The sequence below is a fragment of the Kitasatospora sp. NPDC093679 genome (assembly GCF_040683455.1).
Classification (GTDB): Bacteria; Actinomycetota; Actinomycetes; order Streptomycetales; family Streptomycetaceae; genus Kitasatospora; species Kitasatospora arboriphila.
This window is the reverse complement of sequence record NZ_JBFBDW010000045.1, coordinates 8,045-63,029: the sequence shown is the minus strand read 5'-3', so window position 1 is coordinate 63,029 and position 54,985 is coordinate 8,045. Positions and strand designations below refer to the sequence as shown.

Here is a 54,985-nt window from a genome sequence, read left to right as displayed (position 1 = left end):
CCATCCCAGGATGGTGGAATTCCTGGGTGAGGCGATGAGGATATTCGCCGAACGGGGAATCGGCTTCACTTCGTAGCACTCCAGCTCCAGATCGCGATCCTGCCCGTTGGCAGGGCAGGGCCTCGGCGTTTCGTGTGGCGTCCGGTTCATGACGGCCTGTCGGGCAGGTGGCTACGGGAACGGAAGCGCAGGCACGGCTTCCATGGAGTTCTCGACGCCCCGCGATCCGACCGGTAGACCGTGCCTGCCGACGCACCGTCGCTGATCCCGTCCGCCTTGACCAGCTCCGCCGGTAGCCCGATACCGGCCTCCAGGAGGTTCCGGGGCTGCTGGCTGCTGGAACAGCTCGGCGTCCGGCCCGATCCGCTGCTGCCGTGGCGTCTGGCGTCCTCCGAGTCCGCCGTGCACCGACTGCTGGCCCGCCTCGACGCAGACGCGCTGGACCGGGCGGTCGGCCGCGGAGACCAGTCATCCCCGCTGCCCTGTCGGCGTGCCGCCCGCAGTTGCCCGGCGGTGGGCCGGGGCGCACCCGGGTTCGGGGCTGCCGCCGCCGAGGGCTCGTCCTACCGTGGAGTGTGAGCCGGTTCGCGTGATGCGGGCCGGCCCCGCGGATTCGGCAGGGGGCCGAAGGTGCGGCTCCGCGGCCGTGGGGGCGTGCTGCCGGAGGGAGTGCGTGGGTGTGGTGGGCGAGCTGAAGAGCGGTGTGGAGCTGGTGGGGACGGTCGCGGTGTGCACGCTCGCCGGCGACCTGACCCTGGACACCGAGGAACAGGTCCGCGCCGCGCTTGACCAGGGACTGGCCCTGGCACCGCGGGTGCTGGCGGTGGACCTCGCCGGCGCGGAGATGTTCACCTCCAGCGGCCTGAACGCCCTGCTGCTGACGCGCCTGGCCGCGCAGGAGGGCGGGGTGCCGGTGGTGCTGATCGCCCCGTCCGAGGTGGTCCGGCGGGTCCTGCAGGTCACGGAGGCAGCCGGCCTGTTCCCGGTGATCACCGGCGCCAAGGCCCGCGGCTTACGCGCCCGGGCCGTGCGGCGGGGCCTGCCGGCCGGCCTCCTCGACGCCGGTGCACACCGGGAACAGGCCGGCTGCCTGGATCTCTGCCGGATCGGCGGCCCGAAAAGCGGTGAGGGCGGACAACGGGGGGTAGGAGGGGAGTACCGGTGTCCGCCAACGCGGCGTTCGCCGGATGCCCGTCGGTTGTCGCCGCACTGTCTCCCGATCCCGCGCGGAAATGTTGCCCCGGCCCACCCCCTCGGGTGGAGCCAGCGGTGGGCTCGGAGGGCGGTCATGGCTTCCTACGACGATCTCGCGCAACGGGCCGGCCCGGCACCCGACATCCACATCCGCACCACGAGGGTGGGCCGGGCGGTGGTGTGCACACCGGCCGGGAACCTGCACTCGGAGAACGAGGAGGAGGTGCGGCGGGCCCTCGAGGCGGCCCTCGGCGGCCGCCCGGCCGTCCTGGTCGTGGACCTGTCGGAAGTGCGCATGTTCACCTCCAGCGGCCTGAACGTGCTGCTCGGCACCCGCCGCACCGCGCACGCCTGCGGCATCCTGCTGGTTCTGGCGGCCCCCAGTGCGCGCGTGCGGCGCACCCTGGCGATCACCGGCGTCGGCGGGCTGTTCCCCGTCTGCCCGAGCCTGCGGCTGGCACTGCAGCACCGGAGCCCGGAGGTACTCAGGGACGAGGCATGACACGGACGCGGGCGGGTAGACGCGACGGTCGACGAACGCTCTCCTCCGACCTGTTCGGGTCCGGTCATGTGTCCTCCGCTTGCCGTTTCGGCCCACCGCCGCCTGGTCTTCCGACCGGGCGAGCGGGGCACGGGTGTCCGCCGCGGCATCGACTTCGTCCAGCTGGTGCTGGCGCAGTGGCGGCCCGGGGCGGATGAGGCGGTCGTGGGCGACGTGATGCTGGTGGCGGCCGAGTTGCTCGCGAACGCGGTCGACCATGCCGGCGGCCCGCTGGCCTTGGAGCTGTGGCTCGGCGCCGGGGGTGAGCGGCTGCGGATCGACGTCACGGATGCCGGCGGCGGCGAGCCGCGGATCCTGCCGGTGCGGGCGGACGAGCCGCGCCACCGGGGCCTGCGGATCGTCGACCGCCTTGCCGCGGGTTGGGGCTGCTGCCCCAGCGGTACGGGCAAGACGGTGTGGGCCGAGCTCCGCCTGGAGTGAGCGCCCCGCGGCCCGTCCCCGTGGTGTCCTCGGGGCGCGTTCGGCCACCTGCTGCGGGCCGGGTCCCGGATGGGGCCGGTCAGGTGCGACGGGCCGTTCGGCGCTCGGGCGTCTCGTCATCGCCGGTGCGGGCGAGCGTGACGGCCAGGAGGCGTACCGCCTGTTCGGCGTCGGCGAGTTCGTCGGCCGTGGGCAGGACCGCGCCGAACGCGTGGCCGTCGGGCGCGGGCAGGGCCCGCCAGTGCAGGACCGGGGCGAGGTCGCTCGTGCATTGCGCGAGGAACCAGGCCAGGTGGCCGTGGATGCGCGCCACGGCCATGGCGAGGGCGGCCAGGGCCTCGCGGAGTGCGGCGAGGCGCTCGATCCGTGGCAGCACCTCTTGCACGTCGGCCGGGCCGACGGCCTCCGCCAGGCTCTGTGCGGTTTGCCGGGCCAGGGCCCGGTCCGCGGCCGACGGCTCCCAACTGCCGTCCTGTAACTGTCGCTGCGCTTCCAGGACGGTCTGCTCGACGGCAGTGCACATGCTCATGCCCGGCAGCTTAGCGACGGCCCGTGCGGGTCGCGGCGCTGGGAGTGCACTCCGCGGTGGGTGGTCGGCGGCCTCCGGACGGGGATCACCGACCGCGGTACCGCCTGTTTCCTCACCTTCGACCCGCTCCATTCCTGTCCCGCTGCACCACGGCCCACGTTGAACCGGGTGATGGTCCGGCTCGTGGTCGCGGGAGGGGTGCGGGTGGGCCCGCCGGAGGATCAGTTGTCGAGGTGGGGGTCGGGGTCGGCCAGTGCGGCCCGGCGGGCGTGTCCTGGATCCGGTCGGGCCGTGGTGTCGGCGTCCGCGGGGACGGAGAGGTCGGCCCAGACGGTCTTGCCGTGGTCGTCGGGGGGGGGGGGGGCCCAGTCGACGATGACCAGGCCGTGGCCGTGCGGGACCTGCGGCCGGTGCGGATGGGCCGGTTGCGGCGGGGCGGGGTCGGGGTCGGTGACGGCGATGCGTAGCCGTCCGGGCGACCGCTGGAGGTGGAGGGTGCTGGGTCCTCCGGCGTGCTGGGCGGCGTTGGCGAGGAGTTCTGCGGTGACGAGGACGGCGTCGGCGGCGGCTTGGGCGGCTGTGGTGGTCAGGTGCCAGTCGGTGAGGGCGGCGCGGGTGAAGGCCAGGCCTTCGCTCACGCAGGCGTCCTGGTCGCCGGGCAGGAAGTCCAGCCGGCGCCGGTCGGATGCCACAGGATGAGTGGGAGGGCACATGGCGGTTCCAGGTCGATGGCCGGTGTGCTGCGAATCCGGCGTCTGCCCCGGCCCCGCGCCTGCCACGCCCTCAGGAGGGCGTGTCCCCGCCCCGGGCGGCGTCCTCGACGTTGGCGTAGACGGGGAACAGGGCGGCGGTCCCGGTGATCTCCAGTACCCGGCGCGCCCCGGCGCTCGGCGCGACCACGACGACCGGCAGCCCGCCGGATGCGAACAGTTCCACGCCGCTCAGATCGACGGCGAGGACCTCGGGGAGTTCGCCCAGCGCCGCCTGGAGGGCCTGCCGGGCCTGCCCGGCGGTGCCCTGGTGGAGGTCGCCGGCGAATACGCACACGACCGTCCGGCCCAGCCGTCTGGCGCTGGTCTTCAGCTCGGTCGTCACAGCAGCGCGCCTTCCCTGGAAGCGGCCCGCGCCCGCGGCACTGGCGCCGGCGCACCACCAGCGCGGGGACCAGCCAGGCCGGCCACGCCGCCGACCGGCCGTAGTCGGCCCGCCGGGTGCCGGTTTGCAGCAGCTCCGCATGCCGGGCACGGCCGGCCGGTGTGACGATGCGGGAGATGCGGCCACGTCGGGCCGAAGCAGGCGGAAAGGGGAGCGGTTGTGGGAGTGGCGGTCGCGGGTGACTGGTACAACGAGTTCGGTTCCTGTCTGAGGCTTCAAGCCGATCCGGCAGGGCTGCTGACAGGCACGTTCGAGCCCGGTGCAGGACCTGCCGGGCGCCGCGAGCTGGTGGGGCGGTTCGACGTGTGCCCGACCATCCCGGGAGTTGCGCTCGGATGGACGGTGGCCTGGCGGGACGAGCACGGCAGCGCCGCATCGGTGACCAGCTGGAGCGGCCAGTACCTCCCGGACGACGAGCGGATCGTCGCTTCCTGGCTGTTCACCACCGCCACCGGGCCCGACGAGGCGTGGAAGGCGACGGTCATCGGCCAGGACACCTTCCGCCGCCTGCCGCCCCCGCAAGACGCGGGCTGAGCGGACGACCAAGGCCGCCCGGGCACAGCCGGGTCAGCAGCAGATCACCGCCTTGCCCAACCTGCCGACTGCACACCGCCTGGCAACAGCCGGGCGCGCGGCCGATGCTGCATCCACGGCCTGCGCCCGGCGTGCCGGCCGCGCGGTGCGGCCGGCCGGCGCGGCACGGGCACCGCGGGTTGGCCGTGGGCGGCGGGACGTGAGCGGGCCGGAAGGCGTCCGACCTGGTCGGCAGGGAGCCCGAGGACGCGGGGACGGGAGGGACGGCGGCCGAGGCCACTGTCTGGCATGGACGTGACTGTTCCTCGTCCGGCGGCGATCATGCGCGTGCCGGGGATGACATGCCATCGGGCCCTGTCGGTGCCCGGTCGGGGGCGCCGGGTATGGGCCGGCCGTTCGACCAGGACGTTTCGGGGGAGACGCTCGGCGCGCAGCGGGTGCTCAGTCGAAGGAGGTGGTTGCCGTGACGCGGGGGAACCGGGATCTTGTATCGCTGGCCGAGATCGTCGAGCCGGCGGATACGCACGTGGACGAGGAGACGCGGGCACGGGCCCGCACAGTGGTGGCCGCACACGCCCGCAACGCCGAGGACCTGCGGCTGCTGTTGGACGAGCTGGGGCTGGGGACACCCCCGCAGTGAGCAGGTCTGCACCGCACTGCTCGGCTCGCCGGCCGATGACGTCACACGGGCGGCGGCGGAACCCGGCAAAGCGACGAGCCGTAGCATCGCCGGCGTCGGAACGATCGGTCAGTAGTCGGCGCCCTCGGGTTCGGCGGCTGCCGGAGACCATGCGGCCGGTCCCCGGCAGCCGCTGCACCTGGGCGGCGTCCGTGTGCGTCAACAGTGCGGCCCGGACGACAAGCGCCCTGCACCGCGGCGGCGCGGGCCGTGAGCGACACCAACCTTCCCGAAACATGTGCCTGACCGGTGGCCGGGCCGATGGGACGCCGATCCCGGGACGGGCTGGTGATCGTGTGTCGTGGGTCCGGCCGCCGGGTCCGTCCCGCAGGAGGGGCTGACGGCCGCACCACGGGGCAAGCCGAGCACTGCCCCGGCGCGCACCGATCCGACAATCTTCGATGCGCCTCTGTGGGGCGGGGGTGGCGGACCCGGGGCACGGGCACATCGCCGATATGGACGAAGGGGAGAAGAACGACGCCGGGAGCGCCGAAGCGCAGGCCGCGGCAGACCGGCTGCCCGGCGAGATGCGAGCGGCGATTGCCGCAGTGCGCAGCCGCGCCACGAGAATGCATGAGCCACCGCTGCCGGCCGAGGGAGAGAGCGAGCTGCCCGGCGAGGCTGCGGACACTGGACCGTAGCGTAGGCCGGAGGGCGGTCCGCGCAGTGGCTGCGCCCACCGCCATCCCGTCGGCCGAGGTGGTGTGCCGGATCCGCGCCCCGGCGGGCCGTACCGTCGGTGGTGCGGGCAGCGCTGTCGCCTGCGACGCAGTCCGGGCCGTTCCCGGCCGTGGTCTTCCGCCAGGCCGGGCCGGCCGCCGCGCTGCGCCGACCCGAGCCGGTGCCCGCTCCGTTCGTGGGGCCGGGCGGTAAGCCGTCAGCGAACCACCGCATGGTTGTAGGGCGATCGCGCAGACTGACGGCATGGATGTGATCGAGGTCCTGCCGAGGCTGCGCGTGCTCCGCTTCCCGGTGGGGGCGGCCTACCTGTGGCGGGACGGCGACGAACTGACCCTGATCGACACCGGCACCGCCGACTGCGCGGCGAGGATCGAGGAAGCCCTCGACGGCGAGCTGCGGCGAATCGTCCTGACGCACTGGCACGAGGACCACACCGGTTCGGCCGCCGAACTGGCCGCCCGGCACGGGGCGCAGGTCGTCGCCCACCGGTTGGAAGCACCGGTGATCCGGGGCGAGGTGGCCGGGGCACCCCCGGTGCTGGAAGAGTTCGAGATACCGATCCGCGCCGCACTTCCGCCCCTGCCGCCGGCACCGCCGTGCCCGGTCGACCGGGAGGTGGAGGACGGCGACGTGCTGGACTTCGGCGGCGGGGCCGTGGTGGTCGCGGTGCCCGGGCACACGGACGGGTCGATCGCACTCCACCTGCCCGGGCCGCGGGTGCTGTTCACCGGCGACGCGGTCGCCAATGTCGGCCGAACCATGCTGGGCGTCTTCAACACCGACCGCACCCGCGCCGTCGCGTCGCTGCACCGCCTGGCCGAACTGGACGTCGACACGGTGCTCTTCGGGCACGGCGATCCCCACACCCCCGGCGCGGCATCCGCCCTCCGACGGGCAGCCGAGGCGACGATGTGACCGAGGTCGTCACCCCCCCCGGCATCGGGGCACATCCGGAGGCGGACGGTGAGCTGGACGCCGACACCGAGGAGGTGATCGACGTGGTGCACGCCCACCAGCTCATCCGCGCGTCGTTCGACGAGAAGACGTACAAGGTCTACATCAAGCAGTGTCTGAAGTCCGTGAAGGTGAAGCTGAACGAGACCATCCGTGGGGGAGTTCGAGACCGGCGCCACCGCACTGGTCAAGCAGGTCCTGGCCGATTTCGGCGCCTACGAGTTCTACACGGGCGAGAGCATGGACCCCGACGGCCCGGCCGCTCTCCTGAACCACCGGGCCGACGGCACCACCCCGTACCTCACCGTCATCAAGCGCGGAGTCCGGGCGGAGAAGATGTGACACCCCGGCAGGCGCAGGTGCTGCAGCGCCCCCGCCGGCCGGTCCGCGGACCGTCGCGCTGACCTGCCCGGACACCCCACGGGCCGCCCGCCCGCCGTACCTGCACCCGGGCGGTTCACCAACCGCCCCGCAGGGTAGGCACGGTGCCGCGGAACGGTCGGCCCGTACGCGCCCGATACTGCGCCGGGGTGTCAACCCGCAGCCACAGGATGGCCTCGACGTCCGTCATGCAGGGAAGGGGAGCGGGTCGCTCCGGAGCCCGGGCCCGGGCCCGGCCCATCAGCCCACGGATCGATGGGCCGGGCCGCAGGTCAGCGGTCGAGGCGGGCGGTGAGCACGTTCGGGTCCGGCGGCGGGGCGAAGGCGGCGCTGGTGACGAAGACGGTGCGCCCGTGGACGGCTACCGAGGTGGGGCTGGTCAGGCCGTCCTCGGCGGTGAGGGCGATCGTGTGGGAGCCGTCGGGCCGCACGTACGCCACCTGGTTCGGCCCGTTGAGCGCGGCCAGCACGGTGTCCTCGTTCCGGCCGGTGAAGGTGAAGTCGTCGATGCCGGTCAGCCCCTCCGCCCTGGTCTCGATGGCCCCGGCGGTGCCGTCGGGCCGCACCGGGATGCGCAGCAGGACGCCGAGGTCGGTGTTGCTCACCCACACGGCGCCCTCGTGCACCTTGATGCCGTTCGCACCGATGAACCCGGCCGGCTGCAGCGCCGTTCCGGAGGCCCAGACGGTGGGCTCGCCGCCGCGCAGCGGGATGCGCCGGACGACGCCCAGCACGGAGTCGGCCGAGTAGAGCACCCCGGCCCGTTCGTCCAGAGCGAGCCCGTTGGGCAGCCCTTCCGGGGGCAGTCGGGCGATCTGTTCGAGCGAACCGTCGCAGCCGAGCCGGTAGATGCCGGTCAGCGCGGTGCCGGTGGCGTACGCGACGTAGATCGTGCCGTCGTGCGCGCGGGCGATGCCGGTGGCTGCGGCGAAGCCCAGCAGCGGGGTGTTCGGGTTCGGCTCGGGTGGCAGCGTGGCGAGAACCGCCACCGCGCCGTTCCGGGCGATCCGGGCCACCTGGTGGGCGGCGAGCAGCGTCACGTCCAGGGAACCGTTCGGCTCGACCGCGCTGTTCTCGGGCATCTGACCGGCCGCCAGGTCGAAGTGGACCAGGATCCGGGGATCGGACAGCGGTGGGGCGGCCGCGGTGGCGGGAGAGGCGGTGAGCAGCGCCAGAGCGGCGGCCGCGGCGCAGGCGGCGCCGGTGAGGCGGGGGACACGGGGCACAGGATCTCCTGGAGCATGCCGGGGTGACAGGGAGTCGCCCGGGACCTCCAGCAGAGCACGGCGGCCGCGAGCCAACCCGTCGGCAGGAACGGCGAGGGACGGGGCGACCGGTGGCGGGGCCGCGGAGCGGGGGCCACAGGCGGAGGTTCGCCCGACCGGGCGTCGCCGGGCCGGAGCAATCCCGCCCGCCTCCTCGCCTCCGTGGTCCTCCCCCACACCGCCAGCGCCGAGCCCGCCTCCGCGGACGAGACCGATGCGGCGTGTTCCGGGCCCGCGCGCATCGTTTCTGCCACGTTTTGTCCTGCCTGAGCCCTTCTTTCTGCTTATCCCGGTCTTCCTGCTGTCCAGGTGGGCGACCTGCGGGCACGACACCCGCGCCACGCGTGCCAGGCCGGGCAGCACGGTGCGCTGCACCCGGTGCAAGACGATGCGCCGGGTCCCGATGGACCGCCCGCTGTTCGGGCCGGACGACCCGGCAGCCACCGTGACGAGATGCGGCCCGCGGCCCGATGGCAGCGATCCCACCGCCTCCACTGCACCCGTGGGCCCGAGGCGGCGGCGGGTGACGGGAGCGAGGAGGGCGAGGCGCTCGTCCTCGCCGACGCCGCCCCACACGCCGTAGGGTTCGTGCACGGCAAGTGAGTGCTCAAGGCAACGCCGGCGGACCGGACAGCGGGCGCAGATCCGTTTGGCCGCTGCCTCGCGCTCCTCATGGGCCCGGCCGCGTTCTCCGCTCGGGTGGAAGAACAACCGCTCGTCCACGCCCCGGCATGCCGCAGGCAGTTGCCACTCCCACTCCTGGTGCACCGGCTCCGGCAGGCGCGACATCACCGTCACGAACAATCCCTCTCTCGACGATCATCGGCCCGCGCCGGACCGAACCCGGCCGGCACGTACCGCACTTCGCCTTGCCGACGGTTGCGGTTCCGCACCTGCCGCATGCCGATCCGGTCCGGCCGCGCACGACGACATCAGGTGTTGGGCGTCACCAGCGGTACCAGCGGCCGCGGCCGCCGCCGGAGGTAGTGCCACGGGCGACGAAACCGATCAGCCAGACAGCCAGAACGAGGACGGCGACCCACCACAGAGCCTTGACGGCGAAGCCGGCACCGAACAGAAGCAAAGCGAGTAGCAGAACCAGAACCAGGGGAAGCACAACGGTCTCCTTCACGGTTGACGGACTGATTGCGGGCACCGACTGCCCCGCGCGGCGCAATGCATGCCAGACATTGCCCCGCCACGGAGCGCGGCCCCGCGGGGGCAGTCACTGCCCCGGTCAGCTGCGCCGGATCGACGTGTTCGGGCAGCAGGCCCGCGCCGTACTGGAAGGAGACACGGTCTTCCTGTCCGCGTTCCCCGACGGTTGGAAGATCACCGCGGCGGGCTGCGAGCCCCGCCCCGAGATGCCCTACCGCTGCGATGTGAAGGGGGGACTGACCGTGCGTGTCCTGTTCACCCTGTGCGTGGTCGTCGTGGTCGGCGGCCTGGCGTACTTCACCACGATCGGACTACTGCAGCGATGAACGCCGCCGGCCGCTTCCTGCGGAACAACGGCCTGACCCTGGCCTTCGGCACGGCCTTCCTGCTGGCGCTCGCCGGACAGGCCGCGGCGGGACAGGCCGACCTCAACAACCAGCTGGTCGCCGCCGGTCTGCAACCGCTCGGTCTCGGCGCCTACCTGACCAGCTCCCAGTTCGCCGTCGACGTCACCGAGAACTGGCAGTCGGAGTACCTGCAGTTCTTCCTCTACATCTTCGGCACCGTCTGGCTGCTGCAGCGCGGCTCGCCCGAGTCCAAGGAACCGGGCAAGGCCGGCACCGAGTCCGAGCGCGAGCAGAAGATCGGATCGCACGCCACCGACGCCTCCCCGGGCTGGGCCCGGACGAAGGGACTGCGCCTGGCCGTGTACTCCCGCTCCCTCGGCCTGGTCATGGCCCTGTTCTTCCTCGGCTCCTGGACGTCGCAGTCGATCACCGGCTGGTCCGCGTACAACGCCGAGCAGCTGCGCGACCTGCAGGCCCCCGTCACCTGGGGGCAGTCCGTCACGTCCGCGGACTTCTGGAACCGCACCCTGCAGAACTGGCAGTCCGAACTGCTCGCGGTCGCCTCGATGGCGATCCTGTCGGTGTACCTGCGCCAGCGCGGCTCACCCGAGTCCAAACCCGTCGGCGCCGCCCACACCTCCACCGGCGTCGAGGGCTGAACACGGGAACTCGTGGACGGCGGCCGGCACGGACCGCGCCGTGGTGCGGTGCGGTGCGAGCGGCACCGGGGCCGCTCGCACCGCACCCGTATGCCGTGGCTGTGCGCGCCTTGCCGGACATCGCCGCACAGGCCCCGCTGGCCGGGGCCGCCGCCTGAGTGCGCATCGACTGCCCTGACCGAAGTGATCGATGCCGGCTCGACTCCAGCTCGGGCAGCCTGGTGGGGGATCTGCGGCACCGGGTTGGCGTGGGCGTCGGCCGGAAGGAACAGGCATCGGCGCAGCGGTTGATCAGTAGTAGTGGGTGCGGCCGCCGACGGCGTGGCCGAGGAGGCCTGCAACCCAGAGGATGAGGCCGATGACGGCGAGGATGATGCCGATGGTCCACAGGATGGAGATCCCGGTGGCGAAGCCGATGATGAGCAGGATGACGCCGAGAATGATCACAGGAGCCTTCTTGGATGTGTTGTGCGGGGGAGGGGCGGCGGTCCGGGGAGATGACCAGAACCGGGCCGCCGCGGGGGTGGGAACCGGTGTTTCCACCCGGTCCGCCTGCCTGCGGATTAGTACGTCTACGGATTAGTGCGTCTACCGCCGTAGGGGTGCGGCAAACGGAACCGGCCCGCGCTGCGGGAGGAAACACCCGGTTTTTCCGTTTGCCCTCCTTGGTTTTGCGCTCCTTCGGGGCGGACAGGCGCGGTGTCACGGGGGTGACCGAACCCGCAAACTGAGAGCCTGCGGAGGCCGTCGTGATCACTGAAGAGCAGATCGGGACCGTGCTGGAGCACCCGGTGTACGACGCCGAGGGCAACAGGATCGGGGACGCGAAGCACGTGTTCCTGGACGACGCGACCGGGCAGCCGGAGTGGGTGAGCGTGAAGACCGGCCTGTTCGGGATGAGGGAGTCGTTCGTGCCGCTCAAGGACGCCCGCCTGGTCGAGGACCACCTGGAGGTGCCCTTCACCAAGGACAAGGTGAAGGACGCGCCGAACGTGGACGTCGACAGCGGGCTCCACCTGTCGGCGGCCGAGGAGCACCGGCTGTACGACTACTACGAACTGGCGTGGGACGAGGCCTGGCAGCGGGCGAACGAGCCCGGCGAGCACGGCTGGGCCCGCGACACCGACACCGGTACCGACACCGAAGGCATCGCCGGCACCGGAGGCACGGCCGGCACCGGCATGGGCGACCGCTCCGATGCGACCTCCGTGCGCGAGCGCGGGGAGGCCATGAGCAGGGGCGCGGAGGAGACCGCCATCGGCGCCGGCCTGCGCGGCGGCGGCGACATGGACGAGGCGATGACGCGCTCGGAGGAGGAGATGCACGTCGGCACCGAACGCGTGGAGACGGGCCGGGTGCGGCTGCGCACGTACGTGGTGACGGAGAACGTGCAGCAGACCGTGCCGGTGCGCCACGAAGAGGTCCGCATCGAGCGTGAGCCGATCACGGACGCCGACCGGGACGCGGCCATGGGCGGCCCCGAGATCACCGAGTCCGCGCACGAGGTCACCCTGCATGCCGAGCGCCCGGTCGTGGCGACCGAGGCCGTGCCGGTCGAGCGGGTCCGCCTGAACACCGAGGAGGTCGTCGAGGAGGAGACCGTCAGCGGTGAGGTCCGCAAGGAGCGGATCAAGGGCGAGGGCGTCGAGGACGCCGACACCGGTCTGGACGACGATGAGGGCCCCGGCACCGGCCGGCGCATCTGACCCCACCCGTCGGTGTCCCGCGAGCGCGCGCCGGTCCCGGCCACCACGGCTGTCGCGCCCCGGTACGCGCAAGCGGCCGACAACAGCGGCCCGCCGCGCGCCTTCCCACCCACCGGAGCCGTCCATGCCGTAGCTTCATGATCGTGGGGCGATGTGCTGCCGCTCCCGCTCCTTGGATGCCCGGCCCGGTCGCCCCCTACTCGGGCGCGGCCGGGCCGCGCTGCGTCCGTCGGAGGAACGCCGGCCGCGCGGCGGGGCGGGAAGACCGGGCGCTCTGCAGGGCATGACGGATCAGCAGGAGTCCGAAGTCGGTGACTGCCGCCGTGCCCGCGCCGGATGCTCCGGGCGGGAGCCCGAGCAGGTCGGACCGGGCGAGGAGGTGGAGGCCCGGCACCCGAGGCCCACCGACGTGCCCGGCCGGCGCCGGCCAGCGGTGCTCAAGCGCACCGGCGAGGAGTTCCCGGACGACAAACTGCCCGACCGGGCGGCCGCACTCAGCTACTACGGCGTGCTGGCCGCGGTGGCGCTGCTGGGGCGCTCCGTGGTCGGCGTCCGGATACATCGCGGCGTTCATCCGCGCGTCCAACGCGGTGTACGACATCCGCGAGGGCCGCAGGCGACCCCCGGCCACCCCGCGAAGGGGCCGCCCGGCCCCGACCGGCCCCTCACGTCCGCCAGGACGTCCGGCCGGGGCGTCCGCGTGGCGCCCCGTGACGGGGCGCCGTTCTGCGCAGCCTGGACGGTTGTTGCGCCGTCCTACCGCGGGCGTGGTCGGGTTCCTGGCTCCCCGGAGGTGGTCTGGTGCCGTGCGAGGGGAACGGGTTGGAACACCGGGATGGATGCGGGTGGTGCAGCGCACTTCGGGCGGCGGTCGGGGTCAGTACGTGTTGTGGCGTCGCAGGCGGCGTGGTCGACCGTCGGGGTCGACCAGGAGCCGGTTGAGCGGGCGTGCGAGGGCGGTGGCGCTGCGGGAGAGGACCGGCGGCCGGTAGGTGCGCAGCCGTCCGGGTGGCCGCGGGCCGCGGCGGCCGGAGTCGTGCCAGGCGTCGAGGGCCGCCGCCGACCGTGCGAAGGCTTCGAAGGCGGCGAGCGGGTCGCACAGTTCGGCCGTCGCGGCGGGGTCGTCACCGACGTCCAGGTGTTCCCGGGCCAGCCGCAGTCGGAGTTCCCGGGCGAACCGGCGGGCACCGTCGCCCAGCCCGCCCGGGTCGGTGGGTGGGCGCCCGTCGGGAGTGTCGTCCAGGACGGCGCAGTTCAGTTCCGAGTCGTGCGTCCAGGAGCGCAGGTTGATGTTGTCGGAGCCGACCGACGCCCACACGTCGTCGATGACGCAGACCTTGGCGTGCACGTAGACCGGGGTGCCCGCGTGGTTCTCGACGCCGTACACGGCGACTCGGTCGCCGCCGGCGCGGCGCAGTTCCTGCAGGGCGCCGATCCTGCCGACGAGGTTCATCGGCAGGGTCAGCCGGCCGTCCTGATCGGGGACCGACGGGATCACCGCGACCAGGCGTAGCCGGGGGTTGTCGGCCAGCGCGCGGGCGAAGCACTCCACGACTCTCGGCGACCACAGGTACTGGTCCTCCAGGTGGACGAGCGTCCGGGCGCGCTGCAGGGCCTTCTGGTAGCTGCGGGCGATGCTGCGCTCGCCGTCCGGTGCGAACGGGTAGCCGCGGAGCAGCCGGTTCGGGTAGGTGCGCAGCACCTGGACGGTGTGCGGGCCGCAGACGGGCGGGTCGGGCAGTTGCCGCGGTAGCCGTCCGGCGCTCTCGTCCTCGTGGTGGAGGAGGCTGCGCAGGCGGGTGAGGGGGCTGCGGCTGAGCGGTGCCGGGTCGTTCCAGCGTTCCCGGAAGCACGTTTCCAGGTCGCCCACGGCGGGGCCGTGGACGGCGAGTTGGACGTCGTGCCAGGGCGGGTGGGGGCCGTAGGCCTCGGCGATCGGCTGCGCGTCCGGGTCGCCGTGGTGGCGGGCGTCGTCGCCGCGGTTGTGGCACAGGTCGATGCCGCCGACGAATGCCGTGTCGAGGCCGGTGCGGCCGGGATGGCGGAGGACGACGAGTTTCTGGTGGTGCGCGCCGCCGGGACGGACCCGCATGTCCAGCAGGCACTCGCCGCCGGCTCGTTCGATCTCCTCACCGAGGTGGCGGTTCTCGCGTTCGCTGAACTGCAGGCGGTCCAGGTGGGAGCGCCAGACCAGACCCTTGACGATGACCCCGCGGCGGGCGGCCGCAGCCAGCACGTCCCCGATCTCCGTGCCCGGGCCGGCCAGCCGCTCGTCGGGGTCGCCGCGCCAGTCGGTGAACAGCAGGAGGTCTCCGGCGCGCTGCCGCCCGGCGGCGGCCAGGAGTTCGGGGAAGTACTCGGCACCGTGCACCAGGGGCCGCACGAGATTCCCGGTGGACCAGGCTGAGCCGTCCGGACGGCGGCCGTCGAGCACCGTCGCCGGGTTGCCGCGCTCGCCGACGGTCAACAGCCAGTCGCCGGGGTGCACGGCTGCCGCTCACCGCCGCTCTTGCTCGTCCCCACCCTTCCGACGCTACGCCATCGCAATGTGTCGCGCGCTCCCGGAGTTCCGGCCGGCCGCCCTCCGTGCGGCCCGTGTCCGCTTCACCACTGAATCCGCACTCGAGCGGTCAGTTCTCTCTGCCCACACCGGCGGTGGCAAGGAGAGCGCGACGGCAGGGCCTGCATGGTTCTTGGCGGCCGTACCGGTGAGCACGGAGATGCCGGTGCCGATGACGACGCCGACACCGAAGACGGTGAGGTCGAGGGCCGACAGCGATCGCCGCAGCGAGTGTTCGGGTTCCCCGGCGTCAGCGATGGAGCGCTCGACCGACTTGGTGCGGACGATGTCGCGCCAGAAGGATCGTGCCTCGGGTTCGGTGGCTATGGCGGTCTCCTCCGTTCAACCGGTCGGCCGTTCCTACCCGCGGCACGGAGTCCGGTCACGGGACGGCGACGGTATTCCACTCATCGGCTCTGCGTCGTGCCACCCGCCGCCGGTCGTCGCTCCGACCCGCAGCGCGGAGCCTCGGGCAAGCCCACCGCCGTGTTCCCTTGCAGCAGCTTTCCGCCGTCGGCGCCACCGCCTCGGCCCGCCTTGTGATGCATCAGGACAGCGGGCTCGTCTCGGGAGTCAGCAGGGCGAGGAGTCGGGGCCGGTGGAGGGCCGCGAGGTGTTCGAGGAGGTCGGGGTGGCGGAGCAGGGGTGCAGCGGCGGTGTCGCGCTGGGCGGGCAGGGTCATGCGCCGCGGGTCGCCGGCGATTCCGGCGGGTCCGGACGGGCGACGAGTCCGCCCGTCCGGTCCCGCCGTTCGCGCGGCTCCGCACCGGGGAGCCGTCGGTGGGGCGCCTGCAGGTCAGGATGTGCCGCGGCCGGTGACGAAGTCACGGGCCCGGTCGACGAGGCCGGCGCCGGGAGCCAGGAGCTTGCTCGCGGTGGGGCTGCTGGGCGCCGCGGGGTGCGGCCGGGTGGGGGCCAGGGCCTTGGCACGGCGGATCTTGTCGCCGAGGTCGTCCAGCATGTCGGGCGTACAGGCCCGCTCCATCATCGGGAACAGGGTGTTCTCCTCGTCGCGGACGTGGGCGGTGACCTCGTCCATGAGCTGCTGCAGCAGCGGCCGGAACGAGGTGTCGCCGGTGTCCATGCCCTCGAGCTGCTTCAGGATTCTCTCGACCCGGCTGTGGTCGTCGATCTCCTTGTCCGCGATCCGGTCCCCGCCCTCGAGGTGCTCGCGCACCGCCGGGTAGAGGTACTGCTCCTCGGCGACCGAGTGCCGCACCAGCTCGATCGTGACCTCGTCGACCATGTCCCGCAGCTCCTGGCCGCCGGTGCTCATGGCCTTGATCCGACCGAACATCTCCTCGACCTCGCGGTGGTCGGCCTTCAGCTCCATGACGACGTTCCCGCCGTGTCCCATGTGCCGGTCCCTCCTGCTTCCGGGCGGGCCTGTCCCGCCGTGCCCACAGACGTTCCCGCCCCGCCCTGCGCCTCCGGTCGACGGGGCCTGTTCCACTCGAACGGCCCGCCGCAGCCGGTTGGCACGGGCCCCTGTGATGCGGTGAACGGCGCGGTGGCCGTGGACGAGAGACGGGTGTCCGCGCGGCCGGCGCCGGGCTGCGGGGTTCAGCCTCGGCGCTCGGCGCGGCGCAGGACGACCTGCGGGAGCAGCAGCCAGCACAGGGCGAACCACAGCAGGACCGCGCCGGTGAGGAACCAGGCCCAGCCGGTGGCGTCGAGTGCGGTGCGCAGCAGGAGCAGCAGGGCGGTGGTGATGGTGAGGGCGAGAAGGGCGAGGCCGGTGGTGATGAAGCGGCCGGCGACGCGGACGAGTTCGGGTTTCACGCCGTGCCCGATCAGGAAGCGGTGGAAGGCGACAGGGGCGATCAGGGTCGCGGTGGCGACCGCGCCGAGAACCACGGTGGCGACGTACAGGTGCCGGTCGAAGTCCGACAGCGTGGTGAAGCGGGGTGTGAAGACGACGGACAGCAGGAAGCCGAAGAGGATCTGTGCGCCGGTCTGGCAGACCCGCACCTCCTGGAGCATCTCGTTCCACAGGCGGTCGGCGCGCTCGGACGGTGTCTCGTCGCGCTCGGGCTGGCTGTCGGGCATGATGCGCCTCCTGCAGTCGCTGGTGCGGGGTGGTGTGTGTGCCTGGCACCGGGAGCGCCCGGGAGGTACGGGCAGCGCGGGCGAGGAGCGGCACGTGCGCCGTGGGCGGCTGCACCGATGTCCTGCGCCTGCAGGACGTCGAGCGGGCCGCTGGCGCCGACGACCGCCACCGCGCCCGGCTGTGCCGCGGCACGCTGCTCTTGTGCACCCCGTGGTCCTCCTGACTCGGCCGGTGAGCGGACCGGGCCAGTCAAACCGGCCGACCGGGACCGGATGGTGTAACACGCCGCCCTGGATGCCAGGAGCCCCGCCAGGACCGGCCGTCGGCCGAGGCAGCCCGAGAGGGACGGCGTTCGGCCGCATGGCCCGTCGCTGCCGAGCCGGGCGCAGTCCGGCGGTAGCCCCGGCTCCGGTCACCGGCCACCGGTGCGACCGGCGGTGGCCTTCGACCGCATGGCGAAGACTGGAGGCATGGATCCTGCCGAAGCGCTCCGCCGCATCGCGTTCCTCCTGGAGTGGCGTGGCGCCTCCCCCTATCGCGTCCGGGCCTTCCACACGGCGGCCGAGGCCGTCCGCGACCTGCCGCCGGGACCGGTGGACGCACAGGAGGCCAGGCGCCTGCACGGCGTCGGTCCGGTGACCGCCGAGGTGATCGAACAGGCGTCGACCGGCGGGACGCCCGCCTACCTCGCCCGCCTGGAAGCGGAGATCGGGTCGGCCGCAACGGCGGGCTTGGCACTGCTGGAGGCGAGCGAGGGCGACTGCCACGTGCACTCGGACTGGTCGGACGGTGGCAGCCCGATCGAGGAGATGGCACGGGCCGCCCGTGCACTGGGTCACCGGTGGGCCGTCCTCACCGACCACTCCCCGCGGCTCACCGTCGCCCACGGCCTCAGCCCCGACCGGCTGCGACAGCAGATCGATGTCGTGGCAGATGTCAATACCCGGCTCGGCCCGGGCTTTCGGCTGCTCACCGGGATCGAGTGCGACATCCTGGACGACGGCTCACTCGACCAGGAGGACGAACTCCTCGCCCGGCTCGACGTCGTGGTGGCCTCGGTGCACTCGAAGCTCCGATCGGACGCCGGCCCGATGACCGCCCGCATGGTCGCGGCGGTGCGCAATCCCCTGATGCACGTGCTCGGCCACTGCACCGGCCGAATCGTCACCGGCCGCGGCCGCCCGCAGTCCCGCTTCGACGCGCAGGCCGTGTTCGCCGCATGCGCCGAGAACGGCACCGCGGTGGAGATCAACTGCCGACCCGAGCGGCGCGACCCGCCGGACGACCTGCTCCTTCAAGCAGCAGAAGCGGGCTGCCTCTTCGCCGTGGACACCGACGCCCACGCCCCCGAGCAGCTCCACTGGCGGTCCTCCGGCTATGCCCGAGCGGCTCGCGCCAAACTGGGCCCGGACAGGCTGGTGACGACCTGGCCCGCCGACCGGCTGCTCGAGTGGGCCGCGCATCCCGGCCGCCGGTCGACGATCCGCTCCCGCTGACCCCCCGCCACACCGGTTCGCCTCGTTCGTCGCCATGCAGCACCACGACCCGCCCGGCCACTTCATCCGCGCCGGCGACGGCACACCCCGACGCCGCGGGCCACTCCGCGCCCACCACCGGCACCCGCTCCTGCCGGCGGTCCGGCCATGTCTGCGCCGACCACCGCGGGCAGTCGGGAAAGCGATACGGACCGGGCGCGTCAACGGTCAGCGGCCGAGTGCGCTGGCCAGCTCCTTCTTGCTCATCTTCGACCGGCCGTGGATGTTGCGCTGCTTGGCCTCGTTGTACAGCTGCTCCTTCGTCGGGCCCTGCGCCCCGGAGTGGGAACGCCGGCCCCCGCGCCGCGACGACGACGTGTCGTGGGTGGAGGACCGGCTGGCGGTCTTCGACTCGCCGTGCCGTGCGCGTTCCTTGTTGACCGTCCTGGAGGCGATCTCCTTGGCCCGCTTCTCGCTCTCGCCGCGGTCGAGTGCGCTGTCCTTGATGTGCTCGTACTGGCGCTCCCGCTTCTTGCTGGATCCTGCAGGCATGGCTGTGTCCTCTCTCGCAGTGGCGGGCGTTCTCGCGCCTACCCGGTTCGGAGGGCCGCACGCGCCGGGTCCGGGGTGCGGTAGTTCGGTCGGCGGCGGGCGTTGTGGTGGTCTGGCCCGGGACACGGACTCCCGGTCGCCCCGGCCTGTCGGGGGAGAGGTGCCGCGGGAGTTCGACACGGAGATCGTCGACCAGGTCCCGGACGACCACGTCAGTCGGCGGACCACCGGCGGTGAGGTGAAGCAGAAGCCAGGGTTGAGGACCTGCGGCGTGGACAGGCGCCGGGGGAGCCCGACGGCCGTGCCGGGCTCTGCGAACCGAGGTGATGATCATGACTCAGCGGCAGGCGAAGTCGCATCCGTCCATGGAGGAGGGGCAGGCCAGCAGGATGGAGGGCGCCCACCACGGGTGGTCGGGCGACGTCGACGAGGAACACCAGGAGCCGAACGACAGCGCGCGCCGCTCCTTCGATCCGGACACCTACGCGCCCGGCGCCGGGCCGGGACAGGAACACGCCGAGGAGGAGGACCGGCCGGTGCCCGGGGACACCGTGGAGAGTGAGGGCCGCCGTGGTGAGGACACCGCCCAGAGCCCGGCCTCGTCGAAGCACCGGCACGACAGGGGTGCACAGGGGCCGGCCGGCAGGCCGAGCGGCGGCCGTGACGCGGGCGCGCACACCGGCGTCGACCCTCAGGAGCCCGACAGCCCCACCTCCGGGCACTGAGCACCGGACAACCGGTCACAACACGGTTCGGGCGGGCGGCACCCCATCGGCACGTGATCGCGCCCGTCCGCCACGGCCGGCGGCCGTCGGCGGCCGGCCCCGACTGAAAGGCATGAGGAGGAGGTAGGTCGTGAGTTTTTCCGGGATCGTCTACAAGCCCGTCGGCATGGTGGTGGGTGCCCTCGGCGGCGTGCTGGCGAGCGCCGTGTTCAAGCGCGTGTGGAAGGTCGCCGGGCACGAGGGCGACGCTCCGAACGCGACGGACGAGAACCGCACCTGGAGCGAGGTCCTCCTCGCGGCGGCGCTGCAAGGTGCCGTGTTCGCGCTGGTGAAGGCTGCGATCGACCGGACCGGTGCGGTGGCCGTCGGCAAGGCCACGGGGCACTGGCCCACCAGCAACGACAGCTGATCCCACCTACGCGGCGGGCCGCTGCCCCTACGGGATCAGGTCCCGTAGGGGCCGTGCCGACGTCGCACCCGTCTTGCGGCGCCGGCCCGGTAACGCCGGTGGTGGCCACGGCCCGCGAAGCGGTCCGGTCGTGCGGTCATGGTGGACTCCGCGGGCGGGGCTCTTGTCGATGACGGACGGTGTGACGGGCGCTCAGGGCTGGAAGAGCACCTTCACGGCACCGTCCTGCTTCTTCTGGAACATCTCGTACGCAGCCGGCGCCTCGTCGAGCGGGACGTGGTGGGTGGCGAAGGTGTCGACGCCGAGCGGGTCGTCGTCGGTGAGCAGGGGGAGGATGTCGCCGGCCCAGCGGTGGACGTTGGCCTGGCCCATGCGGAGTTGGATCTGTTTGTCGAACATGGTCAGCAGCGGCAGCGGGTCGGTCTGGCCGCCGTAGACGCCCGAGAGGGAGATGGTGCCGCCGCGTCGCACGATGTCGATGGCCAGGTAGAGGGCGTGGAGGCGGTCGATGCCGACGTGTTCCATCATCTTGGCGGCGAGGGCGCTGGGCAGGAGGTTGGTGGCCTGGGCGGCGAGTTTCGCGCCGGGCGAGCCGTGGGCCTCCATCCCGACCGCGTCGATGACGGCGTCCGGGCCGCGCCTGTCGGTGAGGTCACGGATGACATCGGCAAGGTCCTTGCCGTACTTGGTCAGGTCCAGGACGTGCACGCCACGGTTCCCGGCGCGTTCGAGGCGTTCGGGGACGAGGTCGACGCCGATCACCTGGGCCGCGCCGCGGTGCCGGGCGATCCGGCAGCTCATGTCGCCGATCGGCCCCAGGCCCAGGACGACGAGGCTGCCGCCCTCGGGCACGGCCGCGTACTCGACGGCCTGCCACGCGGTGGGCAGCACGTCGGAGAGGAAGACGAAGCGGTCGTCCTCGGGCCCGTGCGGGACCTTGATCGGCAGATTGTTCCCGAACGGGACGCGCAGCAGTTCGGCCTGGCCGCCGGGGACCTGGCCGTAGAGCTTGGTGTAGCCGAACAGCGAGGCTCCGCTGCCGTACTTCCGCACCTGGGTGGTCTCGCACTGCGAGTGCAAGCCCTGCCGGCAGGTGTGACAGGTCCCGCAGGACACGTTGAAGGGGATCACGACCCGGTCGCCGACATGCACGGCGGTGACGTCGGGTCCGACCTCCTGGACGATGCCCATGGGCTCGTGTCCGAGGATGTCGCCGACGTCGAGGAAGGGGCCGAGGACCTCGTAGAGATGGAGGTCCGATCCGCACAGTCCACTGGTGGTGACCTTGATGATCACATCGGCCGGGTCCTTGATGGACGGATCGGGGACGGTGTCGACACGGACATCTCGCCTGCCGTGCCAGGTCAAGGCTTTCATCGTCACTCCTCACGGGGCCGTACCGAGGTTCACCTTCCCCGCGTCTCTCCATGGCCCAGTCCGCGAAACGGACACACCGGGCAGGGCCTGCACGGCCGACCGGCGCGGAAGCCTGCGGCTGGCCTGAGGGCTCAGGGCGCCGTCACCGGGAAGCGTTCCCCACCCGGTGCGTCCGAGCTGTTCCACCTCCGGGCATGCCCGGGGGCGGAACGCTCCGGTGCGGGCACGCGGGTGGTGTGACGGGTCAGCTCGGGATGAGGCAGGTACATGGGGGTAGGCGCGTCGGCCGAGGGGTCGTCGTGGCCCCGGAACGGGGGCCGTGGTGGACGCGATCGTGCTGTCGAGGGACGACCACAAGGCGGTGGAGAAGCTGTTCAAGGCGTTCGAGAAGGCAGGGGAAGACGCGCACGCGGAGAAGCGGCGGATCGCCGATGAAGTGATCGAGGAGCTGACCGTGCACGCGGTGATCGAGGAGGAGGAGAAGGACTGGTTCCCCGAGGTCCGCAAGGCCGTGGGCCGCAACCGCCTCGTCGAACTCGGCGAACGCCTGGAGGAGGCGAAGAAGACCGCCACACGCGCCCCCTGGAGGTCCCCGGCGCGACCAAGTAGACCGACCGCCGCGCTCGGCTCCCTGCACACGGATCGCATCCGCGGTGCGGGGTCGCAACGGCGGTGCACGACGTGTGAGGAGGACGGCTGATGGCGACGAGCGACCAGTACACACCGCAGGACCCGACCGAGCAGTATCCCCGGCCGCCGCAGCCCGAGCAGAGCCAGCCGCATCCCGGCAGCGGAGAGCGGATGCAGCCCGAGCCGGACTACGGCGAGACCTCCTACCGCGGGTCGGGGCGGCTGGCCGGACGGGTGGCACTCGTCACCGGAGGCGACTCCGGGATCGGCCGCGCCGTCGCGCTCGCCTTTGCCCGCGAGGGCGCCGACGTGGCGTTCTGTCACCTGCCCGAGGAACAGGACGACGCCGGCGTCACCGCCCGGCTGATCGAGGGAGCCGGACAGCGTGCGCTGCCGATCGCCGGGGACCTGCGCAGCGAGGAGTTCTGCTCCGCCCTGCCCGGCCGGTGCGTCGACGGCCTCGGCGCACTCGACGTCCTGGTGAACAACGCGGCCTACCAGATGGCGCAGCCCGACGGGCTCACCTCGATCAGCACCGAGCAGTTCGACCGGGTGATGCGGACCAACCTGTACGGCATGTTCTGGCTCACCAAGGCGGCGCTGGCGCATCTGCGGCCGGGCTCATCGGTCATCAACAGCGCGTCGGTGCAGGCCTACAAACCGAGCCCGCACCTGTTGGACTACGCGATGACGAAGGCCGGCATCGTCGCGTTCACGCAGGGCCTGGCCCAGCAGCTCGCCCCGGACGGGATCCGGGTGAACGCGGTGGCGCCCGGCCCCGTGTGGACGCCGCTGATCCCGGCGACCATGGACGAGGAGAAGGTCGCGCACTTCGGCGAACAGTCCCCGATGGGCCGCCCTGCGCAGCCGGCCGAGATGGCCCCGGCCTACGTGTTCCTCGCCTCCCAGGAGGCCTCCTACATCACGGGGGAGATCGTCAACGCCACCGGCGGTACCCCGTTGCCCTGAGGCCACGGACTCCGCTCGGCCGGATCGCCTCGGCACGCCCTTCGCCCGGAAGGGCGGCTCAGGAACGGAAGAGGATCTTGACGGCGCCGTCGTCCTTGCGCTGGAACGTCCCGTACGCGCCGGGCGCCTCGAACGGCGGCCGCGCGGCGGGGCGGGAAGGGCAGGCGCTCGGCAGGGCATGGCGGAGCAGCAGAAATCCCAAGTCGGTGACTGCCGCGCTGCCTGCGGACGCTCCAGGTGAGGTGGCCCCGCGGGAAGTACTGCGGTGGATCGGGTCCGACAGATCGGAAAGGTGCGCGATCATGGCATTCATCCACAGGCGCAAGCAGGGCCTCCAGGGCCGGGAGCCCGGCGGGGCGGGCCCCGGCGAGGAGGTGGAGGCCCGGGCACCGGAAGGACCCACCGACGTGCCCGGCCGTGGCTGGTGGGCGGTGCTCAAGCGCACCGGCAAGGAGTTCCTGGACGACGAACTGCCCGACCGGGCGGCCGCGCTCACCTACTACGGCGTGCTGGCGATCTTCCCTGCCCTGCTGCTGCTGGTCGCGGTGCTCGGCCTGACCGGCACCTCCGCCACCAACCAGGTCCTGGACAACCTGCAGAAGCTCGCCCCCGGCGCGGCCCAGGACATCCTGCGGACCGCGGTCACCCAGCTCCAGGGCAGCCGCGGCGCCGGCGGCGTGCTGGCCGTGGTGGGCCTGCTGGGCGCCCTGTGGTCGGCGTCCGGATACATCGCGGCGTTCATCCGCGCGTCCAACGCGGTGTACGACATCCGCGAGGGCCGCCCCGCATGGAAGGTCACGCCGCTGCGGCTGGGGCTGACCGTGCTGATGATGGTGATGCTCGCGGCGAGCGCACTGATCGTGGTGTTCACTGGGCCCCTTGCCCGCCGGATGGGCGACGTGCTGGGGTTGGGTGACACCGCCCTGACGGCGTGGTCGATCGCCAAGTGGCCGGTGCTGGTGCTGCTGGTGGCGCTCATGATCGCGACGCTGTACTGGGCCGCGCCGAACGTGCGCGGACGCGGTTTCCGCTGGGTGTCGCCGGGGAGCCTGCTCGCTGTCGGCCTGTGGCTGCTGCTCTCCGGCGGCTTCGCCCTGTACGTGGCGAACTTCGGCTCCTACAACAAGACGTACGGCACCCTGGCCGGCGTGATCGTCTTCCTGGTCTGGCTGTGGCTGTCCAACCTGGCGATCCTGCTGGGCCTGGAGTTCGACGCCGAGTTGTCCCGTGAACGCGCCATCGAAGGTGGCATGCCGCCTGCTGAGGAGCCCTACGTCCCGCCCCGCGACACCCGCAAGTGGCCCGACGACGTGGAGGACGGGCATGGGCCGTGAGCCGCGGGCCTCTGCCGGGTGGGAACCGGGACGGCTGACGGACGGCGAGTACCCGCGGTAGGTCACAGCGTCGACCGGGTGAGAGAGGCCGGCCGGCGAACAGCGGGTAGGCACGCAGCCGCCGGAATCGTGAGCCCATACAACTGCAAGGAGATGGCTCATGAGTGACACGGCAGGTTCCGGCCGCCCGGAGCGGAACACCGAGGCGAGCGTTGCCCAGAGCGTGCAGGAGCACGCAGGTGTGGAAGTGGCGGCCCGCGAACCCGACCGCGCCCGCCGTACGACCGCGCAGACGAGGGAAGGGATCCGGCTCGACCCCTGGCGCCCGGCCGGACGCTGCCGGCCGGGCGCCTGAGGGCGGTTCACCCGTGGCGGGTGAGGCAGGATCCGGCGGTGGCGGGGCGAGCTGGTCGGTCAGGCGGTCCTCGAACCGGCCGAGAAGGAGCACGGCACCCGGCGGAGCCGGGGGCGGCAACAGCATGAGGGCGAGCATGTGAACCTCCCGACAGGGGGTGGTCACGGTCATCGACGCGCCGGTCGATCCCCGCGCTGGGGCCCGCACCGGCATCCGGCCGCCCTCTCCGCGGGTGTCACCGGGCTGTGGGCCGACCCCGGGCGCTCCTCGCCCTTGGCCGAGACAGGCTGACGCGAGGTGCCGGCCGGCATGCCGGTCCGGAGCGTCCTATCGCAAAGGGCGTGGCCCACGGAAAGGAGGGCAGGCGCGGACGGGGACGATCCGAAGGAGGAGCCTTGAGCGAGTACACGAACCCGGTGGGTTCGCATCAGGAACAGGAGCCCGGCACGGCGGCCTCCGCCGTCCGAACGGCGCAGGACAAGGCCAGCGAAGGCGCGCAGGTGGTGGCCGACAACACCGCGGAGGTCGTCGGCACGGTCAAGGAACAGGCGTCGCAGGTGGTCGGGGAGGCGAGCGCGCAGGCGCGGGACCTGCTCGCCGAGGCGCGCGGCCAGGTCCAGGAGCAGGCCCGGGCCCAGACGGGCCGGCTCGCGGAGAACGTGCGGCGCCTGGCCCACGAGCTGCGGGACATGGCCGATCACGGCAAGCCCGATTCCACGGCCGCGGCCGCGGTCGCGCAGATCGCCGACGGCGGCCAGCGGGTCGCGGACCACCTGGAGCAGCGCGGTCCGGACGGCCTGCTGGCCGACGTGCGGGACTTCGCGCGCCGCCGGCCCGGCCTGTTCCTCGCCGGTGCGGCGCTGGCCGGCTTCGCACTGGGCCGCACCGGCAAGGGCGTCGCAGCGGCCGGCGACCCGGACGGCCCCGAGGAACGGCGCCCTGACAGCGACGGCGCGTCTCCGCCGCAGGTCCCGCTGACGACACCCGCGCCCCCGCGCCCACCGGCCGCCCCGATGCCCGCGGCTCCCGGCCTCGCACCCGACCCGTACGAGGCGTACGGCCAGTCCCAGCCCCCGCACATCACCCCCGCCTACGGGCAGGACTTCGACCGCGGGCGGCAGCAGCCCCCGGCCCAGGGGGTCTGAACGATGGCCCTCTCCTCCTTCGAACAGAACGCCACTCACCGCACCCCAACCCCCGGATCGGACGGCCCTGCACCGGCGGCCGACCCGACCGGCCGACCGGCCACAGGGCCCGGCGAGGACCAGTCCCTCGGGGACCTGATCGGCGAGATCACCCACGACCTCAGCCGGCTGGTGCGGGACGAAATCGACCTCGCCAAGGCGGAGATCAAGCAGGAAGCCACCAAGGCGGGCAAGGCCTCCGGCATGCTCGCCGGCGCCGGCTACGCAGGCCACCTGGTCCTGATTCTCGCCAGCCTGACCCTGGTCTTCGCGCTCGGCAACGCCATGAACCTCGCCTGGGCGGCTCTGATCGTCACCGCCCTGTGGGCCGTGGCCGCAGCGGTGCTCTACAGCACCGGCCGCAAACGGTGGAAGGACGTGCGCCTCATGCCCGAACAGACCGTCGAGACCCTGAAGGAGGACGCCGCATGGACGCGACACCCGACGAGCTGAGGAGCGAGGTCGAAGCCCGACGCGCCCATCTGGCGCACAACGTCGACCGTCTCGCCGACAGGATCACCCCCAGTCGAGTGGCCCACCGTCAGGCCGACGCCGCACGCAGCAAGCTGACCGGAATCAAGGAGCGAGTGATGGGCACCGCCCACGACACCGGCACCGCGGCACACCGCGCAACCGCCGCCGCCGGCACCACCGCCGCCCAGATCGGCGACACCGTCCAGCAGACGCCCGCGCAGCTGCGCCGGCAGACGCAGGGCAGCCCGCTGGCGGCGGGCATCATCGCGTTCGGCGCGGGCCTGCTCGCTGCCGCCCTGCTGCCCACCAGTAAGGCGGAGGAGCGGGGCGGGGCGATGCTGCGCGACCATCCGGAACTGCTGGAGCCGGTCAAGCAGGCCGCCACCCAGGCTGCGCGGGACGTCCGCGACGAAATGCGCGAGCCGGCCACCGACGCCCTCCAGGCCGTGAAGTCCACCGCCCAGGACGCCGTCGACAGCAGCAGGAGCGCCGCCCAGGACGCCGGGCGCCGAACCGCCGGCGACCTGAAGGCGACCGGTCAGGAGGCCGCCCAGGAGATCCGCCGCCCGACCACCTGACCCAGGGCACCGGCTCGGTGCCGGTCGCGAGCGCCCGGTATCGGCAACCCCCCTCGACGCCCGGCGCGGGTGCCTTTTGGGCCCACGCGCAGGGCATGCACGAGGCAAGGGCCGCCGGTACAGCACGCGTGGGCGGCGTGCTGCTGATCGGCCGGCCCACAGCGGGGTGTTCGCGGTTCGGGGTGGTGTGCAAAAGCATCGTGCCCGGCACCGGCCGCCTGGTCCATGGGGTCGGCGGCCGGGTCGCGGTCCGGCATCCGTCCGGGTGTCCCGCGCGTGCCGGGCCGCCCACGGTGGTGCCCGCGGTCTGGGACGCAGACAGGGGGCACCACCCCCGGGCCGGGCCTGGCAGCGGCCACTTACTGGCCGTCAGCCCTGTCGAGCCCCAGGCGCGCGCCGTGCGGGCCGTGTGTGTGCTCCAGCCACCGGCTGAGCAGGTGGTGATCGGCGATGGCCCGGGGTGTCCGTTCGCCGGTGCGGGCCTTCTCGAGCGCAGTGAGAGCGCAGTCCATGGCCCACAGCCGGATCCGCGGAACGGCGCCGGCCTGCAGCCGGTCCCTGTGTTGACACAGCTCTTGTTCCCGTAGGAGAGCGGCCATTTCACGCCGGTCACCGTCCTCGGCCGCGGCCTTTCGTCCCGCGTAGCAGGCGGCGATCAGGTGCCGGGCCCGGGCCTGCTCCTCGTCCATCGCATCTCACCGCCTTCCGCCTGCCTCCACCGAGTCTCCTCTGCTGCCGAAGTGCCGGCATGGGCCGACCGGCTCCTCACCCGATCAGGGGCCGCCCCCTTGAACGGACCGGTCACCCAGCCACTCGGACGCGGACTCGACGGCCCCCGCCCCGGCCGACCGCGATCCGACCGGTCGTCCGTCATGGTCGCCGTGCCCCGGGCCGACCCGTCATTGAAACGGTGCGCGCGCCCCGCACCGGGGCGCGCACCCCCACCGGCCGGCCCCGAATGCCCCGGCGGCACCGGGCGGTGGGCACCGCCTGCCGGGGCGGACCGGGCATACACCCCGGCCGCCCCGGCCCGCCAGCCCGAGCCCGCTCTGACGGCCCACCGCCGAACACCCGAGTCACTCACCGACGGCCGACGGCTGGGGGCTGCGCGGCCACCGAGCACCGCAGCCTGCCCTTCCACCGCTCGTTCTTTTGGCCTCGAACCTGTCCGCGGACGGTCCGCGCCGCTGAGCGGCCCCGGTCACCCCTGTGCATGAGCCGCCGGACGCTCGGACGGGGCCCGCGTTGGTTGCGGCGGGATGGTCGGAGGATCTGCAGGTGTGGGGATGGCCTGCGGGGGCCAGGGCCGGTGGGCGAGGTCGTGGCGGAGGGAGTCGAGTCTGGCCAGGCAGGTGTCGAGGGTGGCGAGGGCGGCGCTGCTGTGTTCGCGGATGCGGCGTTCGATGGCGGCGAGTTGGCCTTCGATGTGCTGCCAACGCTCCTCGGCGGTGGTGTCAGGTGCGTCGTTGGTCGCTGTCATGGCGGAGGCGGTCGGTGCGGTCGGTGAGGTCGTCGAGGCGGGCGGCGAGGTCCGGATGGTCGGCGACGTGGGGTCGCATCGCCGTCAGGGGCGCTATCAGGCCGGCCGGGTCGGGCGCGCCGAGGGCGGTGGTGAGTGCGGTCAGCGCGGGCCGGGCCCGGGGGGTGAGGCCGGTCGCGGCGGTGACCTGGGCGGCGAGCACGCGCAGGTCGGCGGCGTGGTCGCGGGCCCAGTCGCCGACCGCGCGGTCGGCGGCCCGCCGGTCGCGCACCGCCTTGACCCGCTCCGCTCCGGTCTCCGTGCCGGCCGAGGTGCTGTCCGCGGGGCGCAGGCGCAGGTAGCGGTTCTCGGCGGCCTGGCGGCTGGCGACGCCCATGGGGTGGGCGAGGTCGGCCCAGGTGGCGCCGGCCTCCCGGGCGCTCTCCACCAGGCCCGCCTCCCAGCCGGCGAGCTCGGTACGCAGCTCGCGCAGCAGCACCAGCGCGGCCAGGGCCTGCTCGGGGCCGTCTTCCTGCGGGTGCCGGTCCGTGGCGGCGGGGATCCGGGCGGTACGGACGGCGTCGTCGATGGCGGCGAGCGCGGCGGCGGCGGCGAGGAAGGAGACCGGGCCGGGCGGCGGGGCCGGGTCGGCGGCGGGCTTGGGCGGCTTCTTGCTCATGTTGTCATTCTATGGACGACACTCAGGATTTGTCATCGGATGGATGACGTGCTAGAACGGTGTCAGGTGAAGCGCACTGGCACCCGTTCGATCAGTGGAGGTGTTTCGCGATGCTGCTGCGCACTGACCCGTTCCGCGAGTTGGACCGGCTGACCCAGCAGTTCCTCAACACGACCGGCACCTGGTCGCGTCCCACGCCGATGCCGCTGGACGCCTACCGGGCCGGCGACGAGTACGTGATCTGCTTCGACCTGCCGGGGGTCGACCCGGAGGCGATCGACATCGACGTCGAGCGGAACATGGTGACCGTGAAGGCCGAGCGCCGCCCGCGCCGGGAAGGCGAGGACATCAAGTGGGAGCTGTCCGAGCGCCCGCTCGGCGTCTTCTCCCGCCAGGTCATGCTCTCCGACACCCTCGACCCCGCCGGGATCACCGCCGACTACGACGCCGGCGTGCTGACCCTGAAGATCCCGGTCGCCGAGAAGGCCAAGCCCCGCAAGGTCGCGATCAGCCACAGCGGCGACCGCAAGCAGATCCAGGCCTGAGCCGTTCCCCGATGCCGTTCCGGCCGCCCCTGATCTCTCCCCCCTCGATCGAAAGGGGCGGCCGGAACACCACCGCCCCCGGCCGCCTCGCGGGACCGGCCTGACCGCGCAGAGGGGGCAACGCCATGAACGGCCAGGGAAACGAACCCTTCATCGTGCAGGCACGCGGCGAGCTCGACATCGACACCGCCCCCTCGCTGCGCCGTGCTCTGGCCGCCGCGCTCGAGTCGCACCGGGAGGTGGTGCTGGATCTGTCGGAGGTGACGTTCATGGACTGCGCGGGCCTGGGCGCCCTTGTCCGGGCCCAGGGCCAGGCCGACCGGTGCGGTGCCCGTTTGGTCCTGCGTGGGGCCGGGCGCTGCGTGGTGCGGTTGCTCAAGCTGACCGGTCTGCACCGGCACCTGGCCGTCGAGCCCTGACCATCGTCAGGCGTTGGCACTGCTTCCTCGGGACGGAGGGAGAACCGCGGTGACTCTTCGATGGGAGGCGTTCTTGGAAGAGGTCCGGGAACGCGGCGAGTACGACACCCCGCAGGAGGCCGAGCGGGCCGCCCGAGTGGTCATGGCCCTGCTGGGTGCCCACCTGGTCGGCGACGTGCGCGCGGAACTGGCCGCCCGCCTGCTCGAGACCCTCGCCCCGGTCCTGCTCAACCCGCTGCAGGCCGCCGAACCGCTCAGCCCGGAACGGTTCGTGCGCGCGACCGCGGCCTGGATCGAGGGCGCCACCGAGACCACCGCGCTGTGGGACATCGGCGCTGTCCTGTCCACCGTGGCCGACGCCGCCGGCGACGACCTCACCGAGCGTGTCCTGCTCCAACTGCCGCCCGGCTACGACCTCCTGTTCGGCCGGCCCCAGCCCGGCCACCGCCCCTGAACCCGCCCGCCGCCGCACCCGCCCGGCCGGCCCCGCCCCGGAAGGCCACCACCGCCATGACCCGGTACCGCCTCCTTCTCCAGCAGGTCCGCACCTTCGGCCGCTACACCAGCGACGAGGAGGCCGAACGCGTCCTGCACGCCGTCCTGGCCGTCCTCGGCGGCCAGCTCACCGGCGAGGAACGCTGCGACCTCGCCGCCACCTTGCCCGAGCGGGCCCGCGCCGTCTTCACCTCGCAGATCCCGCTGCCGGAGCCGGTCGCCGCCCAGGCCTTCGTCGAAGCCGTCGCCCACGCCCTGAACACCAGCCTCAGCGGCGCCCGCTGGGACACCTCCTCCGTCCTTGCCGCCCTCGCCGACCTGGCCGGTGACAGGCTGACCGACCGGCTTCTCGCGGACCTGCCTCGCGGCTACGCCCTCCTGTTCGGCCGAGCCGACCTCATCACGGCGGCGGCGTGACCGGGGCCGCGCATGAGCCGTCACCGGCACGGCGCGGAGTTCACGCACAGGGCGGGCGTCCACCCCGTCGCCCCGGCCGGCCGCTGGGGCGGGTGAGCACGCGCAACGGCCAAGGCGCCAGACGCGGGATCAGCGTGAATGCCCGGCCGGGCAGGGGCCGCGAGCCCGGTCGGCAAGGGTCGGCTCCGCCCGCGGTTGCCGGACGGGCGGGCGGTGTCGAGGGCCTCGCGCAGGGCGTACGGTCGGTGATGGTGGGCTGTTCGGCGAAGCGGGCCGGCAGCCGGCGGACGGTGCGGCCGTCGCCGTCCCGCACGGCCTCCGTGATCGCCTTGACCGAGGCCGTCTGTCCGTCCCGGACCGTCTTCGGTGCCACGGGCGCCAGGTGTCCCACTGCCGCCTCCCTGCGCACCGGTGTCCGAGGAGCGTGGCCCCAAGGGTCGGCCAGCGGCATCGCACCGGTTCGTCGCCAGTTGTTTCACGCCGGCACCGTGCAGTGAAATACCGTCAGTTCCGCAGTTCCGGCCCCGCCGAGTGTTCGGTGCGCCGAGACCGGTGCACGGGGTCGCGCCGTCCCTGCCTTGTCCGCGGAACCGACGACCTGTCGAACGGGCCGCCCGCCCGGCAGGTCCGGGACCCGACCGAGGAGTGAACAGCCGGATGCCGACGAACACCGCCGGCCGGGCCGTGCCCACCGCGGAGGAGGCCTGCGTGGGCGCCCACGGGCCCGGCCGGGATTCGACCGCCTGCCGGACGCCGCCGTCCCGAGCGCTGCGCGATGAACGTCCTGTACAGACTGCATCACTTGGGCTACGTCGTCCCGCTGCAGGCCGACGCCGGCTGGGTCGGCACGGCCGGGCCCGGCCCGTCGTACCTGGACGAGGGCTCCGGAGGCCCGGAGAACGACTTCACCAACCGCAACACCACTGCGATGACGCACTCGAAGGAGGAGATGCACATGGGCACCGAACGCGTCGACGCCGCCCGACACGGCTGAGCGAATGCGTGCCACGGAGGCGTCCGAAGAGCTGTGCCGATGCGCCATGAGGAGGTCGCGTCGAGCACAAGCCGATCCCCGACACCGTTCGCGACGCGGCCGCGAACGGCGAGGACACCATCGGCCCGAACACGAGAGTCGTCCTGCACACTGAACGCCCGCTCGGGGCAACCGGGGCCGGCCCGGTCAGGAGAGGCCCGCCCGGGCGCCGAGGAGCAAATCAATCGTCAGCAGCGAGGCCCGCAGGAAGCGGATCGAGGGCGAGGACATGGACGATGCCGGCACCCGCCCGGACGACGAGGGAGGCCCCGATACCGACGCACACACCCGAGCCACCTGGTGACTGCGCCCAGGAAGTGGTTACCGGGCCCCGGCCACTTCGGCGACCGGCGTCCGACTCGCGCAAACGGCTGACAACAGCGGTCCACCGCGCGTTTCCTCCACCCACCCGAACCCCGACAGGCCGTAGGGTCATCGCCGTGGGACGACGTGCTACCGTTCCGCTCCTTGGATGCCCGGCTCGGCCGCCCCGCCCCCTACTCGGGCGCGGCCGGGCCGCGCTGCGCCCGTCGGGTGAAACTCTGCCCGAGACGGGGTACTGAGACAGCAGGCCGGGTTACACGCCCAGTATGACGAAGAATCAGAAGCCCCGGGACGGCGACGACCGGCGGGTGGGTGTCCGTCCGCAGGGCGAGGTGGAGCAGGCCTTCGAGGAACTGGAGGTGGGCGCCGCCGCGCCCGACCGGCAGACTCAGGCCGCGCGCGGCAGCTTGAACGGCTACCTGTGGGCGCTGGGCCGCTCGCAGACCGCTCCCGTCAGCGGCGAACGGACTGAGGACGCGCCGGATCTGAAGGCCCTGACCGAGGAGGTCGAGACGATCGAAGCCCGCCTGGAGGACGAGGCGGCGCACACTCCCGTCCCTCCGGACTACGGACGGGGTGCTCGTGACGCTCTGGCATGGGTGTGTGGTCGCGACGAGAAGCGGACCTGATTCGGGCCGGCTGCTGCACGTACGCGGTGCCGCCCGCGTGGGGACCGCCTCCCACAGATGTCTGCGCGTGAACCTGGTACGGGAGGCCGATCTGGCAGGCGGATGGAAGACGAGTCGGACGGCGCGGGCGACCGCGGGCTGTTTGATTGCTGCCTCCAGGGCCTCGGGGCGGTCGACCAGGACGGGCACCTGCTGGGTGCAGGTGACCGCGGTGTAGAGCAGGGACTTCGCTACCCGCGCGGGCTGAAGCCTGGATCAGCTCTGCGCCGGGCCCCGCCGCCTCGTCGGATTCCGCAAGGTCCAGCCCGCCCCCAGGCCAGCACCCGGGCGACCTTCACCGTTACCGCCTACGCCTGTCCTGAAGGCAGTCCGGCGGTTGGTCGCTCATCCCGGGCCTCTCCACCGTCCGCGTCGGCCGGTCCTCCCGCGACCTGGCCGCGCAGCGGTCGCTCACGATCAGCCATCCGCCCGACACACCGCCCGCGGCGGGTGTGGCTACGCCTCCGGGTACGGCGCCGACCACGGAGACAGCGGCGCGCTCGTCTTCACCGTCGACGGCAACGGCCGCCAGGCCCGGGGCGGTATCTCGGGGCCGAGAAGAAGGACGGTCAGACCACCGGAGAGCATCATGGCCGCCGCCCACGGGCCAAACCATCGCTGCGCAGGACCCGTGGTTGTCGCACTCCGGCAGAGGTCTACGCTGACTTCCTGAACAGCGGTGATGCGCTGACCGCTTGAGCTCGCCTTCGAGCACGTGCAGGACGCCGAAAACGGATCGGCCGCCGGCTGGTCCGAGCCGCGGTCGCCGTCGCCGCGTCGGCAGAGGCGTCTCGTTCTGCCGGAGCAGGTCAGGGCCAGCGATCGAGTGTTTCGGTGACGGCGGCCCACAGTTGCTTCACCGCGTCGGGACCGGCGGTCTCTGCGACGAGGCTGACCATCTCTGCGAGGACAGCCAGTGCGGCAGCACGGTGCCCGTCGTCCAAGGCTGCTCGCAGTACGGTGAGTGCGGCCGCGCCGGCCTGTGGCGTGCCGGCGAGCGCTGCGGCCCGCCGGGCCACGGCGACGAACGTGCCGTCGGCCGGGTCTTCGCAGGCCATTGCGGCAGTCCGGGGCAGCAGTGCCGCCGGGGCACAACGTGTCAGGGCACTCAGCGGTCGGGCGCGCAGGTGCACAGGTGTAATGGTTTCGACCGCGGCGAGGGCCCGGGTCAGCTGGGCGGTATCGAGGTGGCGGACCAGATTGGTCAGGGCATCGGCGCATCGCCCTCCGTCGGCCAGGGCGGCTGCTGCGGCCAGGACCTGGTCCAACCCGTCGGAGTCGAGGCAGGCCGCGACGCCGGTCAGGGCCGACGCACGACGCCACTCATCGGTGACGGCGAGGGCATCGGCCAGCGCCACGGCCACCGCCCGGGCTCTCCGGGCTCCGGACAGGACTGCAGCAAGAGCGACGAGGACCCGCATCCGTTCAGGCCCGGCCGGCATGCCGAAGACGGCCTCGCAGGCGCGTTCGAGCGCCCCGCCGGACAGGTGGGCGGCCATGCCCGACAGCGCCAGGGCACGCAGGCCGACATCGGGAATCACCAGGGCGGTGACGAGAGCATCGTCAAGCTGCGGGCCGTCGAGGTGCGGGGCCAGCTCGGTGAGATGGTGGGCCCGCGCGTGCTCGTCCAGGCCTGCGATCACGTCCAGGATCCCGGCCCGCCAGGCCGCTTCGGGCAGGTACGGGCAGAGCCGGGTCATCGCCTCCACCTGCTGGTAGGGGTACTCCACGGCCTCAGCAGCGCTCCGGGCATGCCCCAGCGCACCGACACGCACGGCACCGTCGAGGTGCGGAAGCATGTGAGTCAGCACGAGGGCCCGCTCGGGCACCGGCATGGCCACGGCCGCCGAGACTGCTCCGGCCTGCTGGGCCGGGCCGAGGTGGGCGACGACGGCCATCAGCGCCCGATGCGAGAGGTCGGTGGTATCGGCGAGGGCGATGGCGAGGGCCTCGTCCAGCTGGGCCGCGTCGAGATACGGAGCGAGGCCGCCCAGGGTATCGGCGACCGATGCGCGCCAGGGCTCCACGGCGGCGACGACCAGCAGCGCCCGGTCCAGCTGGGAGGCATCGAGACGGGGCGCCAGCGCGGTGATCGCCGTCAGCCGGGCATGGGCGTCCTCAACCCGCAGGGCGCCGGTGAGCACCCGCTCCAGCTGGGCGCCGTCGAGGTGGGCGACCAGCGGGGCCAGGGTCTCCACCCCTGGCTCGACAGCTGCGAGAGTGACCGCCCTGTCCAGTGCCGCAACCCGCTCTGCGCCCTCCAAACGGCTGGCCAGCGCGGTCAGCAGCTGCACCTGCGCAACGTTGTCACCGATCGCGGTCGTCGCGGCCAGGGCCAGGCGAAGGGCCTCGATGCGGCGAGTACCGCCGAGGTGCGCGGCCAGGGAGGTCAGCGCGGCGGTGCGATGGTGTCTGTGCATGATCGCAGCCGCGGCAGCCACCGCCCGCTCCAGCTGCACCGCCTCAAGGTACGGAGCAAGGCCGGCCAGCGCCTCGGCCCGCTCGTACCCGTCGGCGAGAGCCGAGGCGGCGACAAGGGCAGTGTCCAGTTGGGCGTGATCAAGGTAGGGGGCCAGACCTGCCAGGAGGGCAGCGGAGGCGGCAGCGTCCGCGAGCGCCCGGTCCAGCCGTGCGTGATCGAGGCGGGAGGCAAGGGCGACGACGACTTCCGGCTCGGCGGACCCCAACGCCTCGGCGAGCTGGGCTTCGTCGAGAAACGGGGCCAGCGCGCGGTACACGGCCGGCCACCGATCGGCGTCGTCCTCGAAATCGCCCGGCTCGTACGCCTCGGCGGCTGCCAGGGCGAGCCGGACTCCATCGGCCCGAAGCGGCTCGGGAAGGCGCGGGACCACATCGAGGAGCTCCCACAGCCGTAGGTAGTCTTCGGCAGCCAGCGCCGCATCCAGGTCGGCACGAGAGGTCGGGCGCTCCGGCGGCGCCGGAGGCCGTCCGGCGGCAAGCCACACCGCTGCTTCGGGGTCGAGCAGAGCCAGAGCGGCGGCACGATGCGGGGGCTGCAAGTGCGGCAACAGCGCTTCCACCAGTACGGGGCGCTGCCGCCGTTCGAGGAGCTCGACCTGGGCGAGGGCCTGCTCCGCCGACCACTCGCCCGCCAGCAGCAGCTGCTCGACCAGACGATCAGGCAGGACGGCGGGAAGGCTACGGGCACTGACGCCGGCCAGACCGAGCCTGATCTCCTCGACCAGCGAAACCGCGGGACGGCCACCAGCGAGATCGGCGTCGGTGCAGGCCCGCGCGGCAGCAAGCAAATCGATCACCCGGGCACCATAACGGCTCTGCGGGAAGGCAGGCCCAGCGGTCACGCTTGGGCCTGCCGCACTCCGCACACGGTCGGGCGGAACGGATCGGGCCCGCACACGGTCGGCCCCTCACCGTCCTGGCCCGGCGGAGCCCGGCGCGCGCCTGCCCCGCGGGCGGAGTCGTCAGCCGGGCGGCGCGGTCCGGGCACAGATCCCGTGAGCGGGAGATCGATCCGCTTGTCCATGTCGAGGCGGAAGGTCCCCCACGGGTTGATGTTCGACCAGAACAGCGCGGTCCGCGCCGGTCCTCATCGGTGAGCGTCGATGCTGACCACTTCGTGCGTGGTCAGCCGCGGCTCGTGTTCGGCAGCGGGCCGGGTTTGCTGATCACGCGGCTCGGCCTGCCGGGAGGGCCGCCAACTGGTGCGTGTGCACGGCTTGTTGGTCAGAGAGGAGTCCGGCTACGGCTCGGATGGTGTCGGACAGGTGGTCGCGGCGGCCGTGGTGTCGGGCGAGGGCGCGCCAGTTCTTCAGGCCGGCGATAGCGACCTCGCGGACCATGTGCAAGCGCCGGTCGAACTCGTCGACGGGCGTCGCGAGGACTTGGCGGGCCTGTCCGTCGACTGCGACCCGGGGTTGTGTCTCGGTTTCGGCAGCGAGAACGGTCAAGGAGGCTGTGTCCTGCCCGCACGCCTGCTCGGCGCGGTCGGCGCACTTGGACTGGACCTCGTGCTCGACCTCCATCCGCCCGAATCAGCCGCGACCGCCGTTTGCCCACGAAGACGGGAAGGCCGTCCCGGGTGCGTCCAGGCGAGCGTGAGCCCGGTTCCCGGTGAGGCAGCCGTCACCGGGATCCGGCCGGTACTGGATCTTCTTGAGCCGTCGTTCCACGGCCCGGGCGATCTGGCCGAGGGGCGAGGGCGGGGCACCGCCGCGAGGCGGTGCAGTGGAGTTCGAGTGCGGTGGGACCCGGACTCCGGCCTGGGGGTAGTGCCGGGAGCTGAGCCCACGCGCGGCGCACGTGGGCCTCGCGCTGCTGCCGGTCACCCGGTGCGCAGGGTCAGGCTCTGGCGTGTGCGGTGGAGCAGCTCGACCGCTGCGCGTTCGGCGGCGGGGCTCGGGCCCAGCAGGCGGTTGCAGTGCAGGTGGACGTAGCTGTCGCAGAGGTCGAGGAGCGGGCGGCCGAGCAGTGCGCGCCGGTGCAGGTCGGTGAGCCGGGCGGCGGCGGGGGCCAGGAGACGGCGGCGTTCGGCGAGGACGTCGGCGACGGGAGGTGGCGGCGGGGTGCTCAGCAGTTCGCAGAACTCGGCTTTGCGCGTGCGGAATTCGGCGCCGGCGAGGCGTTCGCGATAGGCCCGGCGGCGGTAGAGGCGCAGCCGGGCCTGTTCGTCCAGGCCGATGCCCGCCAGCAGGTCGTCGATGCTGAGCAGGGCGAGCGCCGTGTCGTCGAGCGGCAGCCGGCCGGTGCGGCGCAGGGCCAGCAGGTCGAGTACGGCGTGGCTGTCGGCCGTGTAGAGCGCCTCGGTGGCGTCCATGGCGGTGAGGCCGCCGTAGCGTTCGACCTCGCGGTCGTAGACGTCGAAGCCGAACCGGGTCAGGTACCCGTCGGCGAGGATGGCTCCGGCCCAGTCGCCGAGGGCCGGGACGAGCAGGGCGGGGTCACCGCGCAGGCGCAGCCGCAGGTGGGGTTCGGGGTCGGCGTAGCGCAGGAAGAAGCGGCGGTCGGTGTGGTGCGCCAGGGAGGCGACGATGTCGCGGACGGCCTCGGCGAGCAGGGTGTCCTCCTCCTGCCGGTCGCCGTACAGCTTGATGTAGGTCCAGTCGCTGCCCGGGGGACGGAGGCGGTCGGCCTGCGCGACGGGGGCGTGGTGTGGGCGGGGCGGTGGTGTGGGCGGGGTGGCCGTGCGGCGTGTCATGGAGATGACGAGTTCCACGATGCGGGGCCCGTCCGGCCCGGTGGCCCAGGCGTCGTCGAGGCCGGGGAGGGCTTCCTGGAGGATCACGGCGCCGCCGGGCGGCAGGTGGGTCAGGGCCCGGCGGATCTCCTCGGTGTGGGAGCGTCCGGTGGTGTCGAGGAGGAGGCGGTGGTCTGCCGCTTCGTCGCTGCTGGTCAGGTAGGTGTGGCGGGGCACGCGCCAGCGGCGGCGCCAGGCGTCGAAGGCGGCTGAGAAGCCGTCCGGGCTCCCGGTGAGCTGCTGGGCCTGGAGGTGGTCGACGCGCCACTGGGCCGGGCGCAGGACGATCCGGCCGTAGGTGACCCGGGGGAGGTAGGGGAAGTGGCGGGCGGGGCCCCAGTCGAATCCGGCGAGTTGCGCGGTGCCGTCCAGGCCCAGGTCGGCGAGGAAGCGACAGACGGCGGGGGCCCGGCTGTGGTTGAGCATGTGCCCGGAGCAGACGGTGACCTCCCGGGCGGCTCGTGGGACGCGCTCTTCGGTGCCGTCCGCCCTCGGGTCCGGGCCTGGCGCGCCATCGTCCCAGATCAGGGCGAGCCTGCCGTCGCTGATCCGGACCGCGAGTTCGTCGAGGGGGACGTAGCGGGCCGGGCCGTCCTCGGCGCTGGTCCGGATGCCGATCTCGTGGTCGCGGACGGTGGGGCGCACGACGACGTTGGCGGAGCGGGTCTTCTCGGGGAGGTAGACCAGTTCGGCGAGGACGCGGCCGGGGTCCAGGGCGCGTTCCGCGGCGGCGACGTCGGCGAGGGCGGGAGCGGCTTCCGGGAGCATGCCGGCGAAGCGGCCGAGGTTGCGTCCCGCGGCTCCCGCGCCGATGTTGGGGCCCACCACGAGACGGAAGTCTCCCGCGTCGACGGCGGCGGCCGATGGGGCGGCGACCATGGCGTAGAGGTCGAGCGACAGGGGCAGCCGGGCGGGGGCGACGTCCCGGAGGGTGAGCCGGTCGAGGGTGTCCTGGTCGAGGTCGACGGCGGCCAGGTGGTCGTGGAGCGCCTCGGTGGCGAGGCGCAGCAGGGTGTCGGCCCGGTCGGTGTCGAGGGCGGCCACCGTGGTGGTCGGGGACGGGGTGCCGAGGCCGGTGACGGGATCGAGGAGTTCGAGGACGGGCACGTCGCGGGCGGTTCCGTACCGGGCCTCGAACGCGCGCCGGTACGCGGTGATGTGCGGAGGCCCGTCCGGGAAGGGGGTGAGACGCAGCAGCAGGTCGGCGGCCTGGACGGCGGCGTCGGCGACCCGGTGGGACACCGTCCCGGCCGCGAGGGGCAGTGCCGTGTCGACCTGGACGGGGGTGCTGGTGTCGAGACCGGTGACGTGGCGGGCGTGGTCAGCCAGCGCCGGAAAGGTGTCGGCGCCGGCGTCCGGGGGCTGCTTTCGCCAGTCCTGGATGGCGGCGAGCAGCGCGGCCAGGTCGGCGTGGGCGGCGGCGGCCGCCGGAATCCGGCCGAGGTGGTCGAGGACGTGCCCGGCAGGGTCGAGGTGGGTCAGCGGCGGGCGGAGGTCCGTGAGGAGGAAGGTGTGCCGCCACAGCCGGTGGAGCAGGTCGTCGACCTTGCCGGGGGTCGCTCCGGGGACGGTGCGCAGCAGCTCGGCGGCGAGGTCGGCGTGGCTGATCGGGGTGCGGGCGAGGGTGAGGGCGAGCAGGACGGCGCCGGTGGCGCGGAGGGTGACGTTCTCACCGCCGGTTGCTGTCCGCGGCGCCTCGACGCCGCTGAGGGTGACCCGGCCGGCCCGGTGCAGCACGGCCGGGTTGGTGATGACCCGGGTCGCCCGGCGGATCCGCGGGGCCGATTCGAGGGCGGTGACGAAGTGCAGCAGGGCGTGCATGTCGAGCCGGGCGTGGACCTCGGGTGGCCGGTCGTCGGCGAGTCGGACGTCGGTGGCCGGCCCCCACTGCCCCATGGCGGCGCCCGCGTTGAGCCCGAACGGGGTGGGACGGGTGCTGAGCCGGACGAGGTAGCGCAACAGACTCGCCTCGAGCCGTCGTCGATCGCGTTCGGTGGCCGTCGGGCGCCGCAGCGCGGCCGCCAGAGGCAGCGAGGAGACGGCGACGGCGCACCGCGCCAGCGCGTTGGCCCGTACGTACGTGGTGGCGGGCTCCGGCCCGGGGGTGTCGGCTGCGGGGTAGCGGGTGACGGGCAGGATCGACGTGCGGATCATGACGAAGTCGAGGGCGCGGTAGCGGCTCCGCGCCCCCGGGGAGGGCCCTTGCCGGGCGCCCGGAGTGTGGGAGGCGTCGGTGGTCATCGCGGTGGGTGGGTGGTCATGGCGGTGGGCGGCGGGTCACGACAGCAGGAAGAACCGGTCCCAGGCGGGAGGTTCGGGGGTGGCGGCGGCCAGGAGGGCGAGGGCGATCCCGGGAGTGCCCTCCAGGAGGCCGACCCGGTCTGCACGGGTGCCGTCGGGTTCGACGCTGCGGTAGCCGAAGGGTGATTGGGGCCGGTACTCGCCGAGCAGTTGGTCGACCAGGCGGTGCGCTGCGGCGCCGATCGCCTCGTCTCCGGTGTCGGCGGCGAAGCGGAGGGCGATCTGCAGCAGACCCGCGACGCCGTGGCAGAATCCGGGCGAGTCGACGCGGCGCCAGGCGATCGGGCGCGCCAGCGCGGTGCGCAGAGCGGCGGTGGCCGCGGCGGTGAGGCCGGAGTCACCCAGGGCGGTGCCGGCCAGCCACAGTGCGCGGGCGACACCCGGGCTGCCGTAGCACCAGGCGTCGCGGGCCGGTGTCGGAGCGGGGGCCCGTGCACCGGGCACGGCGGCCGAGGACTCCTCGACCGCCGGTGGGTACGCGGCGACCGACGGGTAGCCGCCGCCCCGGGCGTCCGCGACGTGCTGTGCGGCCAGCCAGGACGCGGCCCGGCGGATCGCCTCGGTGTGTCCCGGCACCGCCGGCCCACGGGCGTCGGCGTGGACGAGGGCGAGCAGGGCGAGGGGACCGGTGATGCCGTGCGCCAGACCGCAGTTGGCGACCGCGCCCGGGTACTTCGCGCGCATGGCCTCGTCGGCGATCAGGGCGTGCGGGGTGTGCCAGGCGGGGAGCCCGTCGGGGGCCGGGCAACCCCGGCACAGGTCGACCAGCCAACCGAGCAGGGTGGTCAACGCGCGGTCCCGGTCCGGTCCGGGCGGCCGGACGCGCAGGCAGGCGGCCACACCGGTCCAGCCGGAGACGACGTCGAAGGTCCCGACCGCGACTCCCCGCCCGTCGACCGCGGGCAGCCTGCGGGGGATCCGCGTGTACAGGCTGGTGTCGAGGTCGCCGAGCAGCGCGCGGTACCGCCCCCGGCCGTCGGCCAGGTAGGCGGTGGTGAATGCCACTCCGGCGAGCCCGGAGAAGAGCCCCAGGGCCTTGACGGGGTCCCGCGCGGTGCCCTCCACGGCGCGGGCGAGGTGACGGTGGGCCACCAGGTCCCAGCCCTGGCCGGGCAGGCAGCGGTCGAGGTGCCCGAAGGCCAGGGCGAGGCCGCCGGCACCCTGCGCAGTGCTGTACGGCGTCCACCGCGGCCGCCCCCGGCGCGCACCGGCCCGGCCCGCGGCCTCCGCCGTGCCGGGATCGCGCAGCCGGGAGAGGACGTCCACGGCCGCGTCACGGACCCGCGCCACGGTCCGCGCGTCACGGACCGCCGGCTCCCAGGCGGCCGCCTGCTGCGCTGCTACGGCCATCAGCCTTCCCGGGACGATCGGGACTCCCGCTCGACGCGGCGGATGACGTGTTCTCCGGCGACCCTGCGGGTGATGCCGTCGGCGCGGACCTGACTGACCTCCAGGACGTAGTGGTCCTCGAAGAACTGGACCGGGACCGTGTCGCACTCCGAGGTGCACGAGCCGCAGGTCGAGCAGGTCTCCGTCTCGCCGGCGGCGTCGGCCGCCGGCAGGCTGACGACGGTGCACTCCTCACCGCAGGTGCTGGCGCAGCTGTTGGTGCACTCGTCCCCACAGGTACTGGCGCAACTCGCTGTCTCGCCCGCCTCGGGGGTGAACTGGTCGACGGCCGTGGTGACCACCCTGACCCGGATGTCCAAGTCGAACTGGTCCTCGCCGATCCTGGCGTTTACTTGCCTGTCGTTCATGGCGCAACCTTCTGGGGGTGGTTGCCGAGCATGTTCACTCGTTTCCACTATGGCACCGCGACGGGTGGCTGCAAGCGGGTGACGACACCGCAGCATGCAACCCTCCGTGACATTGTGACGCTCCGTTTCCGGTTGCCGTCACCCTCCGCCACCGGTGGGTCGACTCCCACTGCCGGCAGGAGGGAGGAGAGGTGCCAGGAAACGGGGCGAAACGCGAGGTGCACCGTCGGAGTGGAGCTTTGGATCATGGGACCGGCACGGGATGGCTTCGTCGGGCACCCCGTCCGCCCGGCGGCGACGCGCGGCATGCCTCCGCCCTTTCCTACCGCGTCCAGTGCACCGGTCGAGGAGGTTCCCGTCCGCGCCCGGCCAGGCACCGATCGAGCAGACGCTGCGGCTCGTCCTCAACGGGCGGCTGCCGCTCGCCGACGCATGCCGCCGTGTCGCGAAGCCGGTCACCGTCCGCGTCCTGACGTCCACTCACGTGAACTCCCTCCTCGAGCTCACCCAGGTCCGGCGCTTCGTCGTACAGGTGGTTCGCGCAGCGGTGCCGGACGACCGGGCCCTGTGCCCCTTCGCGCCGACGCCGTACGTCACTCCGATCCGGCCCGTCGGCGAGACGCTGTACCGGCCCACCCTTTTCCCCGCCGAGCCATGGTGGGCGTTCGTGTGGCCCGAAGAACTTCCCGCGGCAACTGTGCTTGCGTAAGGCACCCCCGCACAGCAGTGAGGCCCGCCGGTCGAACTGGCGGGCCTCGGTCGTTCCGCGTGCGGTGGCGACGACGGCAGGCAGGCGCCGCCGGCCGGTGTTGCCCGGGAGTGCGCCGTCGGCGTCGCCTCGGCACCTGCGGGCGGCGGGCACCGGCCCTGGGGGCCGGCGGCGGCGAGGCGTGGGCGGTGGTCTCTCCCACGGTCTCGGAGTCGCTGCTCGCACCCGGCCGTGCGGCGGCACGGCCGGGGGCCACGACGGCATCGTGAACGGCTACTGCAGCGAGACCCCGGTCACCGCGGACGGCTGCCACGCCTCCGTGGTGACCAACGCCCACCATGCGGCCAACGCGCCCATCGCCCGGATGCACACCCTGCTGGCCACCGCCCTCTGCGAAGCCGTGCCGTAGCCGGAAGATGCCTGCCGGGGGCCTCGCGGGCCCCGGCAGGCTGCGGAGGCGATCCGCCGACCGACGGGCATGGACAGTGCAGTGCTGGACGGAAGGGCGATGTGGACAACAGGATCGGGCAGCCTGGACGCCGTTCCTTTCGTGAGCTGTTTCGGCGGGTGGTGCCGCCGACGATCGTTCGGCGTCCACAAGGCGGGCGCCGGAGGGCTCGGAAGGCGAGCCAGTGGCAGGGTGCGCGGCCGTGGACGACATGATCGCGTTGCCGGCGGTGATCGTTTGGCTCGACTGCGTGACCTTCGTCTCTTGTCGGGGCGCGGGTGTCATGGTTTGATCACGATGCGTTCCCGGCCGGTGACCGCCGGAGGTGGGGCATCGGGCCGGGGATCTGCTGGTGTACGGCTGCGTTGTCGGGGGTGAGTGATTTGTTTGCGGATGCCGAATCCGCCGCGGGCGATGGTGAGCCGACGCCTGCGGAGTTGCGGGATCTCCAGGCCCGCGCCGACGCGTTGGCGCGGGACGTCGCCGCCGTGCGGGAGCGACTGAAGCAGCAGACCGGCCTGCCGCGGGCCGTGCGAGGAGCGCTGCCGGGCGATGTGGGCGAAACGCTCACCCGGGCGGCGCGGCGGATCGGGGAGGCGGCGGAGAAGCTCGCCCGGGTCCGGGCCGCCCAGTGGCCCGGGTCGTGCACGGCGTGGTGGGGAGTGTGTCCGCGCTGCGGACCGACGCTGAGAACCGAGAACGGTCGCTCGTGGTGCGAGGAGTGCGGCGCGGGATGGGGCTACGACCGCACCCGGAGCCCGTGCGGTGAACCGGCGACCTTCCTGGCGATGGACACGCAGGGCGGCACCGTCGTCGTCTGCGCCGCGCACGGCCGACACATTCAGGACCGCCTCGAAGGCGGCCTCCTCCTGTCCATGCCAACGTCCTGACGCCACGGACACGACGGCACAGCACCGCTCGGCCTCGGATCCGCGGCCGCGGTCGGGGACGGGGACGGGCCACGATCAGCCGCAGTGCGCGTTGAAGCCGCCGCTGACGTTGCTCTCGATGCCGCCTTCCCAGTCGATGCAGCTGTGCTCGGCGTGCAGGTAGACCGGCCCGGCATAGGACCGGTAGTAGTTCTCGTCGAGCTTCGTCCAGGCGGAGGCACCGGCAAGGCTCAGCCCGGCGAGCATGAGGATCGGCTGTCCCGGGCTGTTGCGGACCGTCACCACGCAGTTGTTGCCGTTGCTGCTGTTGTAGGTCAGGTAGACCGTGCCGCCGAGGTTGAGGTCGCGGTGGTCGATGACGGTGTAGCCCGAACCGCAGACGCCGTTGTAGCCGGCGGCCTGCGCAGCCGTCGGCACTGCAGTGGCGGCGGCGCCCGCCACCAGGGCCAGGGTGCCGAGACGGGCAGCGGCTCGCTTCGTCGACATGTGCATCGGGTTCACTCCGTCCTGCGGGGTTCGTGGCGCCCGGTCCTGGCCGTGTCCTGCCGGTCCCACCGGTTCCGAACGGGGCGTGCCAGGGCAACGGGGGGAGGCACGCGGTGCGTGCGGGGCGTGGCGGCGCTTCCGGGCCGGTCGTGGTGAGCAGACTGGCAAAAGCCCGTATCGCCGAGGTAGCGCGGCCGCCGAACGCCACCGGTGCCGCGCGCCGATGTCCCACCTCCGCCCTGCTGCGCCCCTTCGCCCGGCGCAGTTGCGCCCCCGCCGGTCTGCAAACCCGCGCGTGCGGGTGCGGGTGCGGTGTGTCCGGGCGACGGCGGCGCGACTCCGGTCCCGCTACCGGGACGATACGGAGGCCGACGATCATGGTGCGCATCGCGTCCGACCCCGATGGAAGGCTGATTGCATGCGTACGATCGCACGGCGGATGGCGGTGGCCGCAGCGGCGCTGCTTGCGGTGGCCGGCGGCATCACGTTCTCGACGGCCACCCCGGCGATGGCCGGCGGTTGGGGGTGTTCGGGCACCGAGGTGAGCGACTCCCCGTTCGCGGTGAAGGCCTACGGCGGCCAGGTGCTGAGCCACGTGCACCTGTTCTGGGACGGCTCGACGGGCCGCAACTGTGCGGTCAACGTCAAGGCCGGAAGCCTGTACGGAACCGCGGGCTTCATCTCGATCCGGCTGATCGAGTGCCGCGAGGACACTCCCGGCGGCAGCTCCGACTGCACCAGCATCGAGAACCGGCCCGACGGAAGCGACAACTACCGTTACTACGCCGGTCCGGTGAGCGTTCCGGGTTCCGGCCACTGCATCTGGGTCGAGGGCATCACCTCGGGCCCCAGCGCGATCGGCTACTACACCAGCCCGACCTTCCACTGCTGACCGGAGCGCCCGCCCCCTCGGTGCGGCAGCCCGTACACGGGACGTCAGCCGCATCTGCACCGTGCGAATTGTAGCCGCAGCCGTCGTTGACGCACCACGACCTCGCCGGACCGATGCCCCCGGCCGCCGGTCTGCGGCGGCCGGCTGTCCGTCCGGGCCCCAACCGCTCAACGCGGAGCACTGCTGGAGGGGCGCTGTCATTGGCGCGAGCAGCCCCGCCGGGGCTCGGGCCGGACGGATCGGATGGCCGGGGCTGCATCCACCCGATCAGCGAGCGCATGGCTGGGCCCGGGCCCGGTCGGTCCGTGCTGCGGTCAGAGGCGCTTCAGGACTCGATCGAGGGCGGAGCGGCGCGGCAGGCCGAGTGGTTCGTGGTGGGCCGTGAGGTGGTCGTGGGCGGGCGGCGCCGTTTGAGGACGCCGTTACTCCGATCGCACCGGCCAGCGCGTGCCCGGGGTCTTGAGGACACGGTCGCCGATGTCGAGCGCCTGGTACGTCCGGCCGTCCACCTGCACGGCGAGCTCACGCCCCTGGTCGGTGCGGATCCGCAACATGCAGCGGGTTGTCGTGCCGTAGGTACCGGTCGAACTGCTCACCCACCGCTCGGTGACCTCCCCGGTGTAGGCATCGTCGACCGCGTTCGCCCGTTGCGCGGCGATGACCACCAGGATCAGGGCGAGCGGGCCGAGGGAGAGGATCAGGAAAACGGTGCTCGACATGTGCGCCCCCGCATCGACGACGGCACAGGCTATCCACGGCAGGGTACCGCTCTTGACGGAACCAGCCCAGAAGGCATACCCAGAGAGTGAGTTGGGGCCCGCTGCGGGTACGGGTGCGCGCGGCCCTGGTCCACAACGACAGCCGGCATCCTGCCCGCCCACTTCCTACCGCGAGGCCGGGACCGGTGGCGGGCAGCCACCACCCCAGCGAGGTGATGGCATCCCAACTGATCATTTCAGGATGAGTTCGGCTTGGGGGCTTGGCAGTTGAGGCGTCTGGGCGGCAGAGTGCTGCACGTCTCGGATGATCTTGTGCCGGATGACCTGTGGGAGCGGGTGGCTCCGCTGCTGCCACCACGTCCGCCGCGACGCCACCGATACCCCGGCCGGCTGCCCGCGGATGACCGTGCTGCTCTGCGCGGCATCGTCTACGTGCTGTGCAAGAGCGTGAGCTGGCGGGACGTGCCCGCGGAGCGGACCGGGTGCAGCGGGATCACGGCCTGGCGGCGGCTGAGGGACTGGACCGAGGCCGGCGTGTGGCCCTGCCTGCACGAGGTCCTGCTCGCCGAACTGCGGGCGGCAGGGATGTTGGAGATGGATGACGCCGCGATCGACGGATTGCACATCGGGCGCTCAAGGGGGGCTCACACCGGACCTTCGCCGGTCGACCGGGGCCGGCCGGGCGGCAAGCACCACCTGATCGTCGACCGGCACGGCACCCCGCTCGCCGTCACGCTGAGCGGTGGCAACCGCCACGACGTCACCGGCTCCTGCCGCTCCTGGACACCATCCCGCCCGTCCGCGGCCTACGTGGCAGGCCCCGCCGACGCCCCCGCAGGCTGTTCGCCGACCGCGGCTACGACCGCGACAAGTACCGCCTGATCCTGCGCCACCGCGGCATCACCCCGAGGATCGCCCGCCGCGGCGTCACCCACGGCTCCGGACTCGGCAAGACCCGCTGCGTGGTCGAGCGGACCTTCGCCCGGCTCCACCGGCTCAAACGCCTGCGAACCCGCTACGAGATACGCGCCGACCTCCACCTCGGCCTGCTCCAACTCGCCTGCAGCATCATCTGCCTACAGAAGCTCCGCACCTCATTGCGGGATTTTGCTGGTTTGGGGGGTGGTGGTTCGGGTGTCGGTGGTTCTCCGACGGGCCGAGGGGTGCTGGCTTCAATGCCTGCGTTGGTGTCATCGCCGGCTTCAACGCCTGTGCCGGTGCCGGTACGGGCCCCGCAGTCGCGGTTGCAGTCGCAGTTGCAGTCGCGTCGTGTGGTGCGTCCAGCGCCGGCGTTCGACGACCGGTTCCCGAACGGGCCGTTGGTCGTGCTCGATGGCGATGGCACTGCTTATGGTGTTGGTGGGCTTGTTCTGGACTGCCCGGCCACGACGCTGGCGCAGCTCGCCGGGTGGGCGTTGACCGCTTCCGGTTTGGGTGCGGCTCGGCTGCATCGTCACGGGAGGGATTCCGACCCGCTGCTCGTTCTTACCGCGGCCGCTACCGAAAGGTTTGGTCTGCCGCTCACCCTGGACGACGACCCCGCCACCCGCCGTAGCCAGCGGCTTCCGGAGGACCACAAGGCGGTCAAGGCACTCACCCGCTCGAAGTGGCAGCTCACCCGCCGCGGTTTCGGACCGTGGGCCCGTATCTACCGGCCGGTCAAGGACGGTCGTCGTCAGTGTCTGCAACTCGCCGTCCTGCCCTGGCGTGCTCTGGACCCCCGTGCCTGGGGTGATGCCGCGAGTCTGCCTGCCCCGGATCTGGCCCGTGTGCTGGGTGTCTACGCCCAACGGGTCATCACCCCGCGTGGCTCGAGTGCTACCTGTGGTCTGGAGCTGATGACCGCGCTGCGCCCGCCGACCCGGGCGGTCCGTGACGAGGTGAGCGGTGGATGGGTGTCGGGGCCGATGCCGGGCGCGTTGACCGAGGTCGTGCAGGCGGCGCCGCCGGAGGTCCCGCCGGAGCATCCGGCCGCCCAAGGCTGGAGCGGCGGGTTCCTCGACGAGGAGTCCTACCAGTGGCTGCGCCCCGTCGAGACCCTCTCCGAGGCGGAAATGATCGAGCCGTATGCGGTCGGCATCGACATCAACACCGCTTATCTCGCCGCCGCCGCACGCCTGAACGTCGGCCTGTCCGGCCCGGTCCATCTCCACCGGCCGGCCTTCGACAAGAAGGCGCCCGGTTCCTGGCTGGTCGATCTGTCGCACATCCCGACCGACCCCCGCCTGCCCTCCCCGTTCACTCCCACCGGCAGGCACCCCGAAGGCCCGGCCTGGTACGCCACTCCCACCGTCGCCTACGCCGTCGAACTCGGCCACGACGTCCGGCCGATCGAGGCGTACCTGCGGGAGAGGACCGGTGCCTACCTCGACCCCTGGCACGACCGCCTGCGCGAGGCCTACGTCACCACCATGGCCGAGGCCGGCATCCCCACCGACAAGGACACCGACGAACGCGCCTTTCTCGCCGGGATGGCTGCTCATCGTCTTCTCAAGGAGGCCGGGGATGACCTTGAGGTGCTGCGTACCGCGCTCGTGGCCGAAGGCCTGGGTCACCTGGCCGGTGCGGGTGACGATCAACTGCGTGCGGCTGCCTGGCGTCACCATCAGATCGCGATCGTCCTGTCCGCGGTGAAGTCGACGGTGAAGTTCGGGATCGGTAAGCTCCGTGAACGCCCCCAGGGCCTGGCCTACACGAAGGGCGAGCCGTGGCCGGCGCTTCAGCGGGAGACCTGGCGCCCGGACATTAGGGCCGCGGTCATCGCCAAGGCGAGGGTGAACATGCACCGCAAGATGGCGAACGTCGCCCGGGCGAACGGCCGTTACCCGCTCGGCGTCAACAACGACTGCGTCGTCTACGCCTCACCCGGTCCCGGCCCGTTGGACTTCCTGCCGCTCACCGGCTCCGGCAAGGGCGTGCTCCCGGGCACGTTCCGGCTCGGCGCAACCCCTGGCCTGGCGAAGCTCGAGGGCGTCCAGACGATGCTCACCGTCGTCGACTGGCTGGAGCGCGACCAGCCCCTCAATCCGGCCCGTCACATCAAGGGCTATGACTCCGGCGCCGTCGAAGGGAAGTAGCCAGCCGTGGAGGAGATCACCGACGCCCTGGACCGGGCCGCGCCCGGCCATTTCACCAAAGCCCCACCCAAGGGCGCGCAGGCTCAGATGCGGCTGCTGACCAAGGCTGCCAAGGGCGATACCGCGGCCGTCGCCGCCCGACTCGGTGTGAGCCGCCGCACCGTCGAACGCTACCTCGCCGGACAGCGTAAGACCCCCCGCAGCGCACTGCGCCAGGCCCTGGCCCGCGAGGTTGGGCGGGCGTGGCAGCCCGGCATCCGCCGCCAGGCCCGCAAGAAGGCGGCGACCAGCACGGGCATCACCGTGGAGGTGTGGGCGCACTTCGGCTACACCGCTCCCGTCGGCACCACCGACGAGCCTCGGCTGCGCCACTTGACCGTTCACCTCCCCCCGGCCTACGCCGACCGCCTCTTCACCGCCCAGGAGCAGGGCGTCGGCGACCGAGCCATGCGCGAGATCATGGCCGAGGGATTCCAGGAAATCTATTTCAAGGACGGCGGACGGGCCGCCGGACTCGAAGTCGAATTCACCCGGATCCAGGCGATCGACGTCCAGTACTGACCCGCCACGGCGAAACCCTCCCGTCTCCCGTCTCCCGTCTCCCGTCTCCCGTCTCCCGGCCGCAGGCCCCGGCCCTTCCGGCCGCCGGCTCCTGGCCCTGTCGGCCTGCACGTCCCGTATCGGGCCTCACCGGCCCTTCCGTCCCCCGGCCTGCCCACCCTGTATCGGTCTCGCTGGCCCTTGGCCTGTTCCGGGTGGTGTCGTCCGTCTGGTGGGTAGGCCTGCTGCCCGGTGTGGGCGGGGACCGGTACGGGGTCGGCGACGGGAGGGCAGCGAACCCGCGGGCCGGGCGAACCCGCGGGCCGGGCGGGCATCGCGGGGCCCGTGGGTGCTGGGCGCGCATCCGGCGTCCCCGGGGGGCCTTGCCGACACCTCCGCCTCGAGGCCGGCGGACGGGCGGGGAAATTCGGTGCGATGCAGGTCACCGCCGGGTGTCGATTGCCGTACCGTGACCGGGGACGAAGTGGGGGAGACTCGTATGAGTGCCCAGCCGGAACACCTTCCCGCCCCGCCGCCGGCTCCGGTCCTGCCGCCGGTTCCGGCTCCGGCCCCGCGGGCCGCTGCCCGGCTGCTCGCCCGTATCCGCGCCCAGGAGGACACCGACCGCTGTGGCCGCTGGCTGCCGGCGTTCGAACGGGACTGGGCCAAGGCTTTGGGCGATTCCCGGCAGACCTACGATCTGACGCCCCTTCACGATGTCGTCCGCACCTGGCAGGTCCGCCTCGACAGCGTTCCCGCCGTCGATGCCTTCACCGCCGCCGGCAGCAACGACGAGGACGGTACCGACCTGGACCAGCTCTTCGGAACCCGTCCGTGAACGACCGCACCTGGCCCGCCCGCCTCTCACCCAAGGCCGCCAAAGCGTTCACCGAACTACCCGGGCACACCCAGCAGTTGGTGCGTGACCTCCTCGACATCGCCGCCCGTACCCCCTGGGGCCGGCCGCAGTAGGACGCCACCGACCCTGAAGGCGAAGACGTACGCTGCGCCTCCATCGGCCAACTCGGCCTCGTCTACCTCGTCAACAGCACGGCCGGCCGCCTCTACGTCATCGACCTCGTCTGGCTCGGCTGATCCCGGTTCCCCTGCCGCCCGGACCCCGTCCCGCACAGCCCGCACTCGCACCGGCCCCGGAGCCCGCACCGGCCCCGGAGCCCGCGCCGGCGCCTGCGCGTTGCCTACGACCTGGCCGCCGCACTCGGCCATCCGGCCCCGGCCACGATCCCGGCATGGCCCGACCCGCCCGCCGAGATTCGCGGCGGCCTGGCCGGTGACTTGTCCGCGGTCGCCGTCGACGCCGCAGGGAACGCCCGGACGGCCGGCCACATCCCTGGGGAGGCCGGCCGCAGTGCTGCCGGACACGACCACGCCGCCCACGCGAAGACCGTCGCCGGGCCGTCCCCCGATCACGAGAAGCGGTCCGCCCCGCAGGTGTGGGCCCAGATCCGGACGCCAGCGGACCCGGTGGCCAGCCGCGACCGGCCGTCACCCGTCACCCGCCACTGGCAGTGGCCGCAGGCGAACGCCACCCGTCACCACCGGTTGCCGTGCCCGGTAGAGCCGCCGTCCGTTCCCGTAGGCCGGCCGTCCGTTCCTGCAGGCCTGCCGGCTGCGCCCGATGTTCTGTGCGCCACCCTGCCGGCCCCGGTCGTTGGCCCGGTCACCCCTACGACATCGCCGACCCGCAGGAGACCACCCCCGTGTCGAACACCGTCGCCGGGCAGCCCTTGGCCGGGCAGGACCGCGCCGCCCACCAGAACGCCCTCGTCCGTGGCGGCTGGATGCGCACGCCGCCGCACGCCACCTCCGTCGTCTGATGTACGCCGGATTCGCCGAGACCCCGCCCACCCGCGAGGAACTCGGCGCCGCGATCGCCACCGGCGGCCTGGCCGGTTCCTGCTGGGACCTCCCCGATCTCCCCGATCTCCCCGACCTGGACGACCTGGACGACCCGGACCGCGAGGAGACCGAGGCGGCACTGGCCAGGGCCCGCGAGGCCGCCGCCCGCTACGCCGCGCACTACGGCCTCGACACCCCGAAACCGTGGACGACCTGGTCACCCTCCTGGTTGCCGCCGGCGTTCTGCTCGAGACCCCCGGCCCCGCCGGCACCGTGCTGAGCCCGGTGCGGCCGGTGCCGCGGCCCGGCGACGTCTTCCCGCGCGACGACACCGAGCGGCAGGCCCTGGCCGACCTCGAGCGCCGCCACACCCACGGCCGCGGCACCGCGGCCGTCATCGGCCTGTTCACACCGTGCGGTGTGCGCCTCACCGAGATCACGACCAGCCAAGGCCGCCTCGCCCGCGCCATCGGCCAGGACACCGAGCACGCCCGCCAGGGCGTCCTGCAACTGATCGAGGACGGCGACCTCACCACCCTCGCCGGACACAACGTCTTCCGGCTGTAGCGCGACGCGCTGTACCCCGACCCGCACCGCACCGAGGCCGGCCCGACCCGCACCGCCCTCCCCGAAAGCCCGTGACCCGGCAGCACCCCGTCCCCGTCCCCGTCCCCAAGGCCGGCATCCGGCCGCGCCGTCCGCCAGCCGCGCCGCCCCCCGTTGTCCGCCTCGCCCCCACCCGCCGTCCAAACAGCCGCGGCCGCGCGGCCGATCCCCGGGGCGATCGCCCGCGAAGACCGGCCGCCGCTGCAGGGACGCCGGAGGGACGCCGGGCAGAGACCGGACGGCGGCCGATCCTCGACCCTGCCCATTCCCTGACCCTGCGCATTCCGCGGCGGCGTACGATCGCAGCACGAGCAGGCGGTGGACCAGACACAGGGACGATTCCCGGCCCAACCGGCAGCCACGCCGGGGTCCTTCGACGCCGACGCGCCGAAGTGCCCCGGCGCCGGCAGACCCGCCCGCGCCGCACCCACCCCGGCGGGGGAGTACCGGGCGAGCAGACCACGGCGAGGAAATCCGTACCGCTGTCATGCCCTTGCAGGAGGCCACCGCCGAACTGCCCGCCGCCGACCGTTTCTGCGCCACCCTGCTGCCCGTCGTCAACCGCTACCCGCTACCCGCTACCGCACCGCGGCCCTGCCGGGCACGGGTCCGTGTCCGTGTCCGTGCCCGGCAGGGATCCCGCCCCTGCTGGAACGGCCCGCAGTGCCGGATCGCCCGCGCGGTGTCCGTGCTACGCCTCGTCCGGCCGGGGCGCCGGCGGCGTGACGGCAGCGGACACGCACGTGACTCTGGGGCAGGCAACGGACATAAAATCCCGAGGTGCTTCGCCGGTCCTCCTCTCCACGCACCGGGCCGAGGGGCGGGGCCGCACCCCGCCCCGCGGGGCACGCCCGGCCGGTCCCCCGTCCGCCGCTCCCGCGGCCCGGCCGATCCACCTCCGGGCTGCAGAAACGGGTTTCCCCCGCGCGGCCGCGGTGTCGTACAGTCGCCTTCACCGACGCGGGGTGGAGCAGCTCGGTAGCTCGCTGGGCTCATAACCCAGAGGTCGCAGGTTCGAATCCTGTCCCCGCTACCAACCGGCCGGGCCCGGTGCGCCGAAGCGCACCGGGCCCGGTCCCCTTTTCACGCCCGAGCCTCCACCGGGCAGCTTTGCCTGACAGCGGCGCGGCGTTCCCCACAAAAATCCCGGGCACGACCAGAACCGGCACGACCGGAACCCGGCACAGCATCGGGGCCGGCCCGGCCGAGGACTGCCACCGGCACCACGGCCGAGACACCGCGGGCCACGACTGCGTCATGGGGTCGGCGGGAGGGCGAACGGGTCCTCGGGCAGGAAACAGCCATAGCCCCGCAGCGTCCCAGGGTCGTCGAAGACCAACTGCGTGAGGTCGCCCGCGGGGGAGAGCCCGTCCGGGCGCTCGGGGGCCGGCAGGCCGGGACCTTCGGACGGTGCCGGGTGGGGGTCTGCCGCGAGCCGCCCGAACCGTTCCAGTAGAACGAACACGGCGTCGCGGACATCGTGGACGTGTTCGGCCGCTTCCTCTTCGGTGGCACCGGGGGTGAGGTCGCGGTAGGCCGCACGGGCTGCGGCCAGGAACCGTTCCGGATCGGCGATCACCACGTCCTGGCGCGTCCGCACGCTGACCACCATGCCCGCGCTCGGAACCATCGGCTCATCCACCGCGCCAACCTATCCGGTTCGCCCACCGGCCCACCGGCCCACCGGCCCACCGGCCCGGGCCGATCCCGCAGACCCCCGGCCCGGGCCCGCACCCCGCCTCCGGCCCGGCGCACGATCGCCCGACCCGACACCCCCCACCACCCCACAGCGGCGACATCCGACATCCGCTATCCGCCCCCCGGCCGTCCGAACGACCACGGGCCACACAACCGACACCCGGGCGGCCAGGCCTTGCCGCCCCGCCGCCAGCCCCGGGCCCTGCCCCCGGCCGTACCGGGTCCCGCCCGGTCGCCCGGTCGATCGGCGACTCCCGCCGCGCGGACAAGCTGTGCAGCGGCAACCGGCCCTGCCGAGCGGGGGAGCGGACACAGCGGGGATCGTGGCTCCGGCTCCGGCTCCGGCTCCGGCTCCGGCTCGGGCACCGGCACCGGACCGCCGGCCGCCCACCAGACGGCCCTACTGCGGCAACAACCCGGCGGCGCAATCCAGCCCCCGGCACGCGGCCACGGGTTCCTACCGAATGATCGCCGGGCTCAGCCGCCTGCCGCTGCAGGGCCTTGCCGCCCGTCTGAACCCAAGGGCCGAACACAGCCGCGACGACCTCGACGAGATCGACGCCGCCGTCTCAACGCGCCATCAGTCACACCGTGCCCTCAGCCGCATGACGCACGACCAGACGCAGATCCAGGCGTTTGTCCACCGCTCCCACGAGGCCCCCGACCACCCGCCCGCCGTCCTCCCCAAGGCCCCGGACCGGGCCAGGACGCCACCACCTCCACCGGCCGCTCCGACACCGACCAACCCACCTGACGCACCCGCCCGCCGTCCTCCCCAAGGCCCCGGACCGGGCCAGGACGCCACCACCTCCACCGGCCGCTCCGACACCGACCAACCCACCTGACGCACCC

57 protein-coding genes, 1 tRNA gene and 7 pseudogenes (1 of these 65 only partly in view) are annotated in these 54,985 nt (G+C 73.0%); 39 read left to right on the top strand and 26 right to left on the bottom strand.

Translation table 11 applies throughout. The features are described from left to right. From AB0O09_RS29145 to AB0O09_RS29135, 3 genes are all read left to right on the top strand, one after another. Nucleotides 1-76 carry the 3' portion of a TipAS antibiotic-recognition domain-containing protein gene (locus tag AB0O09_RS29145; RefSeq protein WP_363546501.1) on the top strand. It extends 305 nt beyond the left edge of the window, so 76 of the gene's 381 nt are visible here — the last part of the coding sequence; the start codon falls outside the window, past its left edge; it ends in the stop codon at nt 74-76. 603 nt (nt 77-679) lie between these two features. Then, nucleotides 680-1,696 (top strand): STAS domain-containing protein, encoded by a 1,017-nt coding sequence (locus AB0O09_RS29140; protein ID WP_363546498.1) that lies wholly within the window; start codon nt 680-682, stop codon nt 1,694-1,696. Between the two features lie 66 nt (nt 1,697-1,762). Further along, nucleotides 1,763-2,176, top strand: coding sequence for an ATP-binding protein (locus AB0O09_RS29135; protein ID WP_363546496.1), 414 nt, complete (start codon nt 1,763-1,765; stop codon nt 2,174-2,176). A 79-nt stretch (nt 2,177-2,255) separates the two neighbouring features. On the opposite strand, the gene AB0O09_RS29130 is transcribed toward AB0O09_RS29135, so the two are convergent. The 3 genes from AB0O09_RS29130 to AB0O09_RS29120 form a co-directional block, all read right to left on the bottom strand. Next, nucleotides 2,256-2,705 carry a hypothetical protein gene (locus tag AB0O09_RS29130; protein WP_363546493.1) on the bottom strand — a complete coding sequence of 150 codons (450 nt, stop codon included), beginning with the start codon at nt 2,703-2,705 and terminating at the stop codon, nt 2,256-2,258. Nucleotides 2,706-2,926: 221 nt separating this feature from the next. Beyond that, nucleotides 2,927-3,397 carry an ATP-binding protein gene (locus AB0O09_RS29125; RefSeq protein ID WP_363546491.1) on the bottom strand — a complete coding sequence of 157 codons (471 nt, stop codon included), beginning with the start codon at nt 3,395-3,397 and terminating at the stop codon, nt 2,927-2,929. 91 nt (nt 3,398-3,488) lie between these two features. Further along, the gene (locus tag AB0O09_RS29120; RefSeq protein WP_363546488.1) at nt 3,489-3,800 is read right to left on the bottom strand and encodes an STAS domain-containing protein; all 312 of its coding nucleotides are present in this window, start codon (nt 3,798-3,800) and stop codon (nt 3,489-3,491) included. Between the two features lie 219 nt (nt 3,801-4,019). Here AB0O09_RS29120 and AB0O09_RS29115 point away from each other — a divergent pair, with 219 nt between their 5' ends. The 4 genes and pseudogenes from AB0O09_RS29115 (at nt 4,020) to AB0O09_RS29100 (ending at nt 7,050) form a co-directional block, all read left to right on the top strand. After that, nucleotides 4,020-4,394 (top strand): avidin/streptavidin family protein, encoded by a 375-nt coding sequence (locus AB0O09_RS29115; protein ID WP_363546485.1) that lies wholly within the window; start codon nt 4,020-4,022, stop codon nt 4,392-4,394. Between the two features lie 1,603 nt (nt 4,395-5,997). Continuing rightward, a complete protein-coding gene (locus tag AB0O09_RS29110) occupies nt 5,998-6,669 on the top strand; it encodes an MBL fold metallo-hydrolase (protein ID WP_363546484.1) in 672 nt (223 codons plus the stop codon). Further along, nucleotides 6,666-6,845, top strand: a pseudogene (locus tag AB0O09_RS29105) (hypothetical protein); the annotation flags it as partial. The gene AB0O09_RS29110 and the pseudogene AB0O09_RS29105, both read left to right, overlap by 4 nt. 16 nt (nt 6,846-6,861) lie before the next feature. Then, on the top strand, nt 6,862-7,050 hold the full coding sequence (locus tag AB0O09_RS29100; RefSeq protein ID WP_363546481.1) for a hypothetical protein: 189 nt from the start codon (nt 6,862-6,864) through the stop codon (nt 7,048-7,050). A gap of 311 nt (nt 7,051-7,361) precedes the next feature. On the opposite strand, the gene AB0O09_RS29095 is transcribed toward AB0O09_RS29100, so the two are convergent. The 3 genes and pseudogenes from AB0O09_RS29095 to AB0O09_RS29085 all read right to left on the bottom strand — a co-directional run bounded on the left by AB0O09_RS29095 (nt 7,362) and on the right by AB0O09_RS29085 (nt 9,471). Further along, nucleotides 7,362-8,315 (bottom strand): hypothetical protein, encoded by a 954-nt coding sequence (locus AB0O09_RS29095; RefSeq protein WP_363546509.1) that lies wholly within the window; start codon nt 8,313-8,315, stop codon nt 7,362-7,364. 573 nt (nt 8,316-8,888) lie between these two features. After that, nucleotides 8,889-9,152, bottom strand: a pseudogene (locus tag AB0O09_RS29090) (WhiB family transcriptional regulator); the annotation flags it as partial. A gap of 148 nt (nt 9,153-9,300) precedes the next feature. Beyond that, on the bottom strand, nt 9,301-9,471 hold the full coding sequence (locus AB0O09_RS29085) for a hydrophobic protein (protein WP_363546506.1): 171 nt from the start codon (nt 9,469-9,471) through the stop codon (nt 9,301-9,303). Between the two features lie 139 nt (nt 9,472-9,610). Here AB0O09_RS29085 and AB0O09_RS29080 point away from each other — a divergent pair, with 139 nt between their 5' ends. Next, the gene (locus AB0O09_RS29080) at nt 9,611-9,838 is read left to right on the top strand and encodes a hypothetical protein (protein WP_363546478.1); all 228 of its coding nucleotides are present in this window, start codon (nt 9,611-9,613) and stop codon (nt 9,836-9,838) included. After that, entirely contained in the window at nt 9,835-10,518 is a 684-nt protein-coding gene (locus AB0O09_RS29075; RefSeq protein ID WP_363546475.1) for a DUF6766 family protein, read from the top strand. Before AB0O09_RS29080 ends, AB0O09_RS29075 begins: the two co-directional genes overlap by 4 nt. Nucleotides 10,519-10,809: 291 nt before the next feature. On the opposite strand, the gene AB0O09_RS29070 is transcribed toward AB0O09_RS29075, so the two are convergent. Beyond that, nucleotides 10,810-10,965: a DUF6131 family protein gene (locus AB0O09_RS29070; RefSeq protein WP_363546473.1), complete on the bottom strand. Its 156-nt coding sequence runs from the start codon at nt 10,963-10,965 to the stop codon at nt 10,810-10,812. 302 nt (nt 10,966-11,267) lie between these two features. Here AB0O09_RS29070 and AB0O09_RS29065 point away from each other — a divergent pair, with 302 nt between their 5' ends. Next, nucleotides 11,268-12,224: a PRC and DUF2382 domain-containing protein gene (locus tag AB0O09_RS29065; protein ID WP_363546470.1), complete on the top strand. Its 957-nt coding sequence runs from the start codon at nt 11,268-11,270 to the stop codon at nt 12,222-12,224. Between the two features lie 283 nt (nt 12,225-12,507). Next, nucleotides 12,508-12,838, top strand: a pseudogene (locus AB0O09_RS29060) (hypothetical protein); the annotation flags it as partial. A gap of 263 nt (nt 12,839-13,101) precedes the next feature. Here the strand turns inward: AB0O09_RS29060 and AB0O09_RS29055 are convergent. The 5 genes and pseudogenes from AB0O09_RS29055 to AB0O09_RS29035 form a co-directional block, all read right to left on the bottom strand. Beyond that, nucleotides 13,102-14,712 (bottom strand): phospholipase D family protein, encoded by a 1,611-nt coding sequence (locus AB0O09_RS29055; protein WP_363546468.1) that lies wholly within the window; start codon nt 14,710-14,712, stop codon nt 13,102-13,104. A 174-nt stretch (nt 14,713-14,886) separates the two neighbouring features. Continuing rightward, nucleotides 14,887-15,072: pseudogene (locus AB0O09_RS29050) on the bottom strand (amino acid permease); the annotation flags it as partial. Between the two features lie 259 nt (nt 15,073-15,331). Continuing rightward, nucleotides 15,332-15,466: a hypothetical protein gene (locus AB0O09_RS29045; RefSeq protein WP_363546465.1), complete on the bottom strand. Its 135-nt coding sequence runs from the start codon at nt 15,464-15,466 to the stop codon at nt 15,332-15,334. Between the two features lie 114 nt (nt 15,467-15,580). After that, nucleotides 15,581-16,141 (bottom strand): hemerythrin domain-containing protein, encoded by a 561-nt coding sequence (locus tag AB0O09_RS29040; RefSeq protein WP_363546463.1) that lies wholly within the window; start codon nt 16,139-16,141, stop codon nt 15,581-15,583. Between the two features lie 206 nt (nt 16,142-16,347). Then, nucleotides 16,348-16,833 carry a DUF6328 family protein gene (locus tag AB0O09_RS29035; RefSeq protein WP_363546461.1) on the bottom strand — a complete coding sequence of 162 codons (486 nt, stop codon included), beginning with the start codon at nt 16,831-16,833 and terminating at the stop codon, nt 16,348-16,350. A gap of 471 nt (nt 16,834-17,304) precedes the next feature. On the opposite strand from AB0O09_RS29035, the gene AB0O09_RS29030 reads away from it, so the two are divergent. Next, on the top strand, nt 17,305-18,330 hold the full coding sequence (locus AB0O09_RS29030; RefSeq protein WP_363546458.1) for a PHP domain-containing protein: 1,026 nt from the start codon (nt 17,305-17,307) through the stop codon (nt 18,328-18,330). A 207-nt stretch (nt 18,331-18,537) separates the two neighbouring features. Here AB0O09_RS29030 and AB0O09_RS29025 read toward each other — a convergent pair whose 3' ends face one another. Next, on the bottom strand, nt 18,538-18,861 hold the full coding sequence (locus tag AB0O09_RS29025) for a plasmid stabilization protein (RefSeq protein WP_363546455.1): 324 nt from the start codon (nt 18,859-18,861) through the stop codon (nt 18,538-18,540). 332 nt (nt 18,862-19,193) lie between these two features. Between AB0O09_RS29025 and AB0O09_RS29020 the strand changes: the two genes are divergently transcribed. Next, complete coding sequence (locus AB0O09_RS29020) at nt 19,194-19,586, top strand: hypothetical protein (protein ID WP_363546452.1); 393 nt, start codon at nt 19,194-19,196, stop codon at nt 19,584-19,586. 130 nt (nt 19,587-19,716) lie between these two features. Beyond that, nucleotides 19,717-19,995, top strand: a complete 279-nt coding sequence (locus AB0O09_RS29015; protein WP_363546449.1) for a DUF4235 domain-containing protein — start codon at nt 19,717-19,719, stop codon at nt 19,993-19,995. A gap of 192 nt (nt 19,996-20,187) precedes the next feature. Here AB0O09_RS29015 and AB0O09_RS29010 read toward each other — a convergent pair whose 3' ends face one another. Next, entirely contained in the window at nt 20,188-21,372 is a 1,185-nt protein-coding gene (locus AB0O09_RS29010) for an alcohol dehydrogenase catalytic domain-containing protein (protein WP_363546446.1), read from the bottom strand. 322 nt (nt 21,373-21,694) lie between these two features. Here AB0O09_RS29010 and AB0O09_RS29005 point away from each other — a divergent pair. Both AB0O09_RS29005 and AB0O09_RS29000 read left to right on the top strand, forming a co-directional pair. Next, nucleotides 21,695-21,943, top strand: a pseudogene (locus AB0O09_RS29005) (hemerythrin domain-containing protein); the annotation flags it as partial. 128 nt (nt 21,944-22,071) lie between these two features. Then, complete coding sequence (locus AB0O09_RS29000; RefSeq protein ID WP_363546443.1) at nt 22,072-22,971, top strand: SDR family oxidoreductase; 900 nt, start codon at nt 22,072-22,074, stop codon at nt 22,969-22,971. Between the two features lie 58 nt (nt 22,972-23,029). Here the strand turns inward: AB0O09_RS29000 and AB0O09_RS28995 are convergent, their stop codons facing one another. Next, on the bottom strand, nt 23,030-23,275 hold the full coding sequence (locus AB0O09_RS28995; RefSeq protein WP_363546441.1) for a hypothetical protein: 246 nt from the start codon (nt 23,273-23,275) through the stop codon (nt 23,030-23,032). Here AB0O09_RS28995 and AB0O09_RS28990 point away from each other — a divergent pair. From AB0O09_RS28990 to AB0O09_RS28970, 5 genes are all read left to right on the top strand, one after another. Beyond that, nucleotides 23,274-24,305 (top strand): YihY/virulence factor BrkB family protein, encoded by a 1,032-nt coding sequence (locus AB0O09_RS28990; RefSeq protein ID WP_363546438.1) that lies wholly within the window; start codon nt 23,274-23,276, stop codon nt 24,303-24,305. The two genes, AB0O09_RS28995 and AB0O09_RS28990, sit on opposite strands and share 2 nt — an antisense overlap. A gap of 160 nt (nt 24,306-24,465) precedes the next feature. Beyond that, the gene (locus AB0O09_RS28985; RefSeq protein ID WP_363546435.1) at nt 24,466-24,660 is read left to right on the top strand and encodes a hypothetical protein; all 195 of its coding nucleotides are present in this window, start codon (nt 24,466-24,468) and stop codon (nt 24,658-24,660) included. Between the two features lie 395 nt (nt 24,661-25,055). After that, nucleotides 25,056-25,805, top strand: a complete 750-nt coding sequence (locus AB0O09_RS28980; RefSeq protein ID WP_363546433.1) for a hypothetical protein — start codon at nt 25,056-25,058, stop codon at nt 25,803-25,805. Nucleotides 25,806-25,808: 3 nt separating this feature from the next. Further along, nucleotides 25,809-26,297, top strand: coding sequence for a phage holin family protein (locus AB0O09_RS28975; protein WP_363546430.1), 489 nt, complete (start codon nt 25,809-25,811; stop codon nt 26,295-26,297). Beyond that, on the top strand, nt 26,273-26,896 hold the full coding sequence (locus AB0O09_RS28970; protein WP_363546427.1) for a DUF3618 domain-containing protein: 624 nt from the start codon (nt 26,273-26,275) through the stop codon (nt 26,894-26,896). Before AB0O09_RS28975 ends, AB0O09_RS28970 begins: the two co-directional genes overlap by 25 nt. 359 nt (nt 26,897-27,255) lie before the next feature. On the opposite strand, the gene AB0O09_RS28965 is transcribed toward AB0O09_RS28970, so the two are convergent. The 3 genes from AB0O09_RS28965 to AB0O09_RS28955 form a co-directional block, all read right to left on the bottom strand. Next, nucleotides 27,256-27,585, bottom strand: coding sequence for a hypothetical protein (locus AB0O09_RS28965; RefSeq protein WP_363546424.1), 330 nt, complete (start codon nt 27,583-27,585; stop codon nt 27,256-27,258). 512 nt (nt 27,586-28,097) lie between these two features. Further along, on the bottom strand, nt 28,098-28,376 hold the full coding sequence (locus AB0O09_RS28960) for a hypothetical protein (RefSeq protein ID WP_363546421.1): 279 nt from the start codon (nt 28,374-28,376) through the stop codon (nt 28,098-28,100). Then, nucleotides 28,351-29,034 (bottom strand): hypothetical protein, encoded by a 684-nt coding sequence (locus AB0O09_RS28955; protein ID WP_363546419.1) that lies wholly within the window; start codon nt 29,032-29,034, stop codon nt 28,351-28,353. Before AB0O09_RS28955 ends, AB0O09_RS28960 begins: the two co-directional genes overlap by 26 nt. A gap of 110 nt (nt 29,035-29,144) precedes the next feature. Here AB0O09_RS28955 and AB0O09_RS28950 point away from each other — a divergent pair, with 110 nt between their 5' ends. From AB0O09_RS28950 to AB0O09_RS28925, 6 genes and pseudogenes are all read left to right on the top strand, one after another. Next, nucleotides 29,145-29,579 (top strand): Hsp20/alpha crystallin family protein, encoded by a 435-nt coding sequence (locus AB0O09_RS28950; protein WP_363546416.1) that lies wholly within the window; start codon nt 29,145-29,147, stop codon nt 29,577-29,579. Nucleotides 29,580-29,704: 125 nt separating this feature from the next. Continuing rightward, complete coding sequence (locus AB0O09_RS28945; protein ID WP_363546413.1) at nt 29,705-29,998, top strand: STAS domain-containing protein; 294 nt, start codon at nt 29,705-29,707, stop codon at nt 29,996-29,998. A gap of 49 nt (nt 29,999-30,047) precedes the next feature. Next, entirely contained in the window at nt 30,048-30,452 is a 405-nt protein-coding gene (locus tag AB0O09_RS28940) for a DUF2267 domain-containing protein (RefSeq protein WP_363546410.1), read from the top strand. Nucleotides 30,453-30,508: 56 nt separating this feature from the next. After that, on the top strand, nt 30,509-30,910 hold the full coding sequence (locus tag AB0O09_RS28935; protein WP_363546407.1) for a DUF2267 domain-containing protein: 402 nt from the start codon (nt 30,509-30,511) through the stop codon (nt 30,908-30,910). A 763-nt stretch (nt 30,911-31,673) separates the two neighbouring features. Beyond that, nucleotides 31,674-31,868: pseudogene (locus tag AB0O09_RS28930) on the top strand (flavodoxin family protein); the annotation flags it as partial. Nucleotides 31,869-32,533: 665 nt separating this feature from the next. Further along, entirely contained in the window at nt 32,534-32,896 is a 363-nt protein-coding gene (locus tag AB0O09_RS28925) for a hypothetical protein (protein WP_363546405.1), read from the top strand. A gap of 848 nt (nt 32,897-33,744) precedes the next feature. On the opposite strand, the gene AB0O09_RS28920 is transcribed toward AB0O09_RS28925, so the two are convergent. The 5 genes from AB0O09_RS28920 to AB0O09_RS28900 all read right to left on the bottom strand — a co-directional run bounded on the left by AB0O09_RS28920 (nt 33,745) and on the right by AB0O09_RS28900 (nt 42,208). Beyond that, nucleotides 33,745-36,213: a hypothetical protein gene (locus AB0O09_RS28920; RefSeq protein WP_363546402.1), complete on the bottom strand. Its 2,469-nt coding sequence runs from the start codon at nt 36,211-36,213 to the stop codon at nt 33,745-33,747. A 369-nt stretch (nt 36,214-36,582) separates the two neighbouring features. Then, complete coding sequence (locus AB0O09_RS28915) at nt 36,583-36,939, bottom strand: hypothetical protein (protein ID WP_363546399.1); 357 nt, start codon at nt 36,937-36,939, stop codon at nt 36,583-36,585. Between the two features lie 299 nt (nt 36,940-37,238). Further along, on the bottom strand, nt 37,239-40,391 hold the full coding sequence (locus AB0O09_RS28910) for a lantibiotic dehydratase (protein WP_363546397.1): 3,153 nt from the start codon (nt 40,389-40,391) through the stop codon (nt 37,239-37,241). A 36-nt stretch (nt 40,392-40,427) separates the two neighbouring features. Further along, complete coding sequence (locus AB0O09_RS28905) at nt 40,428-41,801, bottom strand: lanthionine synthetase C family protein (RefSeq protein WP_363546394.1); 1,374 nt, start codon at nt 41,799-41,801, stop codon at nt 40,428-40,430. Continuing rightward, a complete protein-coding gene (locus AB0O09_RS28900; protein ID WP_363546391.1) occupies nt 41,801-42,208 on the bottom strand; it encodes a hypothetical protein in 408 nt (135 codons plus the stop codon). The genes AB0O09_RS28905 and AB0O09_RS28900 overlap by 1 nt, the downstream gene beginning before the upstream one ends. Before the next feature lie 974 nt (nt 42,209-43,182). On the opposite strand from AB0O09_RS28900, the gene AB0O09_RS28895 reads away from it, so the two are divergent. Continuing rightward, nucleotides 43,183-43,326: a hypothetical protein gene (locus AB0O09_RS28895; protein WP_363546389.1), complete on the top strand. Its 144-nt coding sequence runs from the start codon at nt 43,183-43,185 to the stop codon at nt 43,324-43,326. A 413-nt stretch (nt 43,327-43,739) separates the two neighbouring features. Further along, the gene (locus AB0O09_RS28890) at nt 43,740-44,255 is read left to right on the top strand and encodes a hypothetical protein (RefSeq protein ID WP_363546386.1); all 516 of its coding nucleotides are present in this window, start codon (nt 43,740-43,742) and stop codon (nt 44,253-44,255) included. A gap of 75 nt (nt 44,256-44,330) precedes the next feature. On the opposite strand, the gene AB0O09_RS28885 is transcribed toward AB0O09_RS28890, so the two are convergent. Beyond that, the gene (locus tag AB0O09_RS28885; protein ID WP_363546383.1) at nt 44,331-44,741 is read right to left on the bottom strand and encodes a spore-associated protein A; all 411 of its coding nucleotides are present in this window, start codon (nt 44,739-44,741) and stop codon (nt 44,331-44,333) included. Nucleotides 44,742-45,159: 418 nt separating this feature from the next. On the opposite strand from AB0O09_RS28885, the gene AB0O09_RS28880 reads away from it, so the two are divergent. Beyond that, nucleotides 45,160-45,633 carry a hypothetical protein gene (locus AB0O09_RS28880; protein WP_363546380.1) on the top strand — a complete coding sequence of 158 codons (474 nt, stop codon included), beginning with the start codon at nt 45,160-45,162 and terminating at the stop codon, nt 45,631-45,633. Nucleotides 45,634-46,055: 422 nt separating this feature from the next. On the opposite strand, the gene AB0O09_RS28875 is transcribed toward AB0O09_RS28880, so the two are convergent. Further along, entirely contained in the window at nt 46,056-46,352 is a 297-nt protein-coding gene (locus AB0O09_RS28875) for a hypothetical protein (RefSeq protein WP_363546377.1), read from the bottom strand. 291 nt (nt 46,353-46,643) lie between these two features. Here AB0O09_RS28875 and AB0O09_RS28870 point away from each other — a divergent pair. The 8 genes and pseudogenes from AB0O09_RS28870 to AB0O09_RS28835 form a co-directional block, all read left to right on the top strand. After that, nucleotides 46,644-47,428, top strand: a pseudogene (locus AB0O09_RS28870) (IS5 family transposase); the annotation flags it as partial. Further along, nucleotides 47,315-49,429, top strand: coding sequence for a transcriptional regulator (locus tag AB0O09_RS28865; protein WP_363546512.1), 2,115 nt, complete (start codon nt 47,315-47,317; stop codon nt 49,427-49,429). The pseudogene AB0O09_RS28870 and the gene AB0O09_RS28865, both read left to right, overlap by 114 nt. A gap of 6 nt (nt 49,430-49,435) precedes the next feature. Continuing rightward, nucleotides 49,436-49,990, top strand: a complete 555-nt coding sequence (locus AB0O09_RS28860) for an XRE family transcriptional regulator (RefSeq protein ID WP_363546374.1) — start codon at nt 49,436-49,438, stop codon at nt 49,988-49,990. 448 nt (nt 49,991-50,438) lie between these two features. Continuing rightward, entirely contained in the window at nt 50,439-50,807 is a 369-nt protein-coding gene (locus tag AB0O09_RS28855; RefSeq protein WP_363546373.1) for a DUF6247 family protein, read from the top strand. After that, nucleotides 50,804-50,941 carry a hypothetical protein gene (locus tag AB0O09_RS28850; protein ID WP_363546371.1) on the top strand — a complete coding sequence of 46 codons (138 nt, stop codon included), beginning with the start codon at nt 50,804-50,806 and terminating at the stop codon, nt 50,939-50,941. The genes AB0O09_RS28855 and AB0O09_RS28850 overlap by 4 nt, the downstream gene beginning before the upstream one ends. An 865-nt stretch (nt 50,942-51,806) precedes the next feature. Continuing rightward, nucleotides 51,807-52,109, top strand: coding sequence for a hypothetical protein (locus AB0O09_RS28845; RefSeq protein WP_363546369.1), 303 nt, complete (start codon nt 51,807-51,809; stop codon nt 52,107-52,109). After that, on the top strand, nt 52,034-52,396 hold the full coding sequence (locus tag AB0O09_RS28840) for a DUF6042 family protein (protein ID WP_363546366.1): 363 nt from the start codon (nt 52,034-52,036) through the stop codon (nt 52,394-52,396). Before AB0O09_RS28845 ends, AB0O09_RS28840 begins: the two co-directional genes overlap by 76 nt. 998 nt (nt 52,397-53,394) lie before the next feature. Then, nucleotides 53,395-53,471 (top strand) — tRNA-Met (locus tag AB0O09_RS28835). A 219-nt stretch (nt 53,472-53,690) separates the two neighbouring features. On the opposite strand, the gene AB0O09_RS28830 is transcribed toward AB0O09_RS28835, so the two are convergent. After that, the gene (locus tag AB0O09_RS28830; protein WP_363546364.1) at nt 53,691-54,077 is read right to left on the bottom strand and encodes a hypothetical protein; all 387 of its coding nucleotides are present in this window, start codon (nt 54,075-54,077) and stop codon (nt 53,691-53,693) included. 661 nt (nt 54,078-54,738) lie between these two features. Between AB0O09_RS28830 and AB0O09_RS28825 the strand changes: the two genes are divergently transcribed. Further along, entirely contained in the window at nt 54,739-54,978 is a 240-nt protein-coding gene (locus AB0O09_RS28825) for a hypothetical protein (protein WP_363546361.1), read from the top strand. Nucleotides 54,979-54,985: the final 7 nt, after the last annotated feature.

Coding starts and splice junctions, on each gene's coding strand:
- AB0O09_RS29135 (WP_363546496.1), top strand. CDS start 1,763: ATGTGTCCTCCGCTTGCCGTTTCGGCCCACCGCCGCCTGGTCTTCCGA.
- AB0O09_RS29130 (WP_363546493.1), bottom strand. CDS start 2,705: ATGAGCATGTGCACTGCCGTCGAGCAGACCGTCCTGGAAGCGCAGCGA.
- AB0O09_RS29110 (WP_363546484.1), top strand. CDS start 5,998: ATGGATGTGATCGAGGTCCTGCCGAGGCTGCGCGTGCTCCGCTTCCCG.
- AB0O09_RS29075 (WP_363546475.1), top strand. CDS start 9,835: ATGAACGCCGCCGGCCGCTTCCTGCGGAACAACGGCCTGACCCTGGCC.
- AB0O09_RS29045 (WP_363546465.1), bottom strand. CDS start 15,466: ATGACCCTGCCCGCCCAGCGCGACACCGCCGCTGCACCCCTGCTCCGC.
- AB0O09_RS29040 (WP_363546463.1), bottom strand. CDS start 16,141: ATGGGACACGGCGGGAACGTCGTCATGGAGCTGAAGGCCGACCACCGC.
- AB0O09_RS29035 (WP_363546461.1), bottom strand. CDS start 16,833: ATGCCCGACAGCCAGCCCGAGCGCGACGAGACACCGTCCGAGCGCGCC.
- AB0O09_RS29030 (WP_363546458.1), top strand. CDS start 17,305: ATGGATCCTGCCGAAGCGCTCCGCCGCATCGCGTTCCTCCTGGAGTGG.
- AB0O09_RS29025 (WP_363546455.1), bottom strand. CDS start 18,861: ATGCCTGCAGGATCCAGCAAGAAGCGGGAGCGCCAGTACGAGCACATC.
- AB0O09_RS29020 (WP_363546452.1), top strand. CDS start 19,194: ATGACTCAGCGGCAGGCGAAGTCGCATCCGTCCATGGAGGAGGGGCAG.
- AB0O09_RS29010 (WP_363546446.1), bottom strand. CDS start 21,372: ATGAAAGCCTTGACCTGGCACGGCAGGCGAGATGTCCGTGTCGACACC.
- AB0O09_RS29000 (WP_363546443.1), top strand. CDS start 22,072: ATGGCGACGAGCGACCAGTACACACCGCAGGACCCGACCGAGCAGTAT.
- AB0O09_RS28990 (WP_363546438.1), top strand. CDS start 23,274: ATGGCATTCATCCACAGGCGCAAGCAGGGCCTCCAGGGCCGGGAGCCC.
- AB0O09_RS28995 (WP_363546441.1), bottom strand. CDS start 23,275: ATGATCGCGCACCTTTCCGATCTGTCGGACCCGATCCACCGCAGTACT.
- AB0O09_RS28985 (WP_363546435.1), top strand. CDS start 24,466: ATGAGTGACACGGCAGGTTCCGGCCGCCCGGAGCGGAACACCGAGGCG.
- AB0O09_RS28975 (WP_363546430.1), top strand. CDS start 25,809: ATGGCCCTCTCCTCCTTCGAACAGAACGCCACTCACCGCACCCCAACC.
- AB0O09_RS28970 (WP_363546427.1), top strand. CDS start 26,273: ATGGACGCGACACCCGACGAGCTGAGGAGCGAGGTCGAAGCCCGACGC.
- AB0O09_RS28965 (WP_363546424.1), bottom strand. CDS start 27,585: ATGGACGAGGAGCAGGCCCGGGCCCGGCACCTGATCGCCGCCTGCTAC.
- AB0O09_RS28960 (WP_363546421.1), bottom strand. CDS start 28,376: ATGACAGCGACCAACGACGCACCTGACACCACCGCCGAGGAGCGTTGG.
- AB0O09_RS28955 (WP_363546419.1), bottom strand. CDS start 29,034: ATGAGCAAGAAGCCGCCCAAGCCCGCCGCCGACCCGGCCCCGCCGCCC.
- AB0O09_RS28950 (WP_363546416.1), top strand. CDS start 29,145: ATGCTGCTGCGCACTGACCCGTTCCGCGAGTTGGACCGGCTGACCCAG.
- AB0O09_RS28945 (WP_363546413.1), top strand. CDS start 29,705: ATGAACGGCCAGGGAAACGAACCCTTCATCGTGCAGGCACGCGGCGAG.
- AB0O09_RS28935 (WP_363546407.1), top strand. CDS start 30,509: ATGACCCGGTACCGCCTCCTTCTCCAGCAGGTCCGCACCTTCGGCCGC.
- AB0O09_RS28925 (WP_363546405.1), top strand. CDS start 32,534: ATGACGAAGAATCAGAAGCCCCGGGACGGCGACGACCGGCGGGTGGGT.
- AB0O09_RS28915 (WP_363546399.1), bottom strand. CDS start 36,939: ATGGAGGTCGAGCACGAGGTCCAGTCCAAGTGCGCCGACCGCGCCGAG.
- AB0O09_RS28910 (WP_363546397.1), bottom strand. CDS start 40,391: ATGACCACCGACGCCTCCCACACTCCGGGCGCCCGGCAAGGGCCCTCC.
- AB0O09_RS28905 (WP_363546394.1), bottom strand. CDS start 41,801: ATGGCCGTAGCAGCGCAGCAGGCGGCCGCCTGGGAGCCGGCGGTCCGT.
- AB0O09_RS28900 (WP_363546391.1), bottom strand. CDS start 42,208: ATGAACGACAGGCAAGTAAACGCCAGGATCGGCGAGGACCAGTTCGAC.
- AB0O09_RS28885 (WP_363546383.1), bottom strand. CDS start 44,741: ATGTCGACGAAGCGAGCCGCTGCCCGTCTCGGCACCCTGGCCCTGGTG.
- AB0O09_RS28880 (WP_363546380.1), top strand. CDS start 45,160: ATGCGTACGATCGCACGGCGGATGGCGGTGGCCGCAGCGGCGCTGCTT.
- AB0O09_RS28875 (WP_363546377.1), bottom strand. CDS start 46,352: ATGTCGAGCACCGTTTTCCTGATCCTCTCCCTCGGCCCGCTCGCCCTG.
- AB0O09_RS28845 (WP_363546369.1), top strand. CDS start 51,807: ATGTACGCCGGATTCGCCGAGACCCCGCCCACCCGCGAGGAACTCGGC.
- AB0O09_RS28825 (WP_363546361.1), top strand. CDS start 54,739: ATGACGCACGACCAGACGCAGATCCAGGCGTTTGTCCACCGCTCCCAC.